Origin of the sequence: Streptomyces sp. NPDC051582 (assembly GCF_040681715.1) — a bacterium.
Classification (GTDB): domain Bacteria; phylum Actinomycetota; class Actinomycetes; order Streptomycetales; family Streptomycetaceae; genus Streptomyces.
This window is the reverse complement of record NZ_JBFAZJ010000007.1, coordinates 121207-178350: the sequence shown is the minus strand read 5'-3', so window position 1 is coordinate 178350 and position 57144 is coordinate 121207. Positions and strand designations below refer to the sequence as shown.

50 protein-coding genes and 1 tRNA gene (1 of these 51 only partly in view) are annotated in these 57144 nt (G+C 73.0%); 19 read left to right on the top strand and 32 right to left on the bottom strand.

The window, feature by feature from the left end; translation table 11 throughout:
- From panD to AB0M92_RS12450, 4 genes are all read right to left on the bottom strand, one after another.
- Nucleotides 1-93, bottom strand: partial view of an aspartate 1-decarboxylase gene (gene panD, locus AB0M92_RS12465; protein WP_366102083.1) — the start only. 327 nt of this gene lie to the left of the window's left edge; 93 of the gene's 420 nt are visible here — the first part of the coding sequence; the start codon lies at nt 91-93; its stop codon lies off the left edge, out of view.
- Between the two features lie 122 nt (nt 94-215).
- Nucleotides 216-503, bottom strand: a complete 288-nt coding sequence (locus tag AB0M92_RS12460; RefSeq protein ID WP_366102082.1) for a hypothetical protein — start codon at nt 501-503, stop codon at nt 216-218.
- A complete protein-coding gene (locus AB0M92_RS12455) occupies nt 485-667 on the bottom strand; it encodes an MFS transporter (RefSeq protein ID WP_366102081.1) in 183 nt (60 codons plus the stop codon). The genes AB0M92_RS12460 and AB0M92_RS12455 overlap by 19 nt, the downstream gene beginning before the upstream one ends.
- Nucleotides 664-936, bottom strand: coding sequence for a hypothetical protein (locus tag AB0M92_RS12450; RefSeq protein ID WP_366102080.1), 273 nt, complete (start codon nt 934-936; stop codon nt 664-666). The genes AB0M92_RS12455 and AB0M92_RS12450 overlap by 4 nt, the downstream gene beginning before the upstream one ends.
- A 207-nt stretch (nt 937-1143) precedes the next feature.
- On the opposite strand from AB0M92_RS12450, the gene AB0M92_RS12445 reads away from it, so the two are divergent.
- Nucleotides 1144-1356, top strand: a complete 213-nt coding sequence (locus AB0M92_RS12445; protein WP_366102079.1) for a hypothetical protein — start codon at nt 1144-1146, stop codon at nt 1354-1356.
- Nucleotides 1357-1421: 65 nt separating this feature from the next.
- Entirely contained in the window at nt 1422-3869 is a 2448-nt protein-coding gene (locus tag AB0M92_RS12440; protein ID WP_366102078.1) for a SpoIIE family protein phosphatase, read from the top strand.
- Nucleotides 3870-3908: 39 nt separating this feature from the next.
- Here AB0M92_RS12440 and fusA read toward each other — a convergent pair whose 3' ends face one another.
- The 5 genes from fusA to AB0M92_RS12415 form a co-directional block, all read right to left on the bottom strand.
- Complete coding sequence (fusA, locus tag AB0M92_RS12435; protein ID WP_366102077.1) at nt 3909-5987, bottom strand: elongation factor G; 2079 nt, start codon at nt 5985-5987, stop codon at nt 3909-3911.
- A gap of 399 nt (nt 5988-6386) precedes the next feature.
- Nucleotides 6387-6956 carry a hypothetical protein gene (locus AB0M92_RS12430; protein WP_366102076.1) on the bottom strand — a complete coding sequence of 190 codons (570 nt, stop codon included), beginning with the start codon at nt 6954-6956 and terminating at the stop codon, nt 6387-6389.
- Nucleotides 6957-7020: 64 nt separating this feature from the next.
- Entirely contained in the window at nt 7021-8058 is a 1038-nt protein-coding gene (locus AB0M92_RS12425) for an SCO0930 family lipoprotein (RefSeq protein ID WP_366102075.1), read from the bottom strand.
- Between the two features lie 145 nt (nt 8059-8203).
- The gene (locus AB0M92_RS12420) at nt 8204-9652 is read right to left on the bottom strand and encodes an NADH-ubiquinone oxidoreductase-F iron-sulfur binding region domain-containing protein (RefSeq protein ID WP_366102074.1); all 1449 of its coding nucleotides are present in this window, start codon (nt 9650-9652) and stop codon (nt 8204-8206) included.
- Complete coding sequence (locus tag AB0M92_RS12415) at nt 9649-10830, bottom strand: hypothetical protein (RefSeq protein ID WP_366102073.1); 1182 nt, start codon at nt 10828-10830, stop codon at nt 9649-9651. Before AB0M92_RS12415 ends, AB0M92_RS12420 begins: the two co-directional genes overlap by 4 nt.
- Nucleotides 10831-11290: 460 nt before the next feature.
- On the opposite strand from AB0M92_RS12415, the gene AB0M92_RS12410 reads away from it, so the two are divergent.
- Nucleotides 11291-12520 carry a helix-turn-helix domain-containing protein gene (locus tag AB0M92_RS12410; RefSeq protein ID WP_366102072.1) on the top strand — a complete coding sequence of 410 codons (1230 nt, stop codon included), beginning with the start codon at nt 11291-11293 and terminating at the stop codon, nt 12518-12520.
- Nucleotides 12521-12684: 164 nt separating this feature from the next.
- On the opposite strand, the gene AB0M92_RS12405 is transcribed toward AB0M92_RS12410, so the two are convergent.
- The 4 genes from AB0M92_RS12405 to AB0M92_RS12390 form a co-directional block, all read right to left on the bottom strand.
- Nucleotides 12685-13554, bottom strand: coding sequence for a sigma-70 family RNA polymerase sigma factor (locus tag AB0M92_RS12405; RefSeq protein WP_366102071.1), 870 nt, complete (start codon nt 13552-13554; stop codon nt 12685-12687).
- A 157-nt stretch (nt 13555-13711) separates the two neighbouring features.
- Complete coding sequence (locus AB0M92_RS12400; RefSeq protein ID WP_366102070.1) at nt 13712-15136, bottom strand: DUF1996 domain-containing protein; 1425 nt, start codon at nt 15134-15136, stop codon at nt 13712-13714.
- 9 nt (nt 15137-15145) lie between these two features.
- A complete protein-coding gene (locus tag AB0M92_RS12395; protein WP_366102069.1) occupies nt 15146-15868 on the bottom strand; it encodes a DUF4142 domain-containing protein in 723 nt (240 codons plus the stop codon).
- 192 nt (nt 15869-16060) lie between these two features.
- Nucleotides 16061-18208 carry a SpoIIE family protein phosphatase gene (locus AB0M92_RS12390; protein ID WP_366102068.1) on the bottom strand — a complete coding sequence of 716 codons (2148 nt, stop codon included), beginning with the start codon at nt 18206-18208 and terminating at the stop codon, nt 16061-16063.
- Between the two features lie 186 nt (nt 18209-18394).
- On the opposite strand from AB0M92_RS12390, the gene AB0M92_RS12385 reads away from it, so the two are divergent.
- Together AB0M92_RS12385 and AB0M92_RS12380 are read left to right on the top strand one after the other, a co-directional pair.
- Nucleotides 18395-19513, top strand: a complete 1119-nt coding sequence (locus tag AB0M92_RS12385) for a PP2C family protein-serine/threonine phosphatase (protein ID WP_366102067.1) — start codon at nt 18395-18397, stop codon at nt 19511-19513.
- Between the two features lie 248 nt (nt 19514-19761).
- Nucleotides 19762-21315, top strand: coding sequence for an alpha/beta hydrolase (locus tag AB0M92_RS12380; RefSeq protein WP_366102164.1), 1554 nt, complete (start codon nt 19762-19764; stop codon nt 21313-21315).
- 22 nt (nt 21316-21337) lie between these two features.
- Here AB0M92_RS12380 and AB0M92_RS12375 read toward each other — a convergent pair whose 3' ends face one another.
- From AB0M92_RS12375 to AB0M92_RS12340, 8 genes are all read right to left on the bottom strand, one after another.
- On the bottom strand, nt 21338-21781 hold the full coding sequence (locus AB0M92_RS12375) for an SRPBCC family protein (protein WP_366102066.1): 444 nt from the start codon (nt 21779-21781) through the stop codon (nt 21338-21340).
- Nucleotides 21782-21831: 50 nt separating this feature from the next.
- On the bottom strand, nt 21832-23133 hold the full coding sequence (locus AB0M92_RS12370) for an MFS transporter (protein ID WP_366102064.1): 1302 nt from the start codon (nt 23131-23133) through the stop codon (nt 21832-21834).
- A 9-nt stretch (nt 23134-23142) separates the two neighbouring features.
- Complete coding sequence (locus tag AB0M92_RS12365; RefSeq protein ID WP_366102063.1) at nt 23143-23556, bottom strand: PaaI family thioesterase; 414 nt, start codon at nt 23554-23556, stop codon at nt 23143-23145.
- A 147-nt stretch (nt 23557-23703) separates the two neighbouring features.
- On the bottom strand, nt 23704-25728 hold the full coding sequence (locus tag AB0M92_RS12360; RefSeq protein WP_366102062.1) for an NADPH-dependent 2,4-dienoyl-CoA reductase: 2025 nt from the start codon (nt 25726-25728) through the stop codon (nt 23704-23706).
- A 144-nt stretch (nt 25729-25872) separates the two neighbouring features.
- Nucleotides 25873-28902, bottom strand: coding sequence for a glycoside hydrolase family 38 C-terminal domain-containing protein (locus AB0M92_RS12355; protein WP_366102061.1), 3030 nt, complete (start codon nt 28900-28902; stop codon nt 25873-25875).
- 70 nt (nt 28903-28972) lie between these two features.
- A complete protein-coding gene (locus AB0M92_RS12350; RefSeq protein WP_366102060.1) occupies nt 28973-29803 on the bottom strand; it encodes a carbohydrate ABC transporter permease in 831 nt (276 codons plus the stop codon).
- Nucleotides 29800-30693, bottom strand: coding sequence for a sugar ABC transporter permease (locus tag AB0M92_RS12345; protein WP_366102163.1), 894 nt, complete (start codon nt 30691-30693; stop codon nt 29800-29802). Before AB0M92_RS12345 ends, AB0M92_RS12350 begins: the two co-directional genes overlap by 4 nt.
- Before the next feature lie 50 nt (nt 30694-30743).
- Nucleotides 30744-32075, bottom strand: a complete 1332-nt coding sequence (locus AB0M92_RS12340; protein ID WP_366102059.1) for a sugar ABC transporter substrate-binding protein — start codon at nt 32073-32075, stop codon at nt 30744-30746.
- A gap of 363 nt (nt 32076-32438) precedes the next feature.
- On the opposite strand from AB0M92_RS12340, the gene AB0M92_RS12335 reads away from it, so the two are divergent.
- Nucleotides 32439-32511 (top strand) — tRNA-Cys (locus AB0M92_RS12335).
- A 2-nt stretch (nt 32512-32513) separates the two neighbouring features.
- Nucleotides 32514-33563 (top strand): hypothetical protein, encoded by a 1050-nt coding sequence (locus tag AB0M92_RS12330; RefSeq protein ID WP_366102058.1) that lies wholly within the window; start codon nt 32514-32516, stop codon nt 33561-33563.
- Here AB0M92_RS12330 and AB0M92_RS12325 read toward each other — a convergent pair.
- Entirely contained in the window at nt 33517-33876 is a 360-nt protein-coding gene (locus AB0M92_RS12325; RefSeq protein WP_366102056.1) for a hypothetical protein, read from the bottom strand. The genes AB0M92_RS12330 and AB0M92_RS12325 overlap by 47 nt on opposite strands.
- Nucleotides 33877-34063: 187 nt before the next feature.
- Between AB0M92_RS12325 and AB0M92_RS12320 the strand changes: the two genes are divergently transcribed.
- A complete protein-coding gene (locus AB0M92_RS12320; RefSeq protein WP_366102055.1) occupies nt 34064-34516 on the top strand; it encodes a universal stress protein in 453 nt (150 codons plus the stop codon).
- Nucleotides 34517-34547: 31 nt separating this feature from the next.
- On the opposite strand, the gene AB0M92_RS12315 is transcribed toward AB0M92_RS12320, so the two are convergent.
- On the bottom strand, nt 34548-35483 hold the full coding sequence (locus AB0M92_RS12315; RefSeq protein WP_366102054.1) for a serine/threonine dehydratase: 936 nt from the start codon (nt 35481-35483) through the stop codon (nt 34548-34550).
- A 13-nt stretch (nt 35484-35496) separates the two neighbouring features.
- Complete coding sequence (locus tag AB0M92_RS12310; protein ID WP_366102053.1) at nt 35497-36138, bottom strand: TetR family transcriptional regulator; 642 nt, start codon at nt 36136-36138, stop codon at nt 35497-35499.
- Between the two features lie 178 nt (nt 36139-36316).
- On the opposite strand from AB0M92_RS12310, the gene AB0M92_RS12305 reads away from it, so the two are divergent.
- The 7 genes from AB0M92_RS12305 (at nt 36317) to AB0M92_RS12275 (ending at nt 46019) form a co-directional block, all read left to right on the top strand.
- Entirely contained in the window at nt 36317-38002 is a 1686-nt protein-coding gene (locus tag AB0M92_RS12305; RefSeq protein ID WP_366102052.1) for a ricin-type beta-trefoil lectin domain protein, read from the top strand.
- A gap of 31 nt (nt 38003-38033) precedes the next feature.
- Entirely contained in the window at nt 38034-40349 is a 2316-nt protein-coding gene (locus tag AB0M92_RS12300; RefSeq protein ID WP_366102051.1) for an alpha-N-acetylglucosaminidase, read from the top strand.
- Between the two features lie 228 nt (nt 40350-40577).
- On the top strand, nt 40578-40880 hold the full coding sequence (locus AB0M92_RS12295) for a polyprenyl synthetase (RefSeq protein ID WP_366102050.1): 303 nt from the start codon (nt 40578-40580) through the stop codon (nt 40878-40880).
- Nucleotides 40873-41910: a polyprenyl synthetase family protein gene (locus tag AB0M92_RS12290; protein ID WP_366102049.1), complete on the top strand. Its 1038-nt coding sequence runs from the start codon at nt 40873-40875 to the stop codon at nt 41908-41910. The genes AB0M92_RS12295 and AB0M92_RS12290 overlap by 8 nt, the downstream gene beginning before the upstream one ends.
- A 34-nt stretch (nt 41911-41944) precedes the next feature.
- Nucleotides 41945-43138, top strand: coding sequence for an oxygenase MpaB family protein (locus AB0M92_RS12285; protein WP_366102048.1), 1194 nt, complete (start codon nt 41945-41947; stop codon nt 43136-43138).
- A 153-nt stretch (nt 43139-43291) separates the two neighbouring features.
- On the top strand, nt 43292-44899 hold the full coding sequence (locus tag AB0M92_RS12280; protein WP_366102047.1) for a molybdopterin-dependent oxidoreductase: 1608 nt from the start codon (nt 43292-43294) through the stop codon (nt 44897-44899).
- Between the two features lie 46 nt (nt 44900-44945).
- Nucleotides 44946-46019 (top strand): alpha/beta hydrolase-fold protein, encoded by a 1074-nt coding sequence (locus AB0M92_RS12275; protein ID WP_366102046.1) that lies wholly within the window; start codon nt 44946-44948, stop codon nt 46017-46019.
- A 4-nt stretch (nt 46020-46023) separates the two neighbouring features.
- Here AB0M92_RS12275 and AB0M92_RS12270 read toward each other — a convergent pair whose 3' ends face one another.
- Together AB0M92_RS12270 and AB0M92_RS12265 are read right to left on the bottom strand one after the other, a co-directional pair.
- Nucleotides 46024-47268, bottom strand: a complete 1245-nt coding sequence (locus tag AB0M92_RS12270) for a cytochrome P450 (RefSeq protein WP_366102045.1) — start codon at nt 47266-47268, stop codon at nt 46024-46026.
- Nucleotides 47269-47412: 144 nt separating this feature from the next.
- A complete protein-coding gene (locus AB0M92_RS12265) occupies nt 47413-48192 on the bottom strand; it encodes a hypothetical protein (RefSeq protein ID WP_366102043.1) in 780 nt (259 codons plus the stop codon).
- Nucleotides 48193-48374: 182 nt separating this feature from the next.
- Between AB0M92_RS12265 and AB0M92_RS12260 the strand changes: the two genes are divergently transcribed.
- Nucleotides 48375-49298 carry an SDR family oxidoreductase gene (locus tag AB0M92_RS12260; RefSeq protein ID WP_366102042.1) on the top strand — a complete coding sequence of 308 codons (924 nt, stop codon included), beginning with the start codon at nt 48375-48377 and terminating at the stop codon, nt 49296-49298.
- Nucleotides 49299-49312: 14 nt separating this feature from the next.
- Here AB0M92_RS12260 and AB0M92_RS12255 read toward each other — a convergent pair whose 3' ends face one another.
- On the bottom strand, nt 49313-50335 hold the full coding sequence (locus AB0M92_RS12255) for an enoyl-CoA hydratase/isomerase family protein (protein WP_366102162.1): 1023 nt from the start codon (nt 50333-50335) through the stop codon (nt 49313-49315).
- 60 nt (nt 50336-50395) lie between these two features.
- Between AB0M92_RS12255 and AB0M92_RS12250 the strand changes: the two genes are divergently transcribed.
- A complete protein-coding gene (locus tag AB0M92_RS12250; protein WP_366102041.1) occupies nt 50396-50962 on the top strand; it encodes a dihydrofolate reductase family protein in 567 nt (188 codons plus the stop codon).
- Nucleotides 50963-50971: 9 nt separating this feature from the next.
- Here the strand turns inward: AB0M92_RS12250 and AB0M92_RS12245 are convergent, their stop codons facing one another.
- Nucleotides 50972-51727, bottom strand: coding sequence for a helix-turn-helix transcriptional regulator (locus AB0M92_RS12245; protein ID WP_366102040.1), 756 nt, complete (start codon nt 51725-51727; stop codon nt 50972-50974).
- 177 nt (nt 51728-51904) lie between these two features.
- On the opposite strand from AB0M92_RS12245, the gene AB0M92_RS12240 reads away from it, so the two are divergent.
- Together AB0M92_RS12240 and AB0M92_RS12235 are read left to right on the top strand one after the other, a co-directional pair.
- The gene (locus tag AB0M92_RS12240; protein WP_366102161.1) at nt 51905-52999 is read left to right on the top strand and encodes an MFS transporter; all 1095 of its coding nucleotides are present in this window, start codon (nt 51905-51907) and stop codon (nt 52997-52999) included.
- A gap of 72 nt (nt 53000-53071) precedes the next feature.
- Nucleotides 53072-53668: a hydrolase gene (locus AB0M92_RS12235; RefSeq protein ID WP_366102039.1), complete on the top strand. Its 597-nt coding sequence runs from the start codon at nt 53072-53074 to the stop codon at nt 53666-53668.
- Between the two features lie 7 nt (nt 53669-53675).
- Here AB0M92_RS12235 and AB0M92_RS12230 read toward each other — a convergent pair whose 3' ends face one another.
- The 4 genes from AB0M92_RS12230 to AB0M92_RS12215 are packed head-to-tail and all read right to left on the bottom strand — an operon-like array spanning nt 53676 to nt 56701.
- Nucleotides 53676-54296, bottom strand: coding sequence for an ATP/GTP-binding protein (locus tag AB0M92_RS12230; protein WP_366102038.1), 621 nt, complete (start codon nt 54294-54296; stop codon nt 53676-53678).
- Nucleotides 54277-54636 carry a DUF742 domain-containing protein gene (locus AB0M92_RS12225; protein WP_366102037.1) on the bottom strand — a complete coding sequence of 120 codons (360 nt, stop codon included), beginning with the start codon at nt 54634-54636 and terminating at the stop codon, nt 54277-54279. The genes AB0M92_RS12230 and AB0M92_RS12225 overlap by 20 nt, the downstream gene beginning before the upstream one ends.
- On the bottom strand, nt 54633-55040 hold the full coding sequence (locus tag AB0M92_RS12220) for a roadblock/LC7 domain-containing protein (protein WP_366102036.1): 408 nt from the start codon (nt 55038-55040) through the stop codon (nt 54633-54635). The genes AB0M92_RS12225 and AB0M92_RS12220 overlap by 4 nt, the downstream gene beginning before the upstream one ends.
- Nucleotides 55037-56701, bottom strand: coding sequence for an ATP-binding protein (locus AB0M92_RS12215; RefSeq protein ID WP_366102035.1), 1665 nt, complete (start codon nt 56699-56701; stop codon nt 55037-55039). The genes AB0M92_RS12220 and AB0M92_RS12215 overlap by 4 nt, the downstream gene beginning before the upstream one ends.
- Between the last annotated feature and the right edge of the window lie 443 nt (nt 56702-57144).

Here is a 57144-nt window from a genome sequence, read left to right as displayed (position 1 = left end):
ATCGGCGTCGATGGTCACGGAACCGACGTAGTGCAGATCGGCCTGGGTCACGGTGGCCCGGTGGATCTTGGACTTGAACATGGTACGAAGCATGCGAATACTCCCGATGTGTCTGCTCCCTGCCCGCTTCACGCAGGTCAAGGGCGGTCTCGGCAGACTAACAACCATTCGCGCGTGCGGTCATCCCTCCCCGGTCGGCTTTTCTCCCGGGTCCTTCAGGACTCAAGCCGGGCCTCCACCGTTGCACCCTCGGCCGATCCGGGCCCTCCACGTGCCGCGATCCTGCGGCGCCAGGCGATCGCGCCGACCGCCGCGAGGACCGACGTCGTGCCGCCGACGGCCAGCGCGACCCTCGGGTCCGAGGCGGCGGCCATGCCGATCGGCATCAGCAGGTCGGGCCGGCCGGACACGTGACGCAGACCCGCCCTGACCTGCTTGCCCGCCCGGGCCGCGCGCGGCCCGGCACGCAGGTCCCGTTCCCGCATCAGCAGCAGGGCCAGCACACGCAGAGGTAGCTCCCGGCGTTGAAGGCCATGGCCCAGGAGCCGCCGACACCGGCGATGAGCACGCCCGCCAGCGCCGGGCCGGTCACCTTCGCGAGCTGCCCGGCGGCCGAATTGAGTCCGAGGGCCGCGCTCACGCCCTCCCGGCCCACCAGTTCCGTCACGACGCCTGCCGGGTCGGGATGTCCACCGCGATCAGCACCCCCAGCAGGGCAGCGATCAGGCAGACGTGCCGCTCCAGGACGATCCGGTCCTCGGCGACACGCTGCATCCAGGTGCCGGTGTCCGACACGATCTCCCCGGCGAGGAAGAGCCGGTAGTTGCGGTGGCGCAGCGCCTTCGAGGCGTTGCCCCGGCCGGTTGCCCCTTGCTTCCGCGGCCCCGGCAGGCCCGTCCCAGCGCTCGCCCGGCCGCGAACGATGCCAGAACGCACAAGGCTGGTGTCAACTGCTGCCTGCGACTGCGGACTTGCCGGTGCGCCCCGCGGTGTCCTGCCCAACCGCCGTGACGCCGCCGCCCCATACGGCCGGTCAGAAGCCCGCACGAAATCACCGGCTGCCGACGGCACCCATCCGCGGGCTCCGCCGGCCCGGAAGGGAGCAGACTTGCTCATCGAGAACGCTCTGGCGCGCAATCCCCGGTGCGCCCGCTCTTCGACCTGACCGCCACCGAGGCGGCGGCGAACGAACCGGGCAGGACCTTCCGGCGGCGCATCGAGCTCGTCCTCGCCCTTGACGTCTGGCTGCGGCACTACGGAACCGAGCCGGCCTTCCGAGACCGGACCGGGCCGGGGTCCGCGGGCCGGGTGCGGGGCGGCTCCGGCGGGGCTCGACCCAGGCTGCACAAGTGGTGACTCAGAGCGATAATCGGAGCAGTACGCAGTGAGTCGTTCCGCGGATCGGGAAGTGGGGCGCAGTGATGCACGACCCGGTGTTCCACGATGCCTCCGGCGTGGTTGCGGAACCGGGTGAGGAGACGTACGCCCTGCTCGACGATCTCGGGGTGGTCATCGGGTGGGGGCCGGGGGCGGAGCGGCTGCTGGGCTACACCGCCCGGGAGGTGCACGGGGTGCGCGGGGCCGATCTGCTGCTCGCGCGCTCGGAGCCGGGGCACGCGGTGCTGCGGCACCACGACGGGCGCGAGGTCGAGGTGGCGCTCCACGCGCGGCCCATGATGTCCACGGCCGGGGAGCGGCAGTGGCTGATCCAGGCGACCGACATCGACGCCACGCGGCGGCGCGAGCTCAGCGAGGCCCTGATCAGGGGGCTGTTCACCGAGTCCCCCTTCCTCATCGACGTCTTCGACACGCAGCTGCGCTTCATCGCGCAGAACGACGCCCTGCGGCGCGGCGCGGGCTTCGCGAACGCGCAGTTCGTCGGGCGCACGATGTCCGAGGTGGCCCCGCCCGACCTGCTGGACATGGCGGCCCTCGAAGCACGCCAGCGCCATGTGCTGGAGACCGGCGAGGCCTTGGTGCAGACCGAGGTGCGGGGCCTGCTGCGCGGCGATCCCGACCGGCAGCACGTCTGGTCCGAGACCATCCTCCCGCTGCGCAGCAGCTCCGGCGAGCTGATCGCGCTCGCGCACACCGTGGCCGACGTGACCGAAGGGGCCCGGGCGCGCGAGCGGCTGGCGCTGGTCAACGACGCGAGCACGCGCATCGGCACCACGCTGGACGTGCTGCGCACGGCCCAGGAGCTCGTCGACGTGGCCGTACCGCAGTTCGCCGACCACGCCTACGTCGACCTGCCGGCCCTGGTCTTCGGCGGCGAGGAGCCGCTCGTCGGCCCGGTGGGCGAGAGCGTGACCCTGCTGCGGGCGGCGACCTCCTCCGCGCCCGGGATCCCGGTGAAGGCGGCGGTCGCGACGGGTGATCCCGACCCCTTCACCACCGGGCCGGGCTCCCTGTTCACCCGGGCCATGGCCGGCGGCGAACCGCTGCTGCTGAGCGGCGAGGAGCTGATCGCGGAGCTCGCCCCGGTCGACCCGGCGCAGGCCGAGCGGGTCCGCGCGTACGGGGTCCACTCCTGGCTGCTCGTACCGATGTCCGCCCGCGGGGCGGTGCTCGGCGCCGCCGTCTTCGTACGCCACGCCCGCGCCCACGGGTTCGAGCCGGACGACGTGCTGCTGGCCGAGGAGATCTCGGCGCGCGCGGCGGTGTGCATCGACAACGCCAGCCGCTACACGCGCGAGCGGACGGCCGCCCTGGCCCTGCGGCGCAGCCTGCTGCCCCAACGGCTGCCGGTGCTCGGCGCGTTGGAGGCGGTGGCCCGCTACCTGCCCGCGCACGGACAGGCGGAGCTGGGCGGGGCCTGGTACGACGTGATCCCGCTGTCGGGGGCGCGGGTGGCGCTGGTGGCGGGCGACGCCCACGGTCACGGCCTGAACGCCGCCGTGACCATGGGCCGGCTGCGGACGGCGGTGCGCACCCTCGCGGACCTCGACCTCTCCCCCGATGAGCTCCTCTCCTACATGGACGACCAGATCCACCGGTTCGTGGACGAGCACGGCGACGAGGAGGCCGGCGGCCGGCGCCGGGGCGGCGCGGCCGGGACGACGTGTGCGTACGCCGTCTTCGACCCGATCACGCGGCGGCTGGCCGTGGCGTGCGCGGGCCATCCGCCGCCCGTGCTCGCTCCGGTGGGCGGGCGGCCGGCCATCGTGCCCCTGCCCGCGGGTCCGCCGCTCGGCCTCGGCGGATCGCCGTTCGAGGGCACGGAGATGACGCTGAACGACGGGGACGTGCTGGTGCTCTACAGCCACGGCCTGGTAGCGGCCCCCGACCGGGAGGTGGACCTCGGCCTCGAACGGCTCCCGGAGGCGCTCTCGGGCATCGCGCTCACCCCACCGGACGGACTCGACCAGGCCTGCGACGCGGTGATCGGCCGGCTGCTCCCGGTGGCGCCGCAGAACGACGTGGCGGTGCTGATGGTGCGCCTGCACGAGCTGCCGGCCGAGCACCACGTCACATGGAACCTTCCGGCGGAGCCCGAGGTCGTGGCCCGCGCCCGTACCCTCGCGACGCGGCAGCTGGCCGTATGGGGCCTGGAGGAGCTGGAGTTCACCACGGAGCTGGTGGTCAGCGAACTGGTCACCAACGCCATCCGGTACGGCAGCGAGCCGATCCAGCTGCGGATGATCCGCGACCGCGAGCTGATCTGCGAGGTCTCGGACGGCAGCAGCACCTCCCCGCACGTACGGCGCGCGGAGGAGACGGACGAGGGTGGGCGCGGGCTGTTCATGGTGGCGCAGCTGGCCCAGCTGTGGGGCACCCGCTACCACGCCCGGGGCAAGACCATCTGGGCCGAACAGCCCTTCCCCGAGGGGTTCCTGGAGGAGGCCGGAGCCTCCTCCAGGAAGGGCTGAGCCCTGCACGCACCGGGGAGTGTCCCGCCCGGACGCGGCCTATCCGGCCAGGGCCTGCCGGTACGCCGCCTCCGGTACGGGGGCGTAGCCCGTGGGCCGGGCGGTGAACGTGCCCCGGCCCTGGGTGCGGCTGCGCAGCCGGGACGCGTAGCCGAACAGCTCGGCCAGCGGCACGGTGGCGGTGACCGCCGTGGTCCCGGCCCGCGCGGCCGAGCCCGAGACGCGTCCGCGCCGGGCCGCGAGATCGCCCAGCACCCCGCCGACGGCGTCGTCGGGTACGGTCACCACGACCTCGGCCACCGGTTCCAGCAGCTCCATCGCGGCGGCGCGCAGGGCCTCGCGCAGCGCGAACCTGCCCGCCGCCCGGAACGCCATCTCCGAGGAGTCCTTGGAGTGGGTGGCCCCGTCGGTCAGGGTCACCCGCAACCCGGTCACCGGATGGCCGCCGAGGGGACCCTCGGCGAGCGCGTCCCGGCAGCCCGCCTCGACGGCGCGGGCGTACTCCTGGGGCACCCGACCGCCGACGACCGCCGACCGGAACTCGAAGACGCCTTCGCCCGCCTGTTCCGCGTCCGGCGCCAACGGCTCGACGTCGAGGACCACGTGGGCGAACTGGCCCGCTCCGCCGTCCTGTTTGACGTGCCGGTACACGAGGCCCGACACCCCGCGCACGACGGTCTCCCGGTACGCCACCCGGGGGCGGCCCACCACGATCCGCAGTCCGTGGCTGCGGCGGATCTTCTCCACCGCCACCTCCAGGTGCAGCTCGCCCATCCCCGACAGGACCGTCTGACCCGTCTCGGAGTCCGTCCGCACCACCAGCGACGGGTCCTCCTCGACCAGTGCGGCCAGCGCCGCGGACAGGCGGCCCGTCTCGGCGCTGCCGCCCGCCTCGACCGCCACGGACACCACGGGTGCGGCGGACGTGGGCGGTTCGAGGACGAGTGGCGCCCCGGGGTCGCACAGCGTGGACCCGGCGCGCGTGCCCTTGAGCCCGACGACGGCGACGATGTCCCCGGCCACGGCCCGGTCCGCCTCGGCGTGCCGGTCGGCCTGGACGCGCAGGATCCGTCCGATGCGCTCGGTCCGGCCGGTGCCCGCGTCGAGCACGGTGTCCCCCTTCCTCATCGTTCCCGAATAGATCCGCAGGCAGGTCAGCCGGCCGGTCGCCGTCGCGTTCACCTTGAAGGCGAGCGCGGCGAACGGCGCCGCCGGGTCGGCGGCCCGTTCCTCCACCGCCGTGCCCCGGGTTCCCCGTACCGGCGGCATGTCCGCCGGCGAGGGGAGGTACGAGACGACCGCGTCCAGCAGCGGCTCGATCCCACGGTTGCGGTAGGCCGAGCCGCAGAGCACGACGACGCCCTCACCGCTGCGCGTCAGGTCGCGCAGCGCGGCGGTCAGCGTGGCGGCGGAGAGCGCCGAGGTGGCGCAGTACTCCTCCAGGGCGGCCGGGTGGAGTTCCGCCACCCGCTCCTCCAGCAGCCGGCGGCGGACGCCCGCCTCCTCGTACAGGGATTCGGGTACGGGACCCGCCGCGAACGAGTCCGGTTCGTCGCCCCAGACCAGCGCGCGCATGTGCACGAGGTCCACCGTCCCGCGGAAGCCGTCCTCCTGTCCAATGGGCAGCTGGACGACCAGCGCGGCGACGTGCAGACGCTCCTGTACGGACGCGATCGCCCGGTCGAGGTCGGCTCCGACACGGTCCATCTTGTTGACGAACACGAGGCGCGGCACGCCGTGGCGGTCGGCCTGCCGCCATACCGATTCGCTCTGCGGTTCGACGCCCGCGACGGCGTCGAACACCGCGACCGCACCGTCGAGCACGCGCAGCGAGCGCTCCACCTCGTCGGAGAAGTCGACGTGCCCCGGTGTGTCGATCAGGTTGACGCGGTGACCGTCCCACGTACAACTGACGGCCGCGGCGAAGATCGTGATGCCGCGGTCGCGTTCCTGGGGGTCGTAATCGGTGACGGTCGTGCCGTTGTGGACCTCGCCGCGCTTGTGGGTGGCCCCGGTGGCATAGAGGATCCGCTCGGTGACGGTGGTCTTGCCGGCGTCGACGTGCGCGAGGATGCCGAGGTTGCGGACGGTGGTCGAGGTGTGCGGGTGGGTGCGCATGGCCCGGGTCTTTCCGGTAGGTCGAGAAAAGGGCGGCGCGATGTGCGGACGGACAAGGAGGTACCGGGGCACACGAAGTGCCGAGGCGCACGGGGGCGCGGCCGGGCCTGCCCGGGCGTACGCAGACGTACCGGGGAGGGGGGTCGTGCCGTGTCGTGCCGTGTCAGTCGTCGCGGACATCCGATGGCGGCCGCGCAGCCGTCATCGGGAAGACGGAGACACCAGGATCACGTCGTACCGGGACCGGGGAGCGAACGCGGCGATGCGGTGACACACGGCCCGGCTCCCCTCTCGTCGGCTGAGTGCGCACCACGTCCCGTGGTGGCATGGGAGCGAGTGTAGGGACACGGCGGCGGCCCGGCACCGCATTTTGATCGCGGTGCCGGGCCGGACGCCTCCTCAGGAAGCGGCGGGACCGGGGGAGTCGTGCCCACCGGCATGGGAGGGGCCGGGGGAGGCGTCGTGCGTGGGGTCCTGGGACATGCCCTGGTGCATGTCTTGGGGCATGTCTTGGGGCATGTCGTGAGGGGAGCCGCCGTGGCCGGAGACGGTTTCGATGTTTCCGCCGAGGCGGGTGTGGGCGCCGGCCAGGGCCTCGGCGGAGGCCGCCGTGATGACCCAGGTGGGGCCGACGAGGTACGTACCGCCGTACATCTGGGCCTCGTTCAGCCAGGTCTGGCGGCCCTGCTCGCTGGTGAAGGTGGCCATCCGGAAGCCCTCCTGGCCCGATCCGCACGCCCCTTCCCGGAGTTCCTCCGCGTCGACCGTGGTTTCGGGCGTACAGCCGAGGGCGGCGCCGATCTCCTGGAGCGGGGCGGGGCGGGCGGTCGAGGCCGGGGCCGGGGCGGACGAGCCGTCGGCCGGTCGCTGACCGGCCGCCACCCGGGCGGCGCAGCCGCCGCACAGCAGCGTCGCGAGCAGCACGGCTGCGGCGGCGACGGAAGCGGCGGGACGCGGTGAACGGGGCATGGCTGACTGCCTCACAGGGTTCGGGGCCGGGACGGAATCGGAGGGGGCGGGGCCGGCGGCTTCGCTACGCCGTCGGGGGGACCTTCTTGCCCTCGGCGGTGACCGCGAACCAGAGCCCCTGCTTGTTGTGCCCGTTGGCCTGGCCGGGTTCGGTGTCCCCGGTGAAGGTGTAGACCGGCCAGCAGTCGATCGTGAGCTGCTCGCTGCCGTCGGGCCGCTTCACCGATCCGACCAGCTTGCCCGAAATTCCCTCGGCTTTCGCCTTGTCGATGGCCGCGGCGGGCTTCCACGTGTCCAGGCAGGCCCCGAGGCAGCCGAACTTCATCGGCCACGCACTGTCCTTGTCGAATCGGTAGAGCGTGCGCCACTGGCCGTCCACCAGGATCTTGCCGAGCTTTTCATTGTCGGCGACGGAGAGTTCCGCACCCGACTTCATGTTCATACCGGCCGCTCCCGCCCCCATTTCCATTCCGCTACCGGTATTTCCGTCCGCCTTCTGTTTCTTGTCGACCGCCTTCTTGCCGTCCGGTGCCAGTGCGTGCCAGGTGCCGCCGACGCCCTCGCCCTTCGCCTCGCCCGCCTTCGTGTCCTTCGCGTAGCGGTACACGGGCCAGCCGCCGAGCGTCAGCTGCTTGCTGCCGTCGGTCCGGTCGACGGAGCCGATCAGTGCCGCGTCGATGCCGGCGGCGGCCGAGGCGTCGTCGGCCGGGACGGCCGGCCACGTCGTGGCGCAGTCCCCCTCGCAGTTGGACTTGGGGGGCTGCGGGGTGTCCTTGTCGAAGCGGTAGAGGGCCATCCCGGCGCTGTCGGTGACCACGCTGCCCACGCTCGCGATGTCGCGTACGGACAGCTGCCCGGCCGGCGCCCCGGCGCCGGAGCCCGATCCGACGGCCGAGCCCGACCCGGAGCCGGCAACGCCCGCCCCGTAGCCGCCCGCTCCGTAGCCCGTGTCGTACGCGCCTCCGAGAGCCTTGCCCGCGCCTGCCGGCTGTACGGAATTCGTGTTGCGCGCGGCGCCATTGTCGCTGCTTCCGCATCCTGCCGCCAGCAGCAGAACCGCGGCCACTGATCCGACCGTTGAGATACGACGCGTCTTGTTCACGATCACTCCTTCGGGTTGAACCCGGGGGGTTCGTCTACTGCCTTATTCATAAGGCCTGACGGGTTCACCGAATTCGAATGAGCGGGAATTTATCAGATCGCGCTAACCCTTGAACTCCCGCCACCGGCCGCCGTTTACCGCCGGCTCATTCCTGAATGCGCAGCGCGAGCGCGGGGCAGCGCCGCACCGCTCGGAGCGCCATCGGCCGCAGCCTTCCGGGGACGGACATGACGGCCTCGGCCGGATAGCCGTCGCGGTCCAGCCTGACCACGTCGGGCAGCACGTCCACGCAGAGCCCGTGACCCTTGCACAGCGTCCAGTCCACGACGAGCCGTTCGGGGTTCTCGTCCTCGGGCAGGGGCAGCGCGCCGAGCACGCGGCGTCCGCAGCCGCTGCCCAGGGCGTGGTCGCGCATCTCGTCGGGGAAGACGGCGAGCGCGGAGGCCATGAAGGCCGAGGTGCCGTCGGGGTGGCTGCACGCACCGCGCCGCAGCACGCCCCGCATCCGCGCCTCGACCGCCTCCAGGGCGGGACGGCCTCCTCCCGCCACCAGAGCCTCCACGGCATCGGCGAGCGAGGGCAGGCCCCTGACGCACGGACCGCACTGGCCGGCGGTCTCGTCAGCCATCCAGCGCATCACGCGCGCCACTTCGCCGGCCGGGCAGGTGTCCTCGGGCAGCGGCAGGACCGCACCCGCCCCGAGCGTGGCCTTGAGCGAGGAGAGCGACTCCCGGGAGAGCAGGGCGGTCCGCGCCGCTGCGGCCGTCAGCCATTTGCCGTGGTACCCGCCGACCAGGACGCCCTGGCCCGGGGAGGAGCCGCACAGCTCCAGGACGTACGCGAGGGAGGTCCCGAGCGGCGCCTCGACGACCGTCGAACCGCTGATCGTCAGCATGACGGTGCCCGGCTCGCTCTCCAGGCCGACCGAGCGGAAGCCCTGCACCCCGATCCTGGCCGCGACGGCGAGCTGGGCGTACGTCTCGGTGTTGGACAGCAGGGTCGGCAGTCCGCTCAGCCCCCGCTCGCTGGTCCGGACCTTCTGCCCGTTGGGTATCGCGGCCCCACCGTTGAGGCCGTTCACGAGGGAGGTCCCCTCTCCGGAGACGAAGCGCTCGGGAAGCCTGCCGACGCGGACCCGGCTGGCGGCCACGCCGCGTTCGGCGACGGCGGCCCGCAGGGACTGCTCCACGTCGTCCCTGGTCACCCCGATGGCAATCTCCTCGGCACCGATCGCGTCGGCCGCCAACAGGGCGCCGTCCAGCACCAGGTGCGGGGAGTGCAACAGCATGGCGGCGTCCTTGAGGCAGCTCGGCTCCCCCTCGGTGCCGTTCACCACGACGGCGGTCCGCCCCTCCTTGGTGCGGGCGGAGCGGATGACCGCTTTGAGCTTGCGGGCGAACGGAAAACCCGCTCCCCCGCGGCCCCGCAGGTCGATGCCCTCGGCGAGCTCCACGAGATCGCCCGCGGTGTACTGCGACAACGGGCCGTGCACCACGGAGTGATTGGCGCGGTCGAGGCGCGGCAGCACATCGAGGCCGGCCAGCAGCCGGGGCTGGCCGACGCACCCGAGGGCGGGATCGACGATCGAGGTCACTGACGGCCCCGCATCCCGTCGAACGACCCGCCGGGCCGGTCCGTTCCGGGTCCGGCCGCGATACCGCTGGGGATGACCACCGTGTCGTACGTATCGGTGCCGTACGCGTCACCGCCGTACGCACCTCTGCCGTACGCGTCGCCGCCGTAGGCATCGCTGCCGTACGACGGCGCGTACGGCGTCGCACCGTACGGCGGGAGGATCTCGGTCGTGGGCTCCAGGGCCTGCCGGGGCGAGGGCACGAAGGGGCTCCCCGCCTGTGCGGCGGCCGGATCCGGCGGTGCGACCGAACGCCGGTCCGACTGCCGGGCCAGCCGCGCCGTCAGCCGTTCGGCGGCCCATTCCGCGGGTTGCCGTACGAACCGCTGCGGCGGGTACTTGGGCCGGGGCGGCGCGCCCTGTGGAGTCGCAGCCGACGCGGCGACCGGCCGTACGGGCGCGGCGCGCAGCCGCGCCCGGAGCCGTATGGCGAGTACGCCGGCCACCCCGAGCAGGCACAGGGCGTACGAAACGGTCACCCATGCGCTGGCGGGGCGGCCGGCCTTGAGCCCGTGCACCAGGGACGCGCCCCACGCGGGGTACGCGCCGAAGTGCAGGGCCCGCCACCACAGGGAGCGGCCCTTGGTGGCGAAGGCGCTGCGCACGGCTCCGGAGATCGCCGTGGAGACGAACACGTATCCGGCCAGGGTGCCGAGGCCGATGAGGAACGGCTGGTCCTGGTCCGTGAACGGCACGAAGGCGGAGGCGACACCCGTCTGCGACTCGGCGACCTTGACCCATATGTGCAGGAGCAGGAAGCCCAGCCCCGCGACGGCGAGGCCGCGGTGCGCCGCCTGGGCGACCAGCCGGTGCCCGGAGGTGAGCACCGTACGGTCCGTGGCCGCGAGGCCCCACAGGACGGCGGAGGTGAGCGAGACGAGCGAGAGGACGCCCGCCCCGAAGTCGAGGAAGTCCCAGAAGTGGCTCAGGGCGCCCGCCCGGGCCGCCACGGACAGGGCGAGCAGGCCCGTGAGGGCGGCGATGACGAGCGTGGCGGGGCGCACGCCTCCGGCAGGGGACAGCAGGGGCGGCCGCCGCACGGCGCGCCGGCCGGCGGCCACGGCGGCGGCCGCGCCGGCATGGCGTCTGGTGCTGCGCGCCCGGTGTGAACGGGGCGTACGGGCTGGGGACAGGGGCATGTAGTTCTCCCATACGCCCAGGCCCGAGGCACTCCACCGCGCACTCGGCGCCCGGGGTAGTCGACGGAACTGCTCCGTGGCGGGCGGGAGATGAGGTCCCGCCGACCGGAAGCTGGGGCCGGAGTGCAGAAGCATCGTGGACCTTCGCAACGCCTCCACAGTATTTATCTAATCGTGACAAGTTCTGGCGCGCGTGGCATCGTCACACCTGACGTCCCCGGAAGATTCCCTTCCAACGGTGCGGTGGCAACGGGAGTGACGTCTTGTCCGCCACCACACCTCCCCGACGGCAAAACTCAGGCAAAGCCGCGGGACTGCAAGTGGATGGCACTCTCCTGGAGGGTGTACGAGGTGCTCAACTCCCCCGTCCGCACTGGCGCAGAGGGGGGACGGAGGCTGCCTCGACAGGCTTGTCACCCTCCCACGGGGCAGGCCGTACCCCGGCATGAACGAGGTAACAATGTGCGAACTTCTGAACCGCATCTGGGCCCGTCCCCGAGGCGAATGGACCCGGGTCCTGCGCAGGGAACTCCCTGCGCTGACCGCCGGGATGGTGGAGGAGCTGAGGGAGGAGCTCCCCGGGTTCTCCGCCCTCGTCGACGACCTTGACGAGGAGGTGGTCAGACAGCGCCTCGAAGTGGCCCTGCTCACCGCCCTCGGGTACCGCGAACCCGCGCCTCAGCAGAAGAACAAGGTGACGGAACACGCCCACCCCGACGAGGAAGAGGAAGAGGAGGACCATGCCGCCGAGCACGAGCACGAGCACCCTGACCGGGAAGAGGAGGAGGACGAGGACGAGGAGCACCGCGGGGCGCCGTCCGGTCTCCGGGAACCGGGCCGGCGAAGGCAGCTGGCACCCCTGACGGTCGTCCCCCGCGACGGTCTCGGGTCCCGCTCCGAGCGGGCGAGGCGTGAGCTCTTTTCCGCCCTTACGAGTGACATGCCCATGGCTGAAATCGCGCTTTCCGAGCTGGCTGCCGCGGCCGGCTGGCCGCTCCCGGCCGAGATACGCGCCATCGCCCTCGCCACCCCGGGCGAGACCCAGCAGCTCGCGGCCGTCCTGGACGACGGACTCGCCGGCATGGTCGGCGGCCAGCCCTGCCTGCTGGTCCCGAGCCCGGACCCGGAGACCCGGGCCTCCCTGGAGGCCCTGCTGCGCGGCCGGTTCGCCGCCGTGGGCCACCCGGTGGCCCCCCGCGACACCGCTTCCTCCCTGCGGTGGGCCCTGCGACTGCTGTCCCTGACCCCCAACCGGCCCGGCCTGGAGTCGCGCGCCCTCTTCGTCGACGACCACCTCTCCACCCTCATGCTGCTCCAGGACGAACCCCTGGCGCACGCGCTGGCCGCGCGCTGGCTGCGGCCGCTGGCCAATCTGACCCCCCGCCAGAGCGAGCGGCTCGAAGTCACCCTGCTGGCCTGGCTGGAGGGCGGCGGCGCCCCGGAGGCCGCGAAGGCGCTGAGCGTCCACCCCCAGACCGTGCGCTACCGCATGCGGCAGCTGGAAAAGCTCTTCGGACCCGGCCTGCGCGATCCGCGGACCCGGTTCGAGCTCGAAATGGCCCTGCGCAGCCGCCGCCTGATGGCTCAGGTGCGCCGCCAGAACTCACGGATCAGCCGCAAGGTGCGCGTCGCCACCACCGACTTCCGGCCGCTGGGCGTCGGGCGCATGGCCCGCGTCAACGGCCTGTAGCACCCGCCCCCGGCCCCGACCCCTCAATCCCCTGAACCCCCGAACCCTCCCCCGTAGACACGGATTCGGCCCCGGCCCCCTCCCCCGCCCCCGCGGAGCGGAGGGGGACCGGGGCCGACGCGCGTCGGGGCCGAGGCGGGGGCCGGGCTCACCGGCCTACGGGCCTACAGGCCTACCAGTACCGCGGACTCCGCTCCGGCGCGCAGCGCGGCGTTGAGGTCCAGCAGCTCGGCGTACGCACGCGAACAGGACCGGCAGGCCGCCAGGTGCCGGGCCAGACCCCGGCCGCGCGGCGTGCTCCCGCGGCGCCGGATCACCGCCCCGAGGAGGCTGCCGTAATGGCGGCACCGGTCGTCGGCGGCCGAGTCCAGATGGGCCCGTAAGTACGCCTCGCGCAGCCCCTCGCGGGCCCGGAAGGCCAGCGAGGTCACGGCGCTGGGGGTGAGGCCGAGCAGCAGGGGGACGGGGTGCGGGCAGTCGTCCTCGACGAGGGTGTGCCACAGGACGGCCTTCCAGCGTTCGGGCAGGGCCTGGAAGGAGCGGGCGACGAGCCGGCGGTCCTCGCCCTCCAGCAGCCGTCGCTGCGGATCGTCCCCGTCGGGGCCGGGCCGGCACCAGGCCTCGATGTCCGCTGTCAGGACGGTCCGGCCGGCGCGGACCCGCCACTCGACGGCCGTGCGGCGGACCACCGACAGGAGGTACGGGCGCCATGCGTCCCGCGGCCCGGCCCCCGAGCGGACGGCCTGGAGGGTGCGGATGAACGCCTCCGAGACGAGGTCCTCCGCGTCCTGCGGGGACCGGGAGCAGCGGCGCGCACATGCGAAAACGGCGGCACTGTGCCGCCGGTACAGGAGCTCGCAGACGGCCGGATCGCCGTCGCCGGCGGCGTAGGCCGCCCTGAGCCTCCGTACGAGGTCCCCGTCCGAGGGCTCGGAACCGCGATCGGAGTCGGGGCCGGGTTCGGGGTCGGGATCGGGATCGGGGTCGGGTTCCGGACGGGGTCCGGACGGGGTGGTGTGACGAGAGCCGGACATGGCACTCCTCGTGTGGGTCTCAGGGCCCGTGCCCGGGCCCCTTCGGGCGGTGGCACAAACGCGTACGCGGTGCCGGCCCGAATTCGGCTTCGGGCCGGCACCGCTCTCTCGGGGCGACGCGGGGGGGAGGTGGGAGGGCGGCGCCGCCCCGAAGTCCTCAGCGGCAGGCGCGACCGCTGTTGATGCAGCGCACCGCGTTGGTCATCAGGCCGTTCGACATCACGTTGATGAAGTCTCCGTGGTCGGTCACCGGCTTGTGCAGCTGCTCGGGGAAGCTGTCCACCGCGAACCGGGAGCCGGGCGGCACGCTGTAGACGATCCGCTGCACGAGCTGCGGGATGGCCTTGAAGCCCTTCTTGCAGACGCCGTTGTTGTCGGCGAAGGCCACGTGGGTGCGGTGGTTGGCACTGTCGATGTTCTTGCCGTCCCAGCAGCTCTGGAAGTTGAACGTCCGGACGACGTCACTGCCCTTGGGGCAGACCGGGTACTTGTCCTTCAGCTGCCGGTTCTCGAAGCCGGTGCAGCTCCACGAGGCGTTCGCGTTCGCGTTGCCGTTGGTGAGGGCCTTGGCGTCGCCGGTGATGATGCGCATGAAGCGGGGCATCGCCACGACCTTGCTCGCGGGGCTGCCCTTGAACTCGATGGTCACCTGCTTCGGCTTCAAGATCGTGCCGATGTTCGCGTCCTGGCCGCCACCGGGCGCCTTGGCGTCCTTCTCCGCCCGGCCGTCGCGCAGTCGCAGCACGGGCCAGTAGTACGTCGACTGGTCGCCGTTGGTGCAGGTGGTCCCGGACTGGGCGAGGCTGTTGTTCGTCGAGAAGGCGTCGGTGGTCTTGTTGCCGACGTAGTCGTGCATGTGGTGGGCGCCGTTGCTCACACCGGGCGCGACGATGACGTTGTCGGGGTTGAAGTGGCCGTTCTCGTTGCGCCCGCACTGCACGGCGAAGGATCCGGTGGAGGCGCCGCCGCGGGCCGCGGGCTTGCGCACGTTGGGCTTGACGTTGCCGATGGCGACGAAGTCGCTGCGCGCCGGGCCGCCCTTGGCCTGTTGCTGCTGTTGCTGCTGCTGTTGCTGTTGCTGGGGGGCTCCCTGCTTCGCGGCGCCGTCGGCGCCGTCGGCGCCGTTCGCGAGGGCCGGCTCGTCCGCCGGGTTGGCGGCGGCCGCCTCCTTCATCTCGCACCCGCTGAGCCCCTGCAGTCCGGCGGGCTTCTGACCCGCTTTGCCGAGGGTGTCGGACAGGTTGGTGATGGTCTTGTCGCGCTGCTGCTTCAGTCCGCCGAGCAGCGCCTTGCTCTTGGCCTGGCCGGAGGAGAGCTGCTTGTAGGCGTCGGCGACCTGGGTGTCGAGCTGCGCGAGGTTCGCGTCCACCTCTTTGCGGGCCTGGTCGGGGACGTTGTCGAGCTTGTCGCCCACGTCCGGGCAGTCGATGGTGGCGGTCACGGGCGCGCTGCGGGAATCCTGTCCCGCGAAGGCGCCCTGCGAGACGATCACGACCCCGCCGCCGCCCAGGACCAGGGCGGACATCGCGGCCAGGATCTTGTGCTTCGGCCGCAGACGGCGTTTGTGGCCCTTTTGACTCATGCGATCACTTCACTTCGTCGGTCGGGAATAGGGGGAGGAGGCGGGGGCGGGTGCGGAGGGGGTGCCCGACGGGGCGTCCGCGAGGCCGTCGAAGTCGACGAGCCCACTGGCCTCAAGGACCGTGATGTGGTCCAGGACGGTGTTGTTGGCATCCGTGGCCAGGGCCCGTACCTGGGAATTGCGGGTCTGCGCCCGGATCTGGGCCACGAGTGCGAACACCTTGCCGTGGGCCCTGCGCAGCAGCTGGACGAACAGCTGCTCGTACTGGGGGCCTTGGGCCCTGTCCATCTGGTCGAGCCAGCCCTGCTGCTGTGCGCTGGGCTGGTTGGGGATCTCCATGCCGAGGGCCTGGCTCACCTCCATGACCCTGCGGTCCAGTTCGGTGTGGCCTTCGACGAGGTGCTCCCCCGCGGTGCGGATGGCGGGCCGTGTACTGCGCTGCATGGCCTGCCGGCCCGCGGGCAGCTCCCACAGGCCGGCGAGCCGCACCTTGCGGACGAAGTCCCGGTCCTGGGGGGTGAGCGGCCCGAAGGCCGTGCTCTGGATACCGGCGCCGTCGTCCTCGGCCGCCGGAGCCGTGGCGGCCGCGGCGTTCGACCCGCCGAACTTCTGCACGGGGATCAACAACGCGATCAGGGTGAACGCGAGGGCGCCGATGACGACGCCGGTCGCCATCACGTGCCTCGATGCCACCGACATGCTGCCGACGGCCGACCGACGGATAGACAGCACTGTGCCTCCTTGCTGCGTGGACCGGGAGGGGGTGCGCCGGCTCGGGCTCCGGCAGTTGCCCGTGTCCAATGCACCCGCGCTCCCCGGGTGCCACGGGACGCTAGTGCCAGTTGTGGTGCCTGTTTGGAAGGACCATCACGAATGGACAAACATCCGGTCAACGCCCTGAAAGGCTGGTACCGTTCGCGAGCCCTAGCTCTGGGGAGCCTCGGGCAGCGGTCGGGTGCGGGCCACGAGCAGGGCCACGTCGTCGCGGCCGTCCGGCTGCCGCAGCTCCGCCAGCAGCAGGTCGCAGGTCTCCTCAAGGGGACGGGCCGCGTCGTGGAGCAGGGCCGTGAGCGCCTGGAGCCGGATGTCGATGTCCTCGTCCCGGGTTTCCACGAGTCCGTCCGTGTAGAGGACGAGCTGGTCGCCGACGCCCAGGTCCAGGGCGGTGGCCTCGAAGGGAACGCCGCCGACACCCAGGGGCGCCCCGGTCGGCAGGTCGAGCAGCTCGGGCGGGCGCCCGGGGCTGGTCCGTACGGGCGGCAGGTGGCCGGCGGTCGCGATGCGGCACCGGCCCCGGTGCGGGTCGTACACGGCGATCACGCAGGTGGCCATGGTGTGCCCGAGCCCGGTGGCGGTGTGGTCGAGCCGGGTCAGGACGGTGGCGGGATCGAGGTCGAGCTCCGCCAGGGTGCGGGCGGCGGTGCGCAGTTGGCCCATGGTGGCGGCGGCGTTGATGCCGCTGCCCATGACGTCACCGACCACCAGGGCGGTCTTGTCCCCGGGCAGCGGGATGACGTCGAACCAGTCGCCGCCCACCTCGCCGGCCGCCTCGGCGGGCTGGTAGCGGTAGGCGATCTCCAGGCCCGGGGTGGGGGTGGGGTGGTGGGGCAGCAGGTGGCGCTGGAGGGCGAGGGCGGCGCGGCGCTGCTTCTGGTACCAGCGGGCGTTGTCGATGCAGACGGCCGCGCGGGCCGCGAGTTCGCTGGCGAGCAGGACGTCGTCGTGGTCGAACGGCAGCGGGTTGTCCGTGCGCAGGAGCCCGAGGGCGCCGATGACCTCGCCCCGGGCGATGAGCGGTACGGCGAGGTACGAGTGCAGCCCGGCGGCGGCGAGGAGCGCCGCGGCGTCGGCGTCGCGGGCGACGCTGGGCAGATCGGCCTCCGTGACCTCCGCCACGAGCACCGGCCGGGCGGCCCGTACGCACTGGGTGACCACGCGGGTGGTGTCGTAGCGGGCGATCGAGCCGACCGGGTCCACCGCGAGGGTGGCGGGGGTCGCGCGGGCCGCCTTGACGGCGAGGGCGCGGAAGCGCACCGTCTCGTCGGCCGGGGCCCCGGGCAGGTGGTCGCCCGTCAGAACGGCGTCCAGGATGTCGACGGTGGCGAGGTCGGCGAGCTGCGGCACGGCGATCTCGCCGAGCTCGCGCGCGGTGACCCAGAGGTCGAGCGTGGTGCCGATGCGTACGGAGGCGTCGGCGATCAGGGCGAGCCGCTGGCGGGCCAGGGCGACGGCCGTCGAGGTCTTGTGCTGCTCGGTGACGTCGACGATGGAGGCGGCGACCCCGAGCGGCCGCCCCGCCGGGTCGTCGAGCCGGTAGAGGGAGAGCGACCAGGCGTGCTCCTCATCGGGGTCGGCGGGCGTCCGGCCGGTGGTGAACCGGTTCAGCTGCGGCCGGCCGGTGGACAGGACCTCGCGCATGGCGGCCTCGATGGACCCGGTGTCGACATACGGCAGAACCTCGTGGAGGCGCAGTCCCATGTGCCCGGCGGCGGGCAGCCCGTTGATCCGTTCCAGGGCGGGGTTGACCAGGACGTAGCGCAGTTCCGTGTCCAGGACGGCCAGGCCGATGGGGGACTGCGCGACGAGCCGCATCGACAGGGCCAGGTCGCGTTCCACGCGCCGCACGGTGGCCTGGTCGGAGGCGATGCCGAGGGCGTAGCGGCGCCCCTCGCTGTCCTCCAGCCGCATGTTGCGGAATTCCACCAGGCGGGTGCTGCCGTCCTTGTGCCGTACGGGGAACGCCCCGGCCCAGGAGCCGCTGCCGGTCATCACCTCCTCGAAGAGGGAGAGGACCAGGGCCAGGTTCTGCTCGTCCACGATCAGCTCCGCCGCGAACCGCCCGAGCGCATCGCTCGCGGTGTAGCCGAACAGTTCCTCGGCCTGCGGGCTCCACAGGGTGATCCGCCCGTGTGCGTCGAGGACGACCCCCGCGACGCCGAGCACGTCGAGCAGACCGGGCCCGGTGGCGGGGTCGACGGAGAGGCCGTCGGAGGGTGCCCCGTCGGCGGGCCGGGCAGCGGCGCCCGGCCGAACCGGTTCCGGGGCGGCAGAGGAGGCGTCCGCCTTACTCATGCCGGGCGCTCCTTCCCTTCCACTGCCACGGGGGCGGTGCATCGGCCTGCTCGGTCTCCACTCCCCGGGTCCGCGCCCGGGGTGCTCCCATCCTCCCCCCACTCCCCCGGACCGGCAGCGCGGCCGCCCCCCGATACGGCCGTACGACGGAGCGCGGGAACGAGGGCCGCGGTGTATTCAGGAGTCATGGACCACCGGCCGCCGCATCCGAGCCAGCGCCACGTCGGCGAACCGCGCCTGCCCCTGCTGGCGGTTCCCTTCGCGCTGATCGCGGCCGTCACGGTGGTCGACGTCCTGGCTCCGCCCGATGTCCACCTGGGGCCGTTCCTGGTCGCGGCCCCGGCGGTCACCGCCTCCTTCGCCGGTCCCCGGATGACGGGGTTCGTCGGGGCGGTGGCCGTCGCGGCCCAGGTGACGGTCGCCGTGGTGCGGACCACCGCCACCGACCTGAACCACACCTTCCAGATCATCGCGCTGGTCCTGATCTCGGCCTTCGTCACCTTCTTCGCGCATCTGCGCGAGGTCCACGAGAAGCAGCTGACGCAGCTGCGCTCGGTGGCCGTGGCCGCGCAGGAGGTGGTCCTGAGGCCGCTGCGGGACCGGATGGGTCCGCTGCGCCTGGCCTCCGTGTACCTGGCGGCGGAGGCGGAGGCCCAGATCGGCGGGGACCTGTACGCCGCCACCCGCACCCCGCACGGCACCCGGCTGATCGTCGGCGACGTCCGCGGCAAGGGTCTGGAGGCGGTCGGGGACGCCGCGCTGGTGCTCGGCGCGTTCCGGGCCGCCGCCCATCAGGAGGCGGACCTGCCCACGCTGGTCGCGTACCTGGAGTCCGCCGTGGCCGCGGACCCGGACGGCGCGGACGAGCCGCCCGGGGACCCCGGCGAGGCGTTCACCACGGCGGCGGTGCTGGACATCCCCGATCGGGAGATGACGGTACGGCTCATCAGCTGCGGGCACCCGCCGCCCCTGCTGCTGCGGGGAGGGCGGGTCATCCCCCTTGAGGTGGACCACCCGGCGCCGCCGCTGGGCCTGACCCAGTACGTGGACACCGGCTTCGCCCCGCAGTCCTTCTCCTTCGAGCCGGGCGACGTGATCCTGCTCTACACGGACGGCGTCATCGAGGCCCGCGACGCCGGGGGCGCCTTCTACCCGCTGCCGGAGCGGGCCGCCGACTGGCCGGGGGACGGCCCGGACGCCCTGCTGCGCCATCTCTGCGCGGACCTGCTGGCCCACTCCCCGGGCGGCAGCCTGGGCGACGACGCGGCGATGGTCGCGATCGAGCGCGTCACCGGCGGCGCCTGACCCTTAGGGGGTGTCCGCAGAGTCCTGCCCGCCCCGCGGCGGGCGGACGCCGCCACTTTGCGGCCACCCCTAGGCATTCAGCATCTGGCAGGCCATCAATTCCACTCGCGTATCGGCCAGTTGTCCGAATTTGAGCTCATTCGTGAGACGCATGCCGACCGGCCCCCGGGGATGATTCGCCCGGGGCCCTTCGTACAACAAGGTGGTGAGGCCATCGCATTCACGGAAGGAAACGGCTCTTCGTGAACATGAAACGCCTCGCACCCATGCTCGCCGCCGCCGGTCTCGTCGCGACCACCGTCCCCCTGCTCTCCGCGACACGGGCCACCGCCGCCCCGGCCGCGGAGTACACGCCGCAGAAGCCGGCGTGGCAGCGGTGCAGCACCGATCAGCCCGCCTCGTACGAGTGCGCGACGATCAAGGTCCCGCTCGACTACCGGCGTCCGCAGGGCCGCACGATCGACCTCGCGATATCGCGGATCAAGAGCGAGAACCCGGCCAAACGGCACGGCGCCATGCTGCTCAACCCGGGCGGGCCGGGCGGTACCGGGCTCGATCTGCCGCTGATGATGAACGAGCTGATGCCGAAGGACGTACGCGACCGGTACGACCTGATCGGCTTCGACCCGCGCGGGGTCGGCGCGTCCACGCCCATCACCTGCGGAATGACCGACGTCGAGCAGAACTTCGACCGTCCGTACAAGGAGGAGACGTTCCCGGCGGACGTGGCCTGGGCCCGTACCGTCGCGGACAAGTGCCGCGAGAAGTCGGGCTCGGTCCTGCCGTTCATCACCACCCGCAACACCGCGCGCGACATGGACGCGATCCGCGCGGCGCTGGGCGAGAAGAAGATCTCGTACGTCGGCTACTCGTACGGGACCTACCTGGGCGCGGTGTACACGCAGATGTTCCCGGACCGCAGCGACCGCTTCGTGCTCGACAGCGGCGTGGACCCGCAGCGCATCTGGCGGGGCATGATCCAGGTGTGGGCGACCGAGGCGGAGCCCGCCTTCAAGCGGTGGGCGCAGTGGACGGCCGAGCGCTCGGGCGACTACGGGCTCGGCGAGACCCCGGACGCGGTCTCCAAGACCTTCTGGGACCTCGTGGCCCGGGCGGACCGGCAGCCGATCGAGTTCGAGGGCGCCAAGCTCACGGGCGATGACATCCGCACCGCGCGCGGTCTCTTCTTCTCTCCCTCGCAGGCGGCTCCCCTGGTCAAGGCGCTCAAGGACGCGGCCGACGGCAAACCCGTCCGGCTGACCGAGGCGCAGCGCAAGCTGCTGAAGCCGGCCGCCGAGCCGGCCTCGGACAACGGCACGGCCGTGTTCTGGGCCGTGGTGTGCGGGGACACGGAATGGCCCCGCTACCCGGAGCAGTACGCGCGGGAGGCGGCGCGCGACAAGGCGAAGTACCCGCTGTACGGGGACTTCGCGTCGAACATCAAGCCGTGCGCGTACTGGCAGCGGCCGATCGAGCCGCCGACGGCCATGAAGACGAAGACCAACGTGCTGACCGTGCAGAACGAGTGGGACTCCCAGACCCCGCTGGCCAGCGGCCTGGGCCTGCACAAGGCGCTGGGGGGATCGCGGATGGTGCTCGCGATGGGCGGTGAGGGCCACGGCGTGTACCTCGCGGACCCGAACTCCTGCGCCAACGCCACGGTCGACGCCTACCTCACGACGGGCAGGCTGCCCGCGCGGGACGTGACCTGCCAGGCGGCGCCGGCCGCGCAGGAGCGCCGCTCGGAGATCGCCCCGCAGTCGCCGCGGCGCTTCCCGGTCCTGGCGGACGGGAGGTTCTGACCCCGACGGCTCCGGCCGCCGCTCAGGACGCCTCCGCGGCGGCCTTGATCCGGCGGCCGAAGTCGGGCGCGTCCTTGCGGGCCGCGCTCACGGCCAAGCCCACCAGCAGCTTGCCGAGACCGTGTCCTTCGAGGGTGTTGAAGATGCGGACCCGGGTACGGCCGCAGGGAAGGGCTTCGAAGTCGTATCCGCCCTCGGCCGTGACCAGGTTCTTGCTCTGCTCCGTCCAGCGGACCAGCTTCTCCGGCTCGAAGCCGGTGATGCGGAACTCACGGCCGGTCTTCATCCCGGCGTCCTTCACCGTGCTGCGGAAGACCGTGCCCACTGCGGTCGGGCCGTCGGGCGTCTTGCTGATCTCCTGGACCCTCGGGCTGAACTTCGGGTCGTTGCGGCCGTCGGCCAGGTAGGCGAAGACCTCCCCGACGGGCCGGTCGATCTCGACGGTCGACTCGAACTGTCCGGACATGACTGCTCCTCCGTACGCTTCCCCGCGCTCCACGATCGCAGACCCGCACCCTATGCGCGCGCCGCGCGGGCCGCGGGGTCCTGGGCCGGGGCCGGGGCCGCCCCGATCCGGGTTCCCCGCAGCGGTGTCAGCAGCCCCGCCCCGACGATGAGCAGGCAGAACGCCCCCGCGCCCACACTGACCGCGGGCACCCCGTGCCGGCCGGCCAGCACGGTGAGGGCGGCCGCGCCCACCGGACCGGAGGCACCGTGCACGGTCCAGAAGGCGGAGGTGACCCGCCCGAGCAGCGCGTCCGGAGTCACCTCCTGGCGCAGGGTCAGGGAGCAGACCGCGCCGAGGGTCAGCCCGAACATGAACACCGCGGCCGCCACGGTGATCACCGGCAGGCTCCCGCTCACGCCGGTCACCACCACCGCCCCGCCGATCAGGGCCGTCGAGCCCAGCCAGCACGTCCCGAAGCCGAAGGTCCGGCGCAGCGGCGCGGCCGCGAGGGCCGCGCAGACGACCCCGAGCCCGCTCAGGGCGATGACGAGTCCGACGGTGGCCTTGCCCTGCCCCAGCTCCTCCCGGACCCGGAAGATCAGCAGGTCGGTGGCGCCCACCGTGACGAAGGTCAGCAGCGTGAGCAGGACGGTCAGCGCCCGCAGCACCGGATGGGCCCACAGGAAGCGGAACCCCTCCACGAACATCTCGCGCAGCTTCCCGGGCGCCGCCTCGCGGGCCCGCGACGCACCGGCCCCGGCCCCGGCCCCGGCCTCGTCGCCGGCCCGGCCGAAGGTCACCCACCGCAGGCTCGCGGCCGAGACGAGGAAGGTCGCCCCGTCCACCCCCAGCGCCCAGTCCGCGCCCACCGCGGCGGCGATGAACCCCGCCGCCGCCGGCCCGCACAGGGTCCCGAAGGCGAACGCCGCCGTCAGCCTCCCGTTGGCGGCGGTCAGGTGCCCGGTGGGCACCAGGTGCGGCACCGCCGTCACGTACGCCACGTCGAACAGCGTCTTCAGGACGGTGACCAGCGCCGTCAGCACGTACAGCACCCAGATCCGCGGCCCCGCCAGCCAGATCAGCGGGACCGCGCCCAGCAGCAGCGCCCGTGCGAGATCGCAGGCGATCATCAGGCGGCGCCGGTCCGTCCGGTCCACCACGTACCCGGCGAACAGGCCGGTCCCGATGGAGCAGACCCCCGAGATCACCGTGACCAGGCCCATCTGGACCACGGACCCGGTGGCTTCCAGGACCAGCACGGGCAGCGCGAGCAGCGAGATCGACCCACCGAGGACGGACAGCGCCTGGCCGAGCCAGAAGACGTTGAAGTCGCGGTTGCGCCAGAGCGAGGGGGGACCGACCGGGGCCACCACTGCGGCTCAGCCCAGCAGGGCGTAGACCGTCGACGCCGTCGCGGACGGCTCGTCGGCGCCCTCGGGGGTCATGGTGATGTCGGCGAAGGCCATGCGCTTGCCCAGCTTGGTCACCCGGACCCCGATCAGCACGTCCGCGCCGACCACCGGCCGCTGGAAGCTGGTCGACTGCTGGACGGTGGTCATCGGGCCGTACGCCCCGCGCGCCGCGGAGATCGCGATGACGGTGGCGGTGTCGGCGGCCGCCATCAGGGCCTGGCCGGACATGCCGCCGCCGTCCCGGGCCAGCGCCTCGGACCAGGGCAGCCGCAGTACGGCGTGCCGCTCGCCCGTCTCCTGGACGGTCAGCCCGAGGGCGAGCACCCACGGGGCGAAGTTGTCGGCGAGGATCTTGTCTGCGTCTGCGGGTGTCAAGGTCACCCGCAGATTGTGGCGCCCGGGGCCCGGGCGCCACAACGTCTTTCAGCGCACTGCGCGTTCCAGCCGGCCCAGCAGGCCCAGCAGGCCCAGCAGGTCAGCGACGGCCTCGTCCCGGGCGTACCGCACCGCGACTCCCGGACCGGTCGGTCAGAGGGTCGCTGCCAGTTCCGTGCCCTGGCGGATCGCCCGCTTGGCGTCCAGTTCGGCGGCCACGTCGGCGCCGCCGATGAGGTGCGGCCGGGCGCCGGCCGCGAGCAGGGCCTCGTACAGGTCCCGGCGCGGCTCCTGGCCGGTGCAGAGCACCACCGTGTCGGCGGGCACCAGCCGCTGCTCGTCCCCGACGGTGATGTGCAGGCCCTCGTCGTCGATCCGGTCGTACGTGGCGCCCGCGACCGAGACCACACCGCGGTGCTTGAGCTCCGCGCGGTGGATCCAGCCGGTGGTGGTGCCGAGGCCCGCGCCGACCTTGGTGGTCTTGCGCTGGAGGAGGTGGACCCGGCGCGGGGGCGCGGGCCGCTCGGGGGCGGTGAGCCCGCCGGGACCGGCGTACGCGGTGTCCACGCCCCAGTGGCGGAAGTACGTCCCGGGGTCCTGGGAGGCGCCCTCGCCGCTGTCGGTGAGGAACTCGGCGACGTCGAAGCCGATGCCGCCGGCGCCGACGACGGCGACGCGTTCGCCGACGGGGGCGCCGTCGCGCAGCACGTCGAGGTAGTTGACGACGTTGGCGTGCTCGACGCCCTCGATGTCGGGGGTGCGGGGGGTGACGCCGGTGGCGACCACGACCTCGTCGTAGCCCTGAAGGGTCGGGACGTCGGCGCGGGTGTTCAGCCGGACGTCGACGGCGTGGGCGGCGAGCTGGGTGCCGAAGTAGCGGATGGTCTCCTCGAACTCCTCCTTGCCGGGGATGCGGCGGGCGATGTCGAGCTGTCCGCCGATGTGGCCGGAGGCCTCGAAGAGGGTGACGGCGTGGCCGCGTTCGGCGGCGGAGACGGCGCAGGCGAGGCCGGCCGGGCCGGCGCCGACGACGGCGACGCGCTTCTTCAGCTTCGTGGGCGACAGCACGAGTTCGGTCTCGTGGCAGGCGCGCGGGTTGACCAGGCAGCTGGTGATCTTGCCGCTGAAGGTGTGGTCGAGGCAGGCCTGGTTGCAGCCGATGCAGGTGTTGATGGTCTCGGAGCGGCCGGCCGCGGCCTTGGCGACGAAGTCGGCGTCGGCGAGGAAGGGGCGTGCCAGGGAGACCAGGTCGGCGCGGCCGTCGGCGAGGATCTCCTCGGCCTTCTCCGGGGTGTTGATGCGGTTGCTGGTGACGAGGGGGACGGAGACCGCGCCCATCAGCCGCTTGGTGACCCAGGTGTAGGCGCCGCGCGGGACGGAGGTGGCGATGGTGGGGATGCGGGCCTCGTGCCAGCCGATGCCGGTGTTGATGATCGTGGCGCCGGCCGCCTCGATCTCCTTGGCGAGGCGGACGACCTCGTCGAGGGTGGAGCCGCCGGGGATCAGGTCGAGCATCGAGAGGCGGTAGACGAGGATGAAGTCCTCGCCGACGGCCGCGCGGGTACGCCGGACGATCTCCAGCGGGAAGCGCATGCGGTTCTCGTAGGCGCCGCCCCAGCGGTCGGTGCGCTTGTTGGTGGCGGCGGCGATGAACTCGTTGATCAGGTAGCCCTCGGAGCCCATGATCTCGACGCCGTCGTAGCCGGCCAGCTTGGCGAGGCGGGCCGCGCGGACGAAGTCCTCGACGGTGCGCTCGACCTCGATGTCGCTCAGCTCGTTCGGGACGAAGGGGCTGATGGGCGCCTGGATGGCGCTGGGGGCGACCAGGTCCTTGTGGTAGGCGTAGCGGCCGAAGTGGAGGATCTGCATCGCGATCTTTCCGCCCTCGGCGTGCACGGCATCGGTGATCACCCGGTGCTCGGCGGCCTCCTCCTCGTTGGTGAGGCGGGACCCGCCCTCGAAGGGGCGGCCGGCGTCGTTCGGGGCGATGCCGCCGGTGACGATCAGGCCGGCGCCGCCGCGTGCGCGCTCGGCGTAGAAGGCGGCCAGCCGCTCGAAGCCGCCCTGGTGCTCTTCGAGGCCGGTGTGCATCGACCCCATGATCACGCGGTTCGGCAGCGTGGTGAAGCCGAGGTCCAGGGGGCTCAGCAGGTGCGGGTACCGGCTCTGGGAACTCATGAGGGGCGCCTCCTCGCGCGGGGGTGATGAACCTGTTCTAGGCGAGGAGGGCCCGATTGTGCAACTAGGTGCATAACCAAGTGGCGGAGTTCACGCCCGCCGGGTCGCTTGCCGGGTCACCCCTGCCGGACCGTGCCCGCCGGGTCACACCCGGCGCAGGCGGACCGTGACGATCTGGAACGGGCGCAGTGTCAGGGCGACCGTGCCGTCCGCCGCCGGCGCGGCGACGGCCGGGCCCGGCAGCGGCCGTTCCAGGAGGTCGGTCTCGAACGCCCCGGAGAGCGCGAAGCCGGCCGTCAGGGAGGCCGTCGCGCGGCCCCCGCGGGATTCGTAGAGGCGGACGATCACGTCGCCGCTGCGGTCCTCGGCCAGTTTGACCGCCTCCACCACGACCGCGTCGTCGTCGACGGCCAGCAGCGGGGCGACCGGGCCCGCGCCGGGCACCACCCGCTCCGGCAGGTTCAGCGCGTGGCCCTCGCGGACCGCGTCCGCGATCTCCGCGCCCGGCGCCAGCGAGAACCTCAGGGTGTGGGCGCCCTGGTCGGTCTCCGGGTCCGGATAGCGCGGTGCCCGCAGGAGCGAAAGGCGGACCGTCGTGGTCTGACCGCCGTCCGGCCGCATGTCGCGGGTCACGTCGTGGCCGTACGTGGAGTCGTTGAGGATCGCCGTCCCCCACCCCGGCTCCGCCACGTGGATCCACCGGTGCGCGCAGATCTCGAACTTCGCCGCCTCCCACGAGGTGTTGGTGTGCGTCGCCCGGTACACGTGCCCGAACTGGGTCTCCGAGGCGGACCGTTCGGCCTTCACGTCGAGCGGGAAGGCGGCCTTCAGGAACTTTTCCGTCTCGTGCCAGTCCACCTCCGTGAGCAGGTCCACGGTCTTGGCCCCGGCCCGCAGCGTGATCGACTGGACGGCCGCCGAGCGGCCGAAGGTGCGGGAGACGCGGACCGTCACCGCGTCCGGTCCGGCCTCGGCCACCTCCAGCGCGTCCAGCTCCACCAGGTCGCTCACGCTGTTGCGGTAGAAGGCGTCGATGTCCCACGCGTCCCACATGTTCGGGAAGTCGGGGTGGATCTGGAGCAGGTTCGCGGCCCGCCCCGGGGCCAGCGCCTCCCGCCGCGCCTCCAGGTCGTACGCCGAGACGATCAGCCCGCGGCCGTCGACCTCCACCAGAAGCCGCCCGTTGGCGAGGACGTGCCCGCCGCCGTGCCGCTCCTCCACGGTGACCTGCTGCCGGCCGGCCGGTGCCTGAGCCGGGCCGGCGCCGCCGGCCGGGACACCGCGCCGCGCGTGCGGGGCGCAGTTGAAGACCAGCTCGGCCGCGCCCTCCCCGGCCAGGGCGGTCTGCGCGGCCAGCGTGATGCCGCGCAGTTCCTCCCGCACCTTCGTGTACGTCGCGCGCGCCTCGCGGTGCACCCAGGCGATCGACGACCCTGGAAGGATGTCGTGGAACTGGTGGAGCAGCACGGTCTTCCAGATCCGCTCCAGGTCCTCGTACGGATACCCGTACCCCGGCACCCGGACGGCGGCGGTGGCCGCCCACAACTCGGCCTCGCGCAGCAGCGATTCGCTGCGCCGGTTGCCCTGCTTGGTCTTGGCCTGCGAGGTGTACGTGCCGCGGTGCAGCTCCAGGTACAGCTCGCCGGCCCAGACGGGCGCGTCCGCGTACTCGGCGTGCGCCTTCTCGAAGAAGGCGTCGGGCCGCTCGATCTCCACGCGCGGGGAGCCTTCGAGATCGCGCTGGCGCCTGGCGCGGGCCAGGTGCTCGCGGGTGGGACCGCCCCCGCCGTCGCCCCAGCCGAAGGGGACCAGGGAGCGTGAACCCCGGCCCTTCTCACGGTAATTGGATGCGGCGTGCGCCAACTGGGCGCCACCCAGGTCGCTGTTGTACGTGTCGACGGGCGGGAAGTGGGTGAAGACCCGGGTGCCGTCGATGCCCTCCCACCAGAAGGTGTGGTGCGGGAAGGCGTTCACCTGCGACCAGCAGATCTTCTGCGTCAGGAACCACTTCGAGCCGGACAGCTTCACGATCTGCGGCATCGCGGCGGTGTACCCGAAGGAGTCGGGCAGCCAGACGTTGTGGGTCTCGATTCCGAACTCGTCCAGGAAGAACTTCTTCCCGTACAGGAACTGACGGGCCATCGCCTCCCCGCCGACCATGTTGGTGTCGGACTCCACCCACATGCCGCCGACCGGCACGAACTGCCCGTCCGCGATCTTCTTCTTGATCCGCTCGAAGAGCTCGGGCCGGTGGGTCTTGATCCAGTCCAGCTGCTGCGCCTGCGACATGGCGAAGACGAACTCGGGGTGCGCGTCCATCAGGTTGACCATGTTGGAGGTGGTGCGGGAGACCTTGCGGACGGTCTCCCGCAGCGGCCACAGCCAGGCGGAGTCGATGTGGGCGTGCCCGATGGCGCTGATCCGGTGCGCGGAGGCGCGGGCGGGGGCGGCGAGCACGCCGGTGAGGCGCGTACGGGCGGCGGCCGCCGTCCCGGGGACGTCCCCGAGGTCCACCGCGTCGAGCGCGGCGTCGAGCGCGCGCAGGATCTCGTACCGCCGGGCATCGGTCTCGCCGAGCTGCGTCATGAGGTCGTGGAGGACCTCCAGGTCCTGTACGAGTTCCCAGACCTCGGTCTCGAAGACGGCGAGGTCCATCCGGGCGAGCCGGTAGAGGGGCTCGTCGCCACTGGTCTGGCGGTCCCCCTCGTACGTGGCCGAGTGGTCCACCAGGACGGGGTTGGAGGCGGCCTCCACGTACCACTCGACCTGCTCGCCGCCGGCCGCCGAGTCGGCGACGCGCACCCAGTCGTTGTACGGGTTCAGCGCCTTGACCTCGCTCCCGTCGGCCCGGTGGACCAGCCCCTCGCACTGGAAGCCGGGCATCATCCGGTCGAAGCCGAGGTCGAGGACGGCCTCGACCGTACGGCCCGCCCACTCGGCCGGGACGGTGCCCGTGACCTTGAACCAGGTGGTGCCCCAGGCCGGGCCCCACGTCTCGCCGATCGCGCAGGCTTCGTAGGGGGCCGCGAGACCCTCGGTGACCGGCACGGGCTCGCCCGGTGCCTCCCAGCGCTCGATCGCCAGCGGGACCGGGCGGGAGTGGACGGCGGGCCTGATGCGCTCCTTGAGGACCCGGCGCAGGCGGTGTTCGGTGATGCTGCGGTCGTCGTGCATGACGGCTGCTCCAAGGGAGGGAGGGGTCGTGTGACGGCAGGTCGGAGGCGTGACGGCAGGTCGTGCGGACTCAGATCTTGACGGCTCCCTCGCCCACTCCCTTGAAGAAATGGCGCTGGAGGGCGAAGAAGAGCAGCATCATCGGCAGGAGCGCCGCCATCGCGCCGGCGGCGATGATCCGCTGGTCGTTGGTGGTGGTGGCGCCGGCCAGGGTCTTCAGGCCGAGCTGGAGGGTGTAGTGGTCGCTGTTGGTGAGGACCAGCAGCGGCCACAGGAAATCGTCCCAGGCGCCCATGAAACTGGTGATGCAGACGACGGCCAGGGCCCCCTTGGCGGCGGGGAGGAAGAGCCGGGTGAAGCGGGTCCATTCGTTGGCTCCGTCCAGGACCGCCGACTCCTCCACCTCCCGGGGCACCGCGAGGAAGGCCGAGCGCATGACCATGATGTTCAGGACGGAGACGGCGCCGGGGAGCCAGACGCCGATGAGGGTGTCGACCAGGCCCATCTCCCGGACGGTCAGGAACATCGAGATCATCACGGACTCGAAGGGGAACATGAGGGTGGCCACCAGCACCGTGAAGACGGACGTGCGGCCCTTCCACCCGGCCCGGGAGAGCGCGTACCCGCCCATCGCCGCGAAGAGCATGTTCGAGGTGATCGCGAGGACGGCCACGATCAGGGTGTTGCCGACGTACTGGAGCAGCGGGAAGGACTCGGCGACCAGCGCGTAGTTGTCGAGGGTGGGGTGCTCGGGCAGCACGCCGTCGTACACGTTCTCGGTGCGGCCGCGGATGGAGGCCAGGAACTGCCAGGCGATCGGCCCGAGCATCACGAGGAGCATCAGGACCAGAGTGGCGTACCGGGCTGCGAGCCCGAGCCGTGCGCGGGGCGTGGTGGTCAATTCTCGTCCCCCTTCGACAGGCGGCGGCCGAGCAGGCTGAAGACCAGGGTCAGCAGGAACAGCAGGATCGAGATGGCGGAGGCGTAGCCGGTCTCGCCGGAGAAACCGAGGCCGACCTGCCGGATGAGGAAGGGCAGGGTGCGGGCGCCGCCGCCGGGGCCGCCGCTCTCACCGCCCAGGATGTAGATCTCGGTGAAGACGCGCAGTGCGGAAATGGCCGACAGGGTGCCCACCAGCAGCATCATCGGCTTCACCTGGGGGACGGTGATGCTGAAGAAGCGGCGTACGGGGCCGGCGCCGTCGAGCGCGGCCGCCTCGTGGAGCGAGGGCGATACGTTCCCGAGAGCGGCGAGGTAGAACACCATGTAGTAGCCAAGCCCCTTCCACACGGTCACGATCATGGCGGAGACCAGCAGCATGGTGCTGTCGGTCAGGAACGGGATCGGCTCCGAGACGATGCCGAGCCCCCGGAACACGGTGTTGACGAGCCCGTCGCTGCGCAGCACCCACTGCCAGATCAGGCCCACGACCACGGCGGAGGCGATCACCGGGGTGTAGAGGGCGGAGCGGAAGAACCCGATGCCGGGGACCTTCGCCTGGACGAGCACGGCGAGGGCGAGCGGGAGGAGGACCAGGCACGGTACGACGACGACCAGGTAGAGCACGCTGTTGCCGGTCGCGGTCCAGAAGTCGGGGTCGGCGAAGGCCCGGGTGTAGTTGTCGAAGCCCACGAAGGTGCCGCCGCGCAGGATCTGGGCGTCGGTGAAGGACAGGACGACGGTGTTGACGAACGGCCAGAGGCTGAAGAGGGCCACCATCACCAGGCCGGGGGCGAGGAAGAGGTAGGGGGTCCACCACGTGCGGTGGACCAGACCGGTCTCGGCCTCCATGGCCGCGAGGTCCTTGCGGCGCGCTCTGGCGGAGCGGGCGGGGCCCGGCGTCATTTCCGCGCCGACCTGGCGAGCAGCTGGTTCGCCTCCTCCTGGGCCTTGCGCACGGCCGTCTGCGGGTCCTGCTCGCCCTGGATCGCCTTCTGCACCTCCCGGACGACCGCGTCGCCGACCTGGTTGGTCCACTGGACCGGGGTGTTGGCGTCGAGCGCGGCGGTCCCCAGCTCCTCGGCGCCGACCGCGCGGGCGACCGTCTCGGCGTCCTTGCCGTCGCCCCGGTCCGCGAAGCGCGGATCGGCCAGGCCCTGGGCGTTGGACGGGTAGATGGTCGCGTTCTTCGAGAACTCCACCTGGTTGGGACCGTTGGTCACCCACTTCGCGAACTCGGTGGCCGCGTCGAGGTGCTTGGTGTCCTTCTTGATGCCGAGCGACTGGGCGTAGATGCCGATGTGGCCCAGCTTGCCGGTGACGGCGGCCGCCACCTGGGTGCCGGCGTAGACCTGCGGGGCGTTCTGCTTGATGTCCTTGACGAAGCCCGGGGAGCCGGGCCCGAAGACCAGCTTGCCGCCGCCGTACAGCTGGTTGATGTCGTCGGACTTGAGGAGGGACTCCTTGGGCATGGCGCCCTTGGCGTACAGGTCCTTCATCCGCCCGACCCATTCGACGGCCTTGGGGGTGTCGAAGACGAAACGATCCTGCGTGGCGTTCAGGATCGGCACGCCCATTTTCTGCCAGTCCCCGGGCAGACGGCCCTTGGGGTCGGCCATGAAGGCGGAGTACCGGCCGCCGGAAGCGGCGGCGATCTTGTCGGCACAGTCGAAGAACTGCTCGACGCTCTTGGGAGGCTGCGCCGGGTCCAGCCCGGACTTCTCGAAGAGCTCCTTGTTGTACGTGAGGATCTCCGGGGTCACGTACCAGGGGTACGCGTACACGCCGTCGCCCTTGCCCGGGAGCTTGAACTGCTCCCAGGCCCCGGGGACGTACTCCTTGGCGACCTCGGGGTCGAGCCCCGCGACGTCGGCGAGCAGGCCGCGGTCGCCGAGGAGCTGGAAGGAGTCGGTGGAGAGGTTGACCACGTCGGGCAGGGCTCCGGCCTGGGCGTCGGCGACGAGCTTCTCGTTGTAGCCGTCGCCGGGGACGTCCTCCCATCTGACCTTCGCCCCGGGGTACTTCTTCTCGAAGGCGTCTATGACGCCTTGGACGTACCCCGTGAACTTGGGCTTGAGCTGGAGGGTGCGGAAGGTGATCTCGCCGGAGACCTCACCGGTCTTCCTGCCCTCCTGCACGTCCGCGGCGCCACCGACTCCGCAGGCGGAGACCGACAGGAACGTGCCGGCCACGAGCGTGGCGACGGCGGTACGGGTCGCGTTCGAACGGGTCATCGTCGCCACCTTCGGGGGGAGTTCCGGCCTCTCTGCCGGAGCGCGCAGCCCACGCTGACCCCAAATCCAGATCGCGTCAATGTGGCCGAAGTACGGATGGGCGGGTACCGGCGGGTCACGAAAGGCGGCAGGTGGTGCACAGGCAGAGGGAACTCGTGAAGTCAACACCGCAGCCACCTGGACTGATGCGCTTTAGTCCCGACCCTCTCGGAGGTGATATCGATTCCGTAACAACGCATGCGGAGATGTCCGATGTTGACTCCTTATCGGTGGTCCGGGAGCCTGCGCACTAATGCGCTTTACCTGGCGGCCGCCCAAAACCCGTTGCAGGCGCGCCCTCGGGATGGTTGAGTTCGGCCCACACGGCGTGTAGCTCAGCAGCCAGAGCACCGACCTGCACAGTCGGAGGACGCAGGGGCGGAACCTGCCACGCCGGCTATGGAAGACAACACTGACCAGCGGCTCCGGGGGCCCGGGCCCGCCGTCGAGGCACAGCGCGAAGCGCTGGCCGTCTGGCGGCCGTCCGAAGACGAACTGCTCGCCCACCGGCTGCGCGCGGGGCAGGCCGCGCAGGCCGCCCTGCCCCGGCCGCGGCCCCGGCTCCGGCCGCACGAGCAGCACGCGCAGAGCCCCGGCGGCCTCCGCGCCCGCGTGAGCGACCTGTCGGCGAACGGGGCGATCCCCTCCGCGGAGGTTCTGGCCGAGCTGGCGTCCCCGGCGGCCATCCCCCGGGACGCGGCGCGGGCCCTGGCGGAGCTGCGGGCCGTCGGCGAACTCGCCGTGGAGGCCTTCCCCGGCGCCGGGATCCCGAACCTGCTCGCGCTCACGCTGTCCCGGCTCGCGGAAGCGGCCGCGCTGCCGGCGCCGATCCTCACCGAGCCGTTCGCCTCCGCCACGACGTACGCGGTGAATCCCGACCTGTTCCCCGCCGCGTGGACGGCGGCCGACCTGCTCATGCACACCCCGTACGCCCGCTACTACGGCATCGACTGCGCAGCGCTGCGGGACCTGGCGGAACGGGGCGACCCGGCCGAGTTCGCCGAGCTGTGCGCCCGCCGGGCCGGGCTGCGCACGGACCGGCGTACCGCCCCGGACGGGGCCGAGGTCGTCGCCCTCGCCCGTGAGGCGGCCGTCGGCGAACAGGCCCGCGTCCTCACCACGTTCAACATGGCCACCCTCGTGCGGGTGGTCGGCATCGACCCGCCGTCCGGGTGGGACGGGCTCGCACGGGGGGCGTTCACCGCCGCGCGGCGCCGGTCGGCGACGCCCAAGAGGGTCGCGTGCGCGTGGCGGCAGCTGGTGTTCCACCTGTCGCTGTGCGACGCGGGCCGGCAGGCGGCCGTACTCGCCTGGATCGAGGCGGAGTTCGCCCGCCTGCCGCGACCCGTGGCGGCCCGCCTCTCGCCCGACTTCACGCGCCTGCGCGCGGCCGCCGCTCCCCCTACTTCATCCGGTACGCGACTTTTTCGGCGAGTCTTGCGTCCTTGAAGCAGAAGCGGTACACCGTTTCCCCGTCACCGTCCTCGGCGGACACGTACCAGGAGCAGACGCTGCCCTCGGGTTCGGCCGGACCGCCCGACTTCAGGGCGTCCTTCATGAAGCTCTCGCCGGACGGCATCTTCGCGCGCACCGCGTCCTCCGGGTCGCCCGGGTTCACGCCCTGGTAGACGCCGGGTTCGAGGATGGTCTCGCCCGCGGCGTCCACCACTTTCCCGACGCCGAAGACGAGCGCCCCGACGGCCGCGATGCCGAGCACCAACGCCACCCCGCAGCCGATCAGACAGCCGTTGCGCTGTGCCACGTCCGTTCCTCCGTACCTTCCGCCCTGCCCGTCCTACTGACGCTCAGACCTTCGCAAGGCACGGGGACCGCGCGCTGTCCTCCAAAGTCTTCGGCGCCCGCAACGATCGTCGCCGTTCGAGGTCGGACCCCCTCGCCCGTGTATACAAGAGGCAAGGACGATACGGACGAAACGAGAGGAACCCACTGTGAGTGAGACCATCGAGCCTCTGATCGTCGTCGGCGTGGACGGTTCGAACCACTCCAAGGAAGCGCTGCGCTGGGGCGTCGCCCAGGCGAAGGCCATCGGCGGCCGGGTGCACGCCGTCATGAGCTGGGAGTGGAGCACCAATCCGTTCGCCATCGGCCACGGCACCCCGGACGAGCTGGTCGGCGCCGAGGAGACGGCCCGCCAGCGCCTCGCGGACACCGTGGCCTCGGCCGTCGGCACCTCTCCCGGCGTCCCCGTCTTCCGCCGGGTCGAACACGGCTCGCCGGCCCAGGTGCTGGTGGACGCCTCGAAGGAGGCGGAGCTGACGGTGGTCGGCACCCGGGGCTACGGCGGCTTCAAGGGCGTCCTGCTCGGCTCGGTGAGCCAGCAGGTCGTCCAGTACGCGGCGTGCACGGTGGTCGTCGTCCGCGAGGGCGCGGACGAGGACTAGGGCACGAACAGGGGCAGGAACGGGGACGGGACTACCGTTCCGGGGCCGTCAGGTCCCCCGGGTCGGTGTTCGCTCCGCACAGGACGACGGCCACCCGCTCGCCCAGCGGCTCCGGGGCGCACCGCAGGGCAGCCAGAGCCGTGGCCGCGCCGGTCTCCACCACGATCCGGTGCTCCTCCCACAGCGCGCGCCGGGCGGCCGTGATCGCCGGGTCCGGGACCAGGACGGACCGTACGTCCTCCTCCCGCGCGGCGGCGAGCGCAGCCGCCGAGACGCGGGTGGCACCCAGCGAGTCGGCGGCGACCGAGTCCACGGCCACGTCGACGACCCGGCCCGCCTCCAGGGCCGCGTTCAGGGCGCGGCAGTTCTCCGGCTCGGCCGCGATCACCCGTACGCCGTGCTCACGGGCCGCCGCCGCGACCCCCGCGAACAGCCCGCCCCCGCCCACCGCGACGACCACGGTGTCCAGCCCCGGAAGCCCCGCCCGGATCTCGTCCAGGACCGTACCCGCGCCCGCCGCGATCAGCGGGTGGTCGTACGCGTGGCTGCTCAGCGCGCCGCTGCCCGCCGCGAACTCCTCGCACGCGGCCAGCGCTTCGGCGTACCGGTCCCCGACGAGCCGTACGTCCGCCCCGTACCCGCGCAGCCGGTCCACCTTCACGCGCGGCGCGTTGGCGGGCAGGAACACCGTCGCGGGAACGGACTGCGCGCGGGCCGCCCAGGCGCAGGCCAGGCCCGCGTTGCCACCGGAGGCGATGGTGACGCCCGCGTCCGGGAGGGTCCCGGCGTCACGGTGGGCGGCCAGGAAGTTGCGGGCGCCGCGGGCCTTGAAGGACCCGGTGTGCTGGAGGTACTCCAGTGCGAACCAGAGGCCCTCGGCGGCGGGCACGACGGCGACGGGGCGGACCGACCCGGCTATCCGGTCGGCGGCGGCGCGTACGGCGGCGTAGTCGAGCTGCTGTTCCACGATGGGGTTCCCTTCAGGCGGCGGGCCGGTTGGCCTCGATCAGCTGGCGCAGCGCGCCGTGGTACACGTCGTGGTCGGTCAGGGCGGGCAGTACGTCGGCCAGCCCGCCCGTGAGCACGGGGAACTCCTGCGGATCCAGCGCGGCCAGGGCCGCCCGCGAGGCGGCCGTGGCTCCGGCCGGATCCCGGTGGTCCACGAAGGCGGCGCTGCCGAGGGTCAGCAGGTACATGCGGCGGTACGCGGTCATCGCCTCGGCGGCCGTCATCCCGGCGGCCACGCTGTCGGCGAGCGCCGGCTCGACCAGCCGGGCCAGCAGCTGGCGGCCGAGCCAGGGCCGGCCGCCGCGGAGCACGAGCAGCCCGGGGTGGGCGACGAGCAGCCGGTACAGGGCGGTGAACCGCAGCTCGGCGGCCTCAGCCCAGCCGGTCCCGGCCGGGATCTCGGGCAGCTGTCCGGCGAGGTGCTCGGTGCAGAGGTCGAGGAGCCCGGCCAGGTCGGTGCAGCGGCGCTGGACGGTGGCGTGGGAGACCTCCAGCCGGTCGGCCAGGGCGCGGAAGCTCAGGGCGTGCGGCCCCTCCTCGTCGATGAGGCGCAAGGCGGCGACGGCGATCGCCCCGGGCGTCGCGCGGTCCAGGGCGTCTGATCTCTTCGGCATGAGATACAGCGTATCAGCCACTGACACATACGACGTATCACCATCCCGGCTCCCCGATCGTGTGACGTCGACTACGGCCATATTGCTGGTCATTGAGCCATAACCGTCGACTTATGTTGACAGAGGGTAGTCGCACGGCTGCACTGAGCGCACTGCAGCCCCACCTCAAGGAGTCTCCGTGCCGCCTCGCCTGCGTGCGTCGCTCCCCTGCCTCACCGCGGCCGCCCTGCTCGCGTTCTGCCTCGCCCCCACCACCGTGGCGACGGCCGAGCCGTACGCCACCTCGGACGCCCCGCTCGCGCTCACCCCGCCCATGGGCTGGAACAACTGGGCGCACTACATGTGCGACATCGACGAGGCCAAGGTGGTCGCGAACGCCGACGCACTGGTCTCCACCGGCCTCGCGGCAAAGGGCTACGACACGGTGACCGTCGACGACTGCTGGATGACCAAGAGCCGGGACGCGGACGGCAATCTGGTCGTCGACACGCAGAAGTTCCCGCACGGCATGGCCTGGCTCGGCGAGTACCTGCACGCCAAGGGCCTGAAGTTCGGCATCTACGAGGACGCCGGGTCCCTCACCTGCGAGCGCTACCCCGGCAGCGGCTCGCCCGACGGCGGCGGCCCCGACCACTACGCCCGGGACGCCCGGCAGTTCGCGTCGTGGAAGGTCGACTACGTCAAGATGGACGGCTGCAACCTGTGGGTGCCGCCCGGGAAGACGAAGGAGCAGGCGTACCGCGACGCGTACGGCGCCGTCTCCGCGGGGCTGCGCGCGAGCGGCCGGGACATGGTGCTCTCGGCCTCGGCCCCCGCCTACTTCCAGCAGGGCGAGTGGGGCGGCTCCGACTGGCACAAGGTCCTCGGCTGGGTCGGCGAGAGCGGCCAGCTGTGGCGCGAGGGCAAGGACATCAAGGTCTACAACCCCGCCGCGCCCGCGACCTCCCGCTGGAGCTCGGTGCTCGGCAACTACGGTTACAACCGCTGGCTGGGCCGGTACGCGGGCCCCGGCAACTGGAACGACCCCGACTTCCTGCTCGCGGGCGCCCCCGGGCTCACCGAGGCGGAGGGCCGCAGCCAGGTCGGCCTGTGGGCCATGATGGCCGCCCCGTTCATCCTGTCCTCCGACGTCACCGAGCTCACCCCCGCGGGGCTGGCCGCCCTGGGCAACACCGACATGATCGCGCTGGACCAGGACCCGATGGGCCGCCAGGGCGCGGTGCTCTCCGCCAACGCCACCTTCGAGGTGCTGGCCCGCCCGCTGGCGAACGGCGACCGCGCCGTCGCCGTGCTCAACCGGTCCGCCGGCGCGCGGGACATCTCCGTACCTCTCACCGACATCGGGCTGTACTCCTGCACCGTCGACGCCAAGGACCTGTGGACCGGCAGGAGCACCGAGGTCTCGACCTCCCTGACGGGGAAGGTGGCCGCCCACGACACGGCGGTCTTCCGGCTCACCCCGCGCGAGGGGTGCGGCGCGGCCGTGCCGACCGGGCAGATCACCGGCAACGGCGCGCGGTGCGCCGACGGGGTCAACACCACCGGCGTGGGCGCGGTGGTCCTCGCGCCGTGCACCGCGGCCGGCGACCAGCGCTGGGTGCTCGGGCCGCAGGAGAGCGTGCGCCTGACCGGCAAGTGCCTGTCGGCGGGCGAGGGCGGCGCCGTGGAGCTGGCCGCCTGCGCACCCGGCGAGCCGGGGCAGCGCTGGACGCACCGCCGGGACGGGGCACTGGTCGAGGACGCCGGCGGGCTCTGCCTGACGGCTCCCGCCGCTGCCGCCACCCCGGACGCCCCCGCCGAGCGACTGCGCCTGAGCGACTGCGGCGACCACCGCGTCGACCAGGCCTGGTCCCTGCCCGTCTGATCACGGATCGGTGACTCAGGTGATTCATCGGATGACGAACTCCCCACCCCGGCGCCGTCGGCGCGCGCAGCTGCGCCACCGGATCGCCCTCGCCGCCCTGGCGGCCCTCCTCGGCACCGGTTCCCCCGCACTGGCCGGTACCGCCGGTACGGCCGACCCGACCGGCGTACGAGACCGCGCGCCCGCGCACGTACCGGACGGCCCGCCCGGCGCCCCGGTGCCCCGGGCCTTCGACGCCGGCCCCGCGCGCGAGGCGCTGGAGCGGCTGCTGCCGCACCACGCCGCCCAGTTCACCCTCGTACCGGACCCGGCCGCCGGGGCCGACCGGTTCACGGTGTCCGGGACGGCAGGCGCGATCACCGTACGCGGCTCCACCGGGGCCACCCTGCTCACCGGCGTCGGCTGGTACCTCCAGCACGTCGCCGGGGCCGACATCGGCTGGCCCGGCGACAGCATCGGGATGCTGCCCGCGCGGCTGCCCGCCGTACCCGCGCCGGTCACCCGCAGCGCGCTGGTGCCGCACCGGTACGCCCTCAACGACACCGACGACGGCTACTCGGGCGCGTACCGCACCTTCGAGCAGCACCAGCACCAGATCGACCTGCTCGCCCTGCACGGCATCAACGAGGTGTTCGTCCAGGCCGGCGCCGAGTACCCCTACTACCGGGCGCTCCAGGGCTTCGGCTATTCCGCCGCCGAGCTGCGCGAGTGGATTCCCGGCCCCGGGCACCAGAGCTGGTGGCTGCTGCAGAACCTGAGCGGGTTCGGCGGTCCCGTCTCGGAGCGGCTGATGCGGGAGCGCGCCGAGATCGGCGGGCGGATCGCCGAGCAGTTGCGCGGGCTCGGCATGACCCCCGTGCTGCCCGGCTACTTCGGTACGGTGCCACCCGGGTTCGCCGCCCGCAACGCGGGCGCGAAGACCGTGGCGCAGGGCGACTGGGCGGGCTTCGACCGGCCCGACTGGCTGGACCCGACCTCCCCGGTGTTCGGGAAGCTGGCCGGCGCCTACTACGCCGAGCAGCGCGCCGTGTTCGGGGACAGCGCCATGTACCGGATGAGCCCGCTGCACGAGGGCGGGACGGTGGGCACCGTCGACGTGAAGGCGGCCGCCGGCGCCGTCCAGAAGGCGCTGCACGCCGCGCACCCGGGCGCGATGTGGGCGGTGCTGGGCTGGCAGGACAGCCCGAAGGCGGAGCTGCTCGCGGGGCTGGACACCTCGAAGCTGCTGATCCTCGACGGGCTGTCCGACCGGTACAACCGCCTGGACCGCGAGGCCCGCTGGGGCGGGGCCCCGTACGCGATGGGCACGATCCACAACTTCGGCGGGCACACCACCATCGGCGCGAACACCTCGGTCTGGATCGAGCGGTTCGGCCCCTGGCGGACCAAGTCCAACAGCGCTCTGAAGGGCATCGCGTACCTGCCGGAGGCCACCGGTACGAACCCGGCCGCCTTCGACCTGTTCACCGATCTCGCCTGGGAGCCCGGGACGATCGACCAGCGCAAGTGGTTCGCCGATTTCGCGGGCCGCCGCTACGGGCGTCCCGACAAGGAGGCGGCCGCCGCCTGGGAGGAGCTGCGCACGGGCCCGTACAGCACCTCCTCGGGCCTGTGGTCGGAGTCCCAGGACAGCCTGTTCACCGCCCGGCCGAGCCTGAGCGCGGTGGGGGCGGCGTACTGGAGCCCCAAGTCGATGCGGTACCCGGCCGACTCGGTGCGCCGGGCCCTGGACCACCTGCTGAAGGTGGATCCCGGGCTGCGCGGCTCCAGCGCGTACCGCTTCGACCTCGTGGACACGGCCCGGCAGGCCATGGCCAACCACTCCCGGGTGCTGCTGCCGAAGATCAAGGCGGCGTACGAGGCGAAGGACCTGACCCGGCTGCGCGCACTGACCGCCGAATGGGCGGACGGGGAGCGGCGGCTGGACGCCGTCACCGGCTCCGACCCGAACTTCCTGCTCGGCGACTGGCTCGCGGCGGCCCGCTCCTGGGGTGCGGACGAGGCCGAGCAGGACCGGTACGAGTACGACGCGCGCTCGATCCTGAGCGTGTGGGGCCGGCGCAGCACCAGCGAGGGCGGCTTCCTGCACGACTACGCGAACCGCGAATGGAGCGGCCTGATCGCGGAGTTGTACGCGCCCCGCTGGGCGGCCTACTTCGAGACGCTGGAGGAGTCCCTGGTGCGGCGGGCGGCGCCCCGGGAGATCGACTGGCACGCCTACGAGGAGGACTGGGCCCGCCGCACCACCCGGCATCCGAGCGGAGCGAACGGCCCGAGCGGGGATCCCTACGCACTGGCGAAGGACATCGCGGCCACCCTGAAGTCCTCGGAGGGAGCCGCCCGCTGAGCGCTTACACCACCTCGGACGGTGGCGATCGGATGATGCGCTGATCATCACCCGCCCGTGGGAATCCCGTTACCCGTGCGGGGGAGAACCCGTCGAGAGCTTGGACGCGCGGGACGCGCACTCGGTTGACTGGTCCGGAAGGACCACGAGGGGCGGCCGCCGGAACATCCGGCGGCCGCCCCTTCCGACGCCGTCACACGGCCCGACGCCAGCAGGAGTGCACCGCGCATGTCCCATGAGACGCCGCCCGCCGAGGACCGCACCCCGCCCGTGACCCTGGAGCTGCTCGCGCTCCTGGCCGCCGGGGTCGCCGATATGGCACTCGACCAGTTACGGCAGTCCGCCGATCGGGCCCAGGAGGCACTGCGCCGGTCCGACCTGCGGGACCTGCTCACCGACGGGGTCGTGGAACTGCGCAAGCGCGGCGAACTGGCCACCCGCCGCTCGGGCGCGGCGACGGAGAACCACCTGGAGACCATGGCCCGGCGGGCCGCCGAGCGGGTCGCCTCCGAGGGCCACCCGCGTGCATGACCACACCGGCTTCAAGGAGCGCATCGACGAGGTGCTGGTCCGGCTGGCCGACGAGGAGGAGCGGGCGCTGCTCTCCCTGCACGCCGAACTCTCGCCGTTGTCCGGGCAGTTGCGCCGCTCGCTGGCCGACGGGAAGCGACTGAGGGCCGCGTACCTGTACTGGGGCTGGCGGGCGGCCGGGCAGCCCGACTGCGAGGGGGTGATCCGGGCCGCGGCCGCGATGGAGCTCGTGCACGCGGCGGCGTGCACGCACGACGACATCATCGACGGCAGCCGGATGCGGCACGGCCGGCCCACCGCGCACGCCGCCTTCGCCTCCGGTACGGGCGCCGGACAGCGCTCCACCGCCCTCGCGATGATCCTCGGCGATCTGCTGATGGGCTACGCCGGGCACGTCTTCAGCTCGTGCGGGCTGCCCGGCGCCTACCTGGCCCGGACCGTCCCCCTGTGGGCCACGCTGCTGCGCGAGACGATGGCGGGCGAGTTCCTGGAGGTGCTCCGCACCCGGGCGGAGCAGGTGCCGCAGGTGGCGGAGTCGCTGGAGGTGGCCCGCTTCAAAACGGCCAAGTACACCGTCGAGCGGCCGCTGCACCTCGGCGCCACCCTGGGCGGGGCCCCGCGCGCGCTGCTCGACGCCTTCACCGCGTACGGGCTGCCGCTCGGCGAGGCCTTCCAGCTGCGCGACGACCTGCTCGGCACCTTCGGCGACCCGGCCAGGACCGGCAAGTCGAACGTGGACGACCTGCGGGACGGCAAACCGACCGCCCTGCTCGCCCTGACCGTCGCCGCGGCCGGCGGTGACGGCCGGCGGCTGCTCGCGAAGCTGGTCGGCCGCCCCGACCTGGGTACCGAAGAGGCCGCCGCCGTACGTGCGTTGATGGAAGGCTGCGGGGCCCGGCAGCAGGTCGAGGACATGATCCGGGAGCGCATCGCCCGGGCCGTCGGCGCGCTGGACTCCGTACCGATGCCCGCGGAGGCGCGGTCCGCGCTGCGCGAGCTCGCCGGCACGGCCGCCGAGCGCTCGCTGTAACCCGCCCCCGCCCCACACGAGAAGGACGAGTCAAGTGACCACCGCCGAGACCGCCTCCGCTCCGCCGCGCCCCCGTTACGACCACGCCGCCCTCGACGCCCTGTCCACCCAGGGCGATCCGCTCGCCGACGAGACCGTCGCCGCGCTGCTGCGCCGCGGCGAGGTGGGCGACCTCAATACGCTCATGCGGTTCTTCACCACCGCCGGGGACCCGCTCCCCGAGCGGCTCCCGGCCTCCGCGCGCGGCTACTTCGAGGCCACGGCCCTGCCCCCGTCCTGGGTCGACTGGGACGTCATGGAGCAGGCCCGGCTCTTCTTCATGGACAACGCCGCCCACATCAACACCGGCCTGTCCTTCGCCGCGATGCCCGTCAGCTACGCCGTCCCCCGGATGGCCCGGCTGCTCTCCTCCACGCACTCGCTCGCCTACCCCTCCCGCCGGATGGCCAACACCGGCCAGTTCGTCACCTACCTCATGCGGACGGACTCCTTCGCCGAGGGCAGCAAGTTCATCCCGGCCGTGCAGAAGGTGCGGCTGCTGCACGCGGCGGTGCGCCACCACCTGCGCGAGGGCGGCCACTGGGACGTGGAGCGGGACGGCCTGCCCATCTGCCAGGAGGACATGATCGCCGGGCACACGTTCTTCTCCCTTCTCGTGCTCGACGCCATGCACCGGCTCGGCATCCACATGAGCGACGAGGGCGCGGAGGCCTACTACTACGCCTGGCGGGTCGTGGCGGCCCTGCTCGGCTGCGACATGGCGGCCGTACCGCAGGACCTCGCCGGGGCGCGCGCGTACTGCGACCTCTACCTGGAGCGCCATCTCGGCCCCTCGCCCGAGGGCGTGGTCCTCAATGCCCAGCTGCTGCGGCTGTACGAGGACGTGGTCCCCGGCACCCTCTTCGACCCGATGGTCCCGGCCACGGTCCGCTTCCTGGTCGGCGACACGATCGGCGACTGGCTGGAGGTCCCGCGCAGCCCCTGGGACTCGGCGGCCAAGGCGGTCCCCGTGGTGCTGGGGCTGCTGGAGACCATCGAGGACAGCAGTCCGCTCGCGGAATGGGCGCTCGACAAGGCGGGCTCGCTGCTCGCCGGCTTCGAGCTGTCCGCGCTGACCCGGGGGCGGGTCATGCACCACGCCATCCCCGCGGAGCTGAAGGCGGAGTACGGGGTGAAGGCGCCGCGCGCCGGACGCTGGGTGCCGCCGTCCTCGGCGCCGGCGCGCTGAGGCGATCGGCGCTGCCGCGATCGGGCGCCGACGAGAGCCGGCTGAGCCGAACGGGCGTGGCCCGGCGCGGTTCCGTCCTGGTCGGAGTCACACTGGAAGCCCACATTCCGGGTGGACGGTGACAACGACGGCGACGCGAACGGTGACCTGCCCATGACGACCCCCGAGAAGGCGGACCCGGGGCCCCGGCTCCGTGTCCTGGGCGGCGCCGCCTGCGGACTGGTCGCCGCCTGCGCCGGTCTGGCCGTGGCCGAGCTGGTTTCGGCGGCGGTCCGGCCCGAGGCCTCCCCCGTCACCGCGGTCGGCGGCGCGGTGGTCGACCGTACGCCGGTGGGCGTCAAGGAATGGGCGATCCGGGAGTTCGGCACCGCCGACAAGCTGCTGCTGGCACTCGGGATCATCCTCGTCCTCGCCGCGGTGGCCGCCCTGGCCGGGGTGCTGGCCGTACGGCACCTGCCCGCCGGAATCGCGCTCGCGGGCTGTTTCGGGCTGGTCGGGGCGGCGGCCGCGCTCAGCCGGCCCGAGGCGGCCTGGCACGACGCGCTGCCTTCGCTGGTGGGCGGACTGGCCGCGGCCGGTGTGCTGTATCTGCTGGTCAGCGCGCTGACCACACCCCGTCCGGTGGGCGCGCCGCCGGGCGGGGCCTGGTCGATGGACCGGCGCGGCTTCGGCCGGCTGGTCGGCGCGGCCCTCGTGGTCTCGGCAGGCATCGGGTACGCGGGACGGCGGCTCGGGGCGTACGGCTCGGCCGGGGCCACGGCCTCGCGGGCGGATCTGGTCCTGCCGGAGCCGGCCGTGCCCGCGCCGCCGGTGCCGCCCGGCGCGCAGCTGCCGGTGCCCGGGATCTCCCGCTTCATCACGCCCAACGGGGATTTCTACCGGGTGGACACCGCCCTGGTCGTCCCGCGGGTGGACGCGGACACCTGGCGGCTGCGCATCCACGGCGAGGGCGTCTCGAACCCGCTCGAACTCGGGTTCGGCGAGCTGCTGGCCCGCCCGCTCGTCGAGCACGACATCACCCTCTGCTGCGTGTCGAACGAGGTCGGGGGCCCGTACGCGGGCAATGCCCGCTGGCTCGGCGTGCGCCTGGCCGACCTGCTGCGCGAGGCGGGGGTGCGGCCGCCCTCCCAGGGCGGTCCGGCGGACCAGCTGGTGGCGCGCTCGGTGGACGGGATGACGCTCGGCACGCCGGTCGAGACGGTGATGGACGGCCGGGACGCGCTGCTGGCCGTCGGGATGAACGGCGAGCCGCTGCCCTTCGCGCACGGCTTCCCGGTGCGGATGGTCGTACCGGGCCTGTACGGGTACGTCTCGGCGTGCAAATGGCTGACCGAGCTGCGGCTCACCACGTTCGCGGCGTACGACGCGTACTGGGTGCGCCGGTCCTGGGCGCAGCAGGGCCCGGTCAAGACGCAGTCCCGCATCGACACCCCGCGCCCCTCCGCCGAGCCGCAGGAGGGCCGGGTGGCGGTGGCCGGAGTGGCGTGGGCGCAGCACCGGGGCATCGCCCGGGTGGAGGTACGGGTGGACGCGGGCCCGTGGCACGAGGCCCGGCTCGGGGCGGCGGACGGCAACGACACCTGGCGGCAGTGGGTGTGGGAGTGGGAGGCGACCCCCGGACCGCACGTGCTGGAGGTCCGCGCCACGGACGGTACGGGGGCCGTCCAGACGGGAGTGCGCGCGGGGACCGTCCCCGACGGGGCGACCGGGTGGCACTCGGTGTCGGTGCGTGTCCGGCCGGGGCCCGGGAGGAAGGCATGATGCGGACATCCCGGGATACCGACCCGCACGTCAGGAGCCGGCCCTCGTGGAGCTGACCAGTACGTCGTTCCTCGTCACCCTGATCACCGTCACCGTGCTCGCGATGCTCGCCGCGCTGCTGCTGTGGAACCGGATCCCGGGACCCGGGTGGGTGCGCTGGCCCGCACGGGTGCTGATGATCGCGCTCTGCCAGCTGACCTCGATCGCGGTGATCGCGACCTGGATCAACGGCAGCTACGGGCTCTACGCCTCGTGGAACGACCTGCTGGGCACGGAGAACGCGCAGAACTCCTCGGCGATGACGGGGCCGCCGCCGGGCCGGGCCCGGTTCACCCAGGGCGGGGACGGTACGCAGAGCACCTATTTCCGCGGCTCGCATTCGAAACTCGCCGGACAGGTGATCGTGTGGACCCCGCCCGAGTACCGGGCGCCGGGCGCGGAGAAGACCCGGTTCCCGGTGGTGGTCCTGCTGCACGGGTATCCGGGCTCGCCCCGCACCTGGATCGACCTGGGCGGGATGCCGGGGACGCTGGACCAGCTGGTCCGGCTGGGCGCGGCGCACCCGTTCATCCTGGTGATCCCCGACGTGTATCCCGGCGGGGTGAACACGGACTGCAGCAACACGCCGGCGCGGAAGGTGGCCAGCTGGCTGGCGCAGGACGTGACGGACCTGGTCGCGAAGAACTTCCGCACCCTTCCCGAGCCGGGGGGCTGGGGGCTGATGGGGGTCTCGACGGGGGCGTTCTGCGCGGCCAAGCTGCCGCTCCAGTACCCGAAGGTGTTCCGGGCGGGCGCGGCCCTGGACCCGGACCCGCTGACCGGGGACCCGCAGGTGCTGGCCGATCCGGTGCTGCGCGAGCGCAACAGCCCGCTCTGGCTGGTCCGGCAGGCCAGGAAGGCCGACGTCGGGCTGTTCCTGGCCACCTCGGCGCAGGACAAGGACAGCCCGCCGGCGCAGCTGGAGGCCTTCGGCCGGGCCGCGGCGGGCAGCGGGGTCCGGGTGAAGACCCTGATCCGCCCGTCCGGCGGCCACAACTTCCAGACCTGGACGGCGATGTACCCGGACGCGCTGGGCTGGCTGAGCACGGAGCTCTCCCCGCCCGGCGACGGCCGCGGCTGATCCGCTACCCGAGCCGGACGGGGAGGGATTCGACGCTGTTGCCGATGAAGCTGTGCAGGTACGGGAGTTCGGGCTCGGGGACCGCGAGGTCGAGGTCGGGGAAGCGGGTGAAGAGCCGCTCCAGGGCGATGGTGGCCTCCAGACGGGCCAGCGGGGCGCCCACGCAGTAGTGCGCGCCGTGCCCGAAGGCCAGGTGGCGGGAGGCGGCGGGGCGGGTGATGTCGAAGCGGTCGGCGTCCGGGCCGTGGAAGGCCTCGTCGCGGCCGGCCGAGGTGTAGGCGGCGAGGACCGGGGTGCCCTGCGGGATCACGGTCCCCTCGACGGTCAGGTCGCGGGCGGCGTACCGGAACGGGAACCAGCTGACCGGGGCGTCCCAGCGCAGGGTCTCGTCGACCACGTCGGACCAGCCGGCCTTGCCCTCCCGGACCAGGGCGAGCTGGTCGCGGTGGGTGCACAGGGCGCGGACGGCGTTGCCGATCAGGTTGAGGGTGGTCTCGTGGCCGGCGACGAGCATCAGCCGCATGGTGCCGATGAGTTCGGCCTCGCTCAACCGGTCGCCGTCGTCCTCGCGGGCCGCGATCAGTGCGCTGGTCAGGTCCTCGCCGGGGCTCTCGCGGCGGGCGGCGGCGATCGTTCCCATCAGCTCGACGAGCTCCCGTACGGCGGCCACCACCTCCGCGGGGGTGCTGTCGGTGGCGACGATCACGGTGTGGGACAGGTGGTGCAGCCGTCCGCGGTGCTCGGGGTCCACGCCGAGCAGCTCGCAGATGACGCTCATCGGCAGGGGCAGCGCGAAGCGGCTGCGCAGGTCCACGATCCCGTCGGGGGCCTCGGCGGCGGCCCCGGCGAGGTCGTCGAGGAGCGCGGCGGTCAGCTGCTCGATGCGCGGCCGCAGCCGTTCCACCTGGCGGGCGGTGAAGGCGTTGCCGACGAGGGAGCGCAGCCGGCGGTGGTCGGCGCCGTCCGCGGTGTGCATGCCCTGGGCGTTGGCGAACACCCGCAGCGGCCAGTCGGGCGCGATGGTGCCGTCGTGCAGGGCGGGGAAGTGCCGGGCGTCCTTGGCCGCGTCGGGGTGGGCGAGGAACTCCTTCAGCGCTTCGTGTCCGAGGACGACCGCTGCGGGCACTCCGCCGGGCAGGACCACGTCCGCCACGGGGCCCTGGGCGCGCAGCCGGGCGTTGAGGGCGTGCGGGCAGCCGCCGGCGGGATCGATGGCGTACGCGGGCGCGGGTGCGCTGTCGGGTGACAAGCCGGGTCTCCTGACCGTCTGGGCGAGTGGGTGGATCCCGGCCAACAGTGCGGCCTGGAGGGTGGGTTGGACAAGCCCGTTCGGGAGCGTCTTCGGGCGGCGGGCGGCGGGCGGCGGGCGGCGGGTGCCGGGCGGCGGGCCGGGTCAGCGGGCCAGGTGCAGCCGGGTGTGGAAGTACCCCTGGGACTCCTTGCCCGCCGGGTCCTCACCCAGAGCGGTGACCGCGGCCACCGCGCGCCGCTGCTCGCCGGGGTCCGTGAAGCGCCGCTGCGGCCGGGTGGCGCCGTCCCGCTCGACGGTGAGCCCGTACGACTCCAGGCAGCGGGAGATCGGCCGGTAGTCGTGGGTGCGCAGGACGAAGGCGGCCACCGGCAGGGCCCGGCCGGCGGCGGTGAACAGGCGGGCGAAGGTGCGTCCGGTGAGGAAGCTGGTGCCGCCGGTCACGGTGATCAGGCCTGCTCCGGCCGCGGAGCGCCGCAGCCCCTCCCCCGGCTCCTCGGCCTCCAGGTCCACGCGGTGCCCCTCGTCGAGCAGGCCGACGGCCACCGCGTACTCCAGGGCGGGACCCGATACGTCGACGCCGACGGCCCGCACAGCGTCGGGGCGGCGCCGCGCGGCGTAGAACGCGCGGTCCCGGTCCGCGAGTTCGGCGGTGGTCAGTCCGGCCGCCTCCCGCGAGGTGTAATGCGCGTACAGCTCGTCGAGGGTCACGTCGTGGTTGAGGAGCGCGGAGTTGATCCCGTACGAACAGCAGATGTCGATCACCGTCCGCCGCTGCGGGGCGAGTTCGGCGGCCAGGGCGCGGAACACCGGCTGGGCGTGGCCCGGGGTCTGGTAGGCGTACGGGCCGAGCCGGCCGAAGTAGCCCCGCGGGTCGGGGAGTCCGTAGATCTCGTCGAAGCTGGTCATGCCGGCATCGGTCATCGGGGGTACGCCTCCGCGGTCACGGGCGGGTCTGGGGGACACAGTCGTACCCATCCGCGCCCCGGGGTCGAAAGGCCGCCGATCCGGCCACCGGCGGGAGCACTCGCGCGGGCGGCGCCGCGCACGCCCGCGCCACCGCCCGCCGGCGCGCCCGGCGGGCGGTGGCGGCGTAGGGTCGGGTCATGGCCGAAGCACGGCGGACTCTCGATGGCAAGGTCGCCCTGGTGGCCGGGGCCACGCGGGGCGCGGGCCGGGGCACCGCGGTCCAGCTCGGCGCGCGGGGTGCGACGGTCTACGTGACCGGGCGCAGTACGCGCGGCAGCCGTTCGGAGTACGACCGGCCGGAGACCGTCGAGGAGACCGCGGAGCTGGTCAGGGCGGCGGGCGGGCGGGGCATCGCCGTGGTCGCCGACCATCTGGTGCCGGAGCAGGTGGAGGCGCTGGTCGGGCGGATCGACGCCGAGCAGGGGCGCCTGGACGTATTGGTGAACGACATCTGGGGCGCCGAGAAACTGTTCGAGTGGGACCGCACCGTGTGGGAGCACGACCTCGACAAGGGGCTGCGGATCCTGCGGCTCGCGGTGGACACCCATGCCATCACCAGCCATTTCGCGCTGCCGCTGCTGCTGCGCGAACCGGGCGGTCTCGTGGTGGAGATGACGGACGGCACGGCCGAGTACAACGCGGCCCACTACCGGGTCTCGTTCTTCTACGACCTCGCCAAGTCGGCCGTGCTGCGCATGGCGTTCGCCCTCGGGCACGAGCTCGGGCCGCGCGGGGCGACCGCGGTGGCGCTGACGCCCGGCTGGCTGCGCTCGGAGATGATGCTGGACAACCACGGGGTGGGCGAGGAGAACTGGCGGGACGCTCTGGAGCGGACCCCGCACTTCGCCATCTCCGAGACCCCTTCGTACGTCGGGCGGGGCGTCGCCGCGCTCGCCGCGGACCCCGGGGTGGCGCGCTGGAACGGTCAGTCGCTCTCCAGCGCGCAGCTGGCCCGGGAGTACGGGTTCACGGATCTCGACGGCAGCCGGCCCGACGCCTGGCGGTACCTGGTGGAGGTCCAGGACCCGGGCCTGCCGGCCGATGTGACCGGCTACCGCTGAGCGGCCCCCCGGTTTCAGGGCAGCCGCAGCTCGCGGGCTCCGCCGAGCGGGGCGAAGAACCCCTCCACGTCCGCGGCGGTGACCTCGGCGAGCGCGGGCGGGGACCAGCGGGGGTTGCGGTCCTTGTCGACGACCTGCGCCCGTACGCCCTCCACCAGGTCGGGTGAGCGCAGGGCGTGGCAGGAGACGCGGAACTCCTCCTCCAGCACCCGCTCCAGGGAGCCGAGTGCGCGGGCCCGGCGAAGGGCGGCCAGGGTGACCTTGAGGGAGGTCGGGGACTTCGCCAGGATCGTCTCGGCGGCCTCCTTGGCGGCCGGGTCCCCCTCGGCCAGCAGCCGTTCCACGATCTCCTCGACGGTGTCGGCGGCGTGGCAGCGGTCGATCCAGGCGCGCCATCCGGCCAGTTCACCCGGCGCGGGCGGCTGCGCGAAGCGGGGCAGCACCTGGTGCGCCGGGGCGCCGGCGAGGGCGGCGGTCAGCTCCGGCAGCCGGGCGGCGGGTACGAAGTGGTCGGCGAGCCCGCACAGCAGCGCGTCGGCCGCGCCCACGGCGGCCCCGGTCAGGGCCAGGTGGGTGCCGAGCTCCCCCGGGGCGCGGGCGAGGAGGTGCGTACCGCCCACGTCGGGGACGAATCCGATGCCGGTCTCGGGCATGGCGACGCGGGAGCGCTCGGTGACGACGCGCACGCTGCCGTGGGCGGAGAGCCCTACTCCGCCGCCCATGACGATCCCGTCCATGAGGGCCACGTAGGGCTTGGGGTAGCGGGCGATCCGCGCGTTCAGCCGGTATTCGTCGCGCCAGAAGCCCTCGGAGGCATCGCCGCCGGCCTTCGCGTCGTCGTGGATGGCCCGGATGTCCCCGCCGGCGCACAGCCCGCGCTCGCCGGCGCCCCGGATGAGGACCTGGACGACCGCGGGGTCGTGCTCCCAGGCCGCCAGCGCCTCGGTGATCCGCAGCACCATGGGGTGGGTGAGGGCGTTGAGCGCCCTGGGGCGGTTGAGGGTGATCACCCCGGTGTGGCCCTCCGTGGTGAACAGGGCCGTGTCGTCTGCGCCGTCTTCGGTCTTCACACCGGCCAGTATGTAGCGTGGTCCGGCATGCGAAAGATCATCCTGATGATGTCGATGTCCCTGGACGGCTTCATGGAGGGGCGGGACCGGGACATCTCCTGGCACATGGTCGACGATGAACTGCACCGGTTCATGAACGACGAGATCCGCGCGCTGGGCGGCTTCCTGACCGGCCGCGTCACGCACGAGCTGATGACGGAGTACTGGCCGACCGCCGACGCCGATCCGTCCGCCTCCGAGCCGGAGATCGAGTTCGCGGGCATCTGGCGGGACATGCCGAAGTACGTGTACTCCCGCACGCTGCGCCAGGAGGACCTCGCCTGGAACTCCACGCTGGTGCGGGCCGTCGTACCGGCCGAGGTCGCCGCGCTCAAGGAAGCCCCGGGCGGCGACCTGGTCGTGGGCGGGGCCGACCTCGCCGCCACCTTCCTGCGCCACGACCTGGTGGACGCGTACCGGCTCTTCGTGCACCCGGTGCGCATCGGCCGCGGCACGCCGGTGTTCCCGCCGTTCGCCGGCCCCGGGCCGCTGCGGCTGGAAGGCACCCGCACGTTCGGCAACGGCGTGGTCCAGCTGCGGTACGCGCGCCCGTAGGAAGCCCGCTCACGGCAGCCGGCCGGGGTGGGTCCCCGGGGTGTGGCCGAAGGCGCGCCGGAAGACGTCGATGAAGGCGCTCGCGGAGGACCAGCCGCAGCGGTGGGCGACGGCGGTGACGGGCGTTGCGACGGCCAGCAGCCGCAGTGCCCGGTGCAGGCGCAGCTGGGTGCGCCACTGCGGGAAGGTCATGCCGAGTTCGGAGCGGAAGAGGCGGCTGAGCGTGCGCTCGCTCGCTCCGGCGCCGGCGGCCGCGCCCAGCGCCGCCAGTGGGCGGGGGTCGGCCGGATCGGCGTGCAGCAGGGCGCACACCGCCGTCAGCCGGGGGTCGGCGGGCGCGGGCAGGTGCAGGGGCTGCAGGGGCGCGGCGCGCAGCTGGTCGAGCAGGACCCCGAGCATCCGGCGCCGCTCGGGGCCGTCGCCCCCGGGAGCCCTCGTATAGGCCAGGATCAACTCGCGCAGCAGCGGCCCCACGGCGATCACGGCGGGCGTGTGGAGGGCGAGCGGGTTGAGCCGGGTCGGAAGGCCGACGGAGTGCAGGTCGGTGCGGCCGTACGCGCGGTGCTCGTGCACCGTCCCGGCCGGGATCCACAGGGCTCGGGTGGTGGGGGCCACCCAGGTTCCGGCGTCGGTGGTGATGGACAGCACTCCGGAACCGGCGTAGGCGATCTGGTGGTCGTCGTGCCGGTGCGGGTCGATCCCGACGTGGGTGTCGAGGGCGCGGATGCTGGTCGCGGCCCTCGGGGTGTGGCGGATTTCCTGCATCACCGGGCAATTTATCGGAAGCGGGCCGCTCGCGGTACGGGCGATTCTCGACCGGTGACCTCATCGAAGACCGCTTCCGAGACCGCTTCCCAGACCGCCTGCGAACGGCCCGCCGCCGCCGGGACCCGTCCCGTACGGCGCCGCCGTCTCGCCGCCCTCGCGGCCGGCCATTCCTGCGTGGACGTCTACCAGGGCGCCGTCGCCGCGCTCGTCCCCTTCCTCGTCTCCCAGCGCGCGTACGGATACGCCGCCGCCTCCGGGATCGTGCTGGCCGCCTCCCTGCTGTCCTCGGTGGTCCAGCCGCTGTTCGGGGCACTGGCCGACCGCCGCCCGATGCCGTGGCTGATCCCGCTGAGCACGGCCGCCGCCGGGCTGGGCATCGCCCTCGTCGGCGCGGACGCCGGCCGTCCGGCCACCGTGGCCGCCGTGGCCCTGTCGGGGCTGGGCGTGGCCGCGTACCATCCGGTGGCCGCCCGGCTGGTCCGCACCGCGGCGGGGGGCCCCGGGCACACGGCGATGGGCTGGTTCGCGCTGGGCGGCAACATCGGCTTCGCCTGCGCACCCCTGCTCGTCGTCGGGGCCCTGTCGGTGTCCGGGCCGGCGGGTTGGGGCCTGCTGGCCGCGCCCGCCGCGCTGGGCGTCGTACTGAACCTCCCGCGGCCGGCGCGGGACGGGGCGGCCGGGCCTCGGGCGGCGGCGCCCGTCGTCGCGTCCGGACCCGAGGACCGGCGGGCGTTCCTGCGTCTCTCCCTGGTGGTGGTCGTCCGCTCCGTCGCGTTCATCGGGCTGAGCACGTTCATCGCCCTGTACGTGCGTGAGCGCGGCGGCGGCGAGACCGCCGGGGCGGTGGCCCTGTTCGCCCTGTTCGCCGGCAGCGCGGGCGGCACCCTGCTGGGCGGCCGCCTGGCCTCGCGCTGGAGCCGGGTCACCACCGTCCGCCGGGCGTACGCGGCGGCCGCTCCCGCCGTCGCGGGCGTACTCTTCCTGCCGCTGCCCCTGGTGTACGGGTGCGCGGCGCTGGCTGCCGCCGCCCTGTACGTGCCGTTCTCGCTCCAGGTGACGCTGGGCCAGGACTACCTGCCGGCCCGTATGGGCACGGCCTCCGGGGTCACGCTCGGCCTGACGGTCAGTGTCGGGGGCGTGGCGAGCCCCTTCATCGGCGCCCTCGCGGACGCCGCTTCCGTACGGACCGCCCTGCTCCCCCTGGCCGTGCTGCCGCTGCTCGCCTGGGCGCTGGCCCGGCGGCTGCCGGAGCCCGCACCGGCCGCGTGAGCGGGCGGGCCGGCGCCGCCGCGGGTTACATGGGCGTGAACCGTGATGCCCGGATCGATCTCAGGAGACCGGATGACCGCCGCTGCCGACCGCACCGACCGTTCGCCACTGACCCTGGACGACGGCACCGCCCTGGTCCTCATCGACCTCCAGCAGGGCATCCTGGCGCTGCCCACCACCCGGCCCGCCGCCGAGGTCCTCGCCAACGGCATCCGGCTCGCCGGCGCCTTCCGCGCCCGCAAGCTGCCCGTGGTGCTGGTCAGGGTCGCCTGGTCGCCCGACGGCGGCGACCTGCCCACCACCGACGTGGACCGCCCGGGCCCGGCCGCGGCCCCGCCCGCCGCGTTCTCCGAGATCCCGGCCGAGCTGGCGGCCCTCGGCGACGTCGTGGTGACCAAGCGGCACTGGGGCGCCTTCACCGGCACCGAGCTCGACCTCCAGCTGCGCCGCCGCGGCATCCACCGGATCGTCCTGGCCGGCATCTCCACCAGCGTCGGAGTCGAGTCCACCGCCCGTACGGCCTGGGAGCACAACTACTCGCTGGTCTTCGCCGAGGACGCCACCGCCGACACCGACCCCGCGTCCCACGCCCACGCGTTCGGCAAGATCTTCCCGCGCATCGGCAAGGTCAGCACGACCGCGGAGATCACCGCCGCCCTCGGCACCTGAGCGGCACTCACGATGCCTCCGGGGCCGCCGCCAGGGAGTGCAGGTAACGCATCAGCGTCATCAGGACGTCGCGGCTGGATTCCCGCCGGCGCGCGTCGCAGAAGACGAGCGGTACGGACGCGGGCAGGTCGAGGGCGGAGCGCAGCTCCTCCAGGGGGTGCTCGGGCGCGTCGGGGAAGGAGTTGACGGCGACGACGAAGGGCACCCCGCGCTCCTCCAGCCTGCCGATCACGTCGAAGCTGACCTCCAGGCGGCGGGTGTCGACCAGGACCACCGCGCCGAGCGCGCCCTCGAACAGGCCGCGCCACAGGAACCAGAAGCGCTCCTGGCCGGGGGTGCCGAACAGGTAGAGCACCAGCTCCTGGTTGATGCTGATGCGGCCGAAGTCCATGGCCACGGTGGTGGAGGTCTTGCGCTCCACGCCCGCCGTGTCGTCGACGCCGACCCCGGCCTGGGTCATCGTCTCCTCGGTGGTGAGCGGCCGGATCTCGCTGACCGAGCCGACGAGGGTCGTCTTGCCGACCCCGAAGCCGCCCACGATCACCACCTTGACTGCGGCGGCGGCCGTGGTCGGCAGCGCGTCCTCGCGCCGGGGCGCGGTGGCCCGGTCAGAGCTTTCGAAGTCCATCGATGACTGCCTCAATCAGTGCCAGGTCCGGGAGTTTGGCGGGGGCGACGGGTGGACGGGAGAGCACGTGGCCCGCGGCGATCAGGTCACCGAGGAGTACGGTGACCACGCTCACCGGCAGGCCGAGATACGCGGAGATCTCGGCCAGCGAGAGCGGCGTCTGGCACCACCGCATGATCGCCGCGTGCTCCGGCTGCATCCCGGGTTTGGGGCCCGACTTGGCGATGATCAGCGTGACGAGGTCGAGGTGGCTGGGCTCTAAGTCGCCACTGCGGCCGCCCGTGATCACGTACAGCCGCTCGGGAGTGCCGTCCTCCCAGTCCCCGCCCGGGTTGCTCACGCCGGCTGCCCGTCGCGGCGCGGCGGGCTGCTCAGGTGTTCTCCGATCCGGGCGACGAGGTCGCGCATCCGCTGGCCCATCAGACCGGCATCGACGCCTTCGTCGGCCAGGACGGCGAGGAAGGCGCCGGCGCCGGCCGCCATCAGGTAGAAGAAGCCGCCGTCCATCTCGATGACGACGAGCCTCATCCGCCCCCTGCTGCCGGGGAGTTCGGTGGCGACGGCGCCGGCGAGGCTCTGCAGCCCGGCGCAGGCGGCGGCGAGCCGGTCCGCGGTGTCGGTCTCCGCCCCGTACTGCGCCATGCGCAGGCCGTCCGCGGACAGGACGATGACGTGGCGGGTCTGCGGGACGCCCTCGGCCAGGTCCTTGAGCATCCAGTCCATATTGGTCTGCTGCTGGCTCATGGCTGTTCCCCCTTGCTCGCCGAGGCCGGCGAGGCATCCGTGTTCTGGCTTGCCGCGCCGCTCCGGGTCACGGCGGTCTGGCTGTCCCCCGACAGGCCGCCCTGGAAGGCGGCCAGCCACATCCCGGGCTGGACCTCGGGCTGCGGCTGCGGCGCCGGATCGGGCGCGCGTCCCGATCCGTACGCGTACCCGCTCTCCTCTGCGTACCCGTGTCCGGCGCGGTCCGCGGCCGCCTCGGCCGCCGCCACGATCCGGTCGCCGGCGTCGGCGGCCTCGGGCGCCCCGGCTGCCACGGCGCGCGTCTTGCGACGGCGCTGCGGCAGGCCGCCCGGGGTCCGCTCGGTCACGACGGGCACCTCGTCGGGCGCGGCCGGCATCCGGGGTCCAGTGACCGGGCGGGCCGGCTCCTGCCGTACGTCCGGTGCTCCGCCCTGCGCGCTGGTCTCGGCGGCGGCCGGGGCCAGGGCGGCACGGGGGCCGGAGGCGGTGCCGATGCCGTGGGCGACGCCGGTCGCGGAGGCGGCCGTGGTGATGAGCGACTGCGGGATGATGAGCACGGCACGTACGCCGCCGTACGCCGACGAGCGCAGCGAGACCTGGAAGTCGTACGCCTGCGAGAGCCGGCCGACCACGGCGAGGCCCAGGCGCGGGGTCTCCCCGAGGTCGGTGAGGTCGATGCCCTGCTGGGCCTGGCGGAGCATGCGCTCGGCCCGCTTGCGGGCCTCCTCGCTCATGCTCACGCCGCCGTCCTCGATCTCGACGGCGATGCCCGAGTTCACGTCGACGGCGGTCAGGTGGACCCTGGTCTGGGGCGGGGAGTAGCGGGTCGCGTTGTCCAGCAGCTCGGCGAGCGCGTGGATGAGCGGTTCGACGGCGGGGCCGATGACGGCCACCTGCGAGACGGAATGCAGCTCCACGCGCTGGTAGTCGATGATCCGCGACATGGCGCCGCGCAGCACGCTGTACAGGGGGACGGCCTTGCTCCACTGCCGGCCGGGGCGGGCGCCGCCGAGCACGGCGATGGAGTCGGCGAGACGGCCGATGAGGGCCGTGCCGTGGTCGAGCCGCAGCAGGTCGCCGAAGACCTTGGGGCTGCGGCCGTGCCGGTCCTCCATCTCCCGCAGTTCCTGGGCCTGTTGGTGCACGATGGCCTGGACGCGGCGGGCGATGTTGACGAAGGCGCGCTGCGCGGAGTCGCGCAGGTCCTCCTCGGCGACGACGGCGTCGAGCACCGAGCGCAGCACGGCCTGGTGGGCCGCCCTGAACTCCGGCGTCAGGCCGGGCCCGTGGGTGTCGAGCTCCTCCAGGGAGGCGAGCACCTCCTCCGGGAACTCACCCTTGCGCAGCCGTTCCACGACGTCGGGCAGCAGCTCCTGCGCGAGTCGTACGGTCTCGGTCTGCTGCCGGAGCAGGGCCGACTCCTGCGCGGCGACGGTCGCCCGCAGCGCGGCGACCGCCTTGCCGCGCCGGGCGGCCTCACCGCAGGACAGGGCGACGGCCACGAAGGCGACGGCTCCCATCCAGGCGACGGGGGTGCGGGCAGGTGCGGACACCTGCACCACCGCGATCGCCGCGGCGGCGGCGGTCAGCAGGGCGGGCAGCGCCCAAACGACGGGTGAGGTGGGCCCTGGACTTCCGGGCGACGATCCCACTCGAACCATCAGAACCCTCAAACGATCGAAAGCGAATGATCATATGACAACGGCCCGGAATCTTAGCGTCTATATGCACGTCCCTTGACAGCAGGTCATGATCCGGACCGCACAAGGGGGTTGGCGTCCACGGATATGGCCGAAACCCATAGGTCCCCACCCCGCTCCGAACCCTCCCGGATCCACGGCCGCCTCCGCCCCCGGGCACCCCCAGCACGGTGCGAGGCCCCTTGCATCCACCGTACGGAACGGCTGGATCCCGCCACCGGCCCTCCGGCAGGGTCCGGGCCCGAAACGCATGGCGGTCCGCCATCGTGCGGTGACGAGGGCAGACCGCCGTACGATCCGGTCGGTGTCGTTCCGGTTGGTGTCAGCGGCTGGTGCCGCCGAGGCCGGAGGGCCCCTGCCAGGCCCCGTTGCTCACCCAGTCGTTCGCAAGACTGCCGTTGGTG

Excerpts from the sequence above, each read along its gene's own strand:
- AB0M92_RS12440 (WP_366102078.1), top strand. The coding sequence starts at position 1,422 with ATGCACGACCCGGTGTTCCACGATGCCTCCGGCGTGGTTGCGGAACCG.
- fusA (WP_366102077.1), bottom strand. The coding sequence starts at position 5,987 with ATGCGCACCCACCCGCACACCTCGACCACCGTCCGCAACCTCGGCATC.
- AB0M92_RS12430 (WP_366102076.1), bottom strand. The coding sequence starts at position 6,956 with ATGCCCCGTTCACCGCGTCCCGCCGCTTCCGTCGCCGCCGCAGCCGTG.
- AB0M92_RS12415 (WP_366102073.1), bottom strand. The coding sequence starts at position 10,830 with ATGCCCCTGTCCCCAGCCCGTACGCCCCGTTCACACCGGGCGCGCAGC.
- AB0M92_RS12410 (WP_366102072.1), top strand. The coding sequence starts at position 11,291 with ATGTGCGAACTTCTGAACCGCATCTGGGCCCGTCCCCGAGGCGAATGG.
- AB0M92_RS12405 (WP_366102071.1), bottom strand. The coding sequence starts at position 13,554 with ATGTCCGGCTCTCGTCACACCACCCCGTCCGGACCCCGTCCGGAACCC.
- AB0M92_RS12400 (WP_366102070.1), bottom strand. The coding sequence starts at position 15,136 with ATGAGTCAAAAGGGCCACAAACGCCGTCTGCGGCCGAAGCACAAGATC.
- AB0M92_RS12390 (WP_366102068.1), bottom strand. The coding sequence starts at position 18,208 with ATGAGTAAGGCGGACGCCTCCTCTGCCGCCCCGGAACCGGTTCGGCCG.
- AB0M92_RS12385 (WP_366102067.1), top strand. The coding sequence starts at position 18,395 with ATGGACCACCGGCCGCCGCATCCGAGCCAGCGCCACGTCGGCGAACCG.
- AB0M92_RS12380 (WP_366102164.1), top strand. The coding sequence starts at position 19,762 with ATGAAACGCCTCGCACCCATGCTCGCCGCCGCCGGTCTCGTCGCGACC.
- AB0M92_RS12375 (WP_366102066.1), bottom strand. The coding sequence starts at position 21,781 with ATGTCCGGACAGTTCGAGTCGACCGTCGAGATCGACCGGCCCGTCGGG.
- AB0M92_RS12360 (WP_366102062.1), bottom strand. The coding sequence starts at position 25,728 with ATGAGTTCCCAGAGCCGGTACCCGCACCTGCTGAGCCCCCTGGACCTC.
- AB0M92_RS12355 (WP_366102061.1), bottom strand. The coding sequence starts at position 28,902 with ATGCACGACGACCGCAGCATCACCGAACACCGCCTGCGCCGGGTCCTC.
- AB0M92_RS12345 (WP_366102163.1), bottom strand. The coding sequence starts at position 30,693 with ATGGAGGCCGAGACCGGTCTGGTCCACCGCACGTGGTGGACCCCCTAC.
- AB0M92_RS12340 (WP_366102059.1), bottom strand. The coding sequence starts at position 32,075 with ATGACCCGTTCGAACGCGACCCGTACCGCCGTCGCCACGCTCGTGGCC.
- AB0M92_RS12330 (WP_366102058.1), top strand. The coding sequence starts at position 32,514 with ATGGAAGACAACACTGACCAGCGGCTCCGGGGGCCCGGGCCCGCCGTC.
- AB0M92_RS12310 (WP_366102053.1), bottom strand. The coding sequence starts at position 36,138 with ATGCCGAAGAGATCAGACGCCCTGGACCGCGCGACGCCCGGGGCGATC.
- AB0M92_RS12300 (WP_366102051.1), top strand. The coding sequence starts at position 38,034 with ATGACGAACTCCCCACCCCGGCGCCGTCGGCGCGCGCAGCTGCGCCAC.
- AB0M92_RS12295 (WP_366102050.1), top strand. The coding sequence starts at position 40,578 with ATGTCCCATGAGACGCCGCCCGCCGAGGACCGCACCCCGCCCGTGACC.
- AB0M92_RS12280 (WP_366102047.1), top strand. The coding sequence starts at position 43,292 with ATGACGACCCCCGAGAAGGCGGACCCGGGGCCCCGGCTCCGTGTCCTG.
- AB0M92_RS12265 (WP_366102043.1), bottom strand. The coding sequence starts at position 48,192 with ATGACCGATGCCGGCATGACCAGCTTCGACGAGATCTACGGACTCCCC.
- AB0M92_RS12260 (WP_366102042.1), top strand. The coding sequence starts at position 48,375 with ATGGCCGAAGCACGGCGGACTCTCGATGGCAAGGTCGCCCTGGTGGCC.
- AB0M92_RS12250 (WP_366102041.1), top strand. The coding sequence starts at position 50,396 with ATGCGAAAGATCATCCTGATGATGTCGATGTCCCTGGACGGCTTCATG.
- AB0M92_RS12245 (WP_366102040.1), bottom strand. The coding sequence starts at position 51,727 with ATGCAGGAAATCCGCCACACCCCGAGGGCCGCGACCAGCATCCGCGCC.
- AB0M92_RS12235 (WP_366102039.1), top strand. The coding sequence starts at position 53,072 with ATGACCGCCGCTGCCGACCGCACCGACCGTTCGCCACTGACCCTGGAC.
- AB0M92_RS12230 (WP_366102038.1), bottom strand. The coding sequence starts at position 54,296 with ATGGACTTCGAAAGCTCTGACCGGGCCACCGCGCCCCGGCGCGAGGAC.
- AB0M92_RS12220 (WP_366102036.1), bottom strand. The coding sequence starts at position 55,040 with ATGAGCCAGCAGCAGACCAATATGGACTGGATGCTCAAGGACCTGGCC.
- AB0M92_RS12215 (WP_366102035.1), bottom strand. The coding sequence starts at position 56,701 with ATGGTTCGAGTGGGATCGTCGCCCGGAAGTCCAGGGCCCACCTCACCC.